42 protein-coding genes are annotated in these 44,775 nt (G+C 63.2%); 17 read left to right on the forward strand and 25 right to left on the reverse strand.

The features are described 5' to 3' along the window. Positions 1-387: 387 nt before the first annotated feature. The 5 genes from R3355_RS21815 to R3355_RS21835 all read right to left on the reverse strand — a co-directional run bounded on the left by R3355_RS21815 (position 388) and on the right by R3355_RS21835 (position 4,440). Positions 388-567, reverse strand: coding sequence for a hypothetical protein (locus R3355_RS21815; RefSeq protein ID WP_318949448.1), 180 nt, complete (start codon positions 565-567; stop codon positions 388-390). 105 nt (positions 568-672) lie between these two features. Next, on the reverse strand, positions 673-2,505 hold the full coding sequence (locus R3355_RS21820) for a bifunctional diguanylate cyclase/phosphodiesterase (RefSeq protein WP_318963166.1): 1,833 nt from the start codon (positions 2,503-2,505) through the stop codon (positions 673-675). A gap of 218 nt (positions 2,506-2,723) precedes the next feature. Further along, a complete protein-coding gene (locus tag R3355_RS21825; protein ID WP_318963168.1) occupies positions 2,724-2,993 on the reverse strand; it encodes a DUF2790 domain-containing protein in 270 nt (89 codons plus the stop codon). A 113-nt stretch (positions 2,994-3,106) separates the two neighbouring features. Next, positions 3,107-4,123 (reverse strand): zinc-binding alcohol dehydrogenase family protein, encoded by a 1,017-nt coding sequence (locus R3355_RS21830; RefSeq protein ID WP_318963170.1) that lies wholly within the window; start codon positions 4,121-4,123, stop codon positions 3,107-3,109. Positions 4,124-4,146: 23 nt separating this feature from the next. Next, positions 4,147-4,440, reverse strand: coding sequence for a putative quinol monooxygenase (locus tag R3355_RS21835; RefSeq protein WP_318963171.1), 294 nt, complete (start codon positions 4,438-4,440; stop codon positions 4,147-4,149). A 108-nt stretch (positions 4,441-4,548) separates the two neighbouring features. Here R3355_RS21835 and R3355_RS21840 point away from each other — a divergent pair, with 108 nt between their 5' ends. The 6 genes from R3355_RS21840 to R3355_RS21865 all read left to right on the forward strand — a co-directional run bounded on the left by R3355_RS21840 (position 4,549) and on the right by R3355_RS21865 (position 10,948). After that, the gene (locus tag R3355_RS21840) at positions 4,549-5,460 is read left to right on the forward strand and encodes a LysR family transcriptional regulator (RefSeq protein WP_318963172.1); all 912 of its coding nucleotides are present in this window, start codon (positions 4,549-4,551) and stop codon (positions 5,458-5,460) included. Positions 5,461-5,548: 88 nt separating this feature from the next. Continuing rightward, on the forward strand, positions 5,549-5,935 hold the full coding sequence (locus R3355_RS21845) for a DUF2946 domain-containing protein (RefSeq protein ID WP_318949454.1): 387 nt from the start codon (positions 5,549-5,551) through the stop codon (positions 5,933-5,935). Positions 5,936-6,196: 261 nt separating this feature from the next. Beyond that, positions 6,197-7,573, forward strand: coding sequence for a PepSY domain-containing protein (locus tag R3355_RS21850; RefSeq protein ID WP_318963173.1), 1,377 nt, complete (start codon positions 6,197-6,199; stop codon positions 7,571-7,573). 83 nt (positions 7,574-7,656) lie between these two features. After that, positions 7,657-8,148: a copper chaperone PCu(A)C gene (locus tag R3355_RS21855; RefSeq protein ID WP_318963175.1), complete on the forward strand. Its 492-nt coding sequence runs from the start codon at positions 7,657-7,659 to the stop codon at positions 8,146-8,148. Positions 8,149-8,306: 158 nt separating this feature from the next. Then, on the forward strand, positions 8,307-8,690 hold the full coding sequence (locus R3355_RS21860) for a DUF2946 domain-containing protein (protein WP_318963177.1): 384 nt from the start codon (positions 8,307-8,309) through the stop codon (positions 8,688-8,690). Positions 8,691-8,827: 137 nt separating this feature from the next. Continuing rightward, the gene (locus tag R3355_RS21865; protein WP_318963178.1) at positions 8,828-10,948 is read left to right on the forward strand and encodes a TonB-dependent copper receptor; all 2,121 of its coding nucleotides are present in this window, start codon (positions 8,828-8,830) and stop codon (positions 10,946-10,948) included. A 160-nt stretch (positions 10,949-11,108) separates the two neighbouring features. Here the strand turns inward: R3355_RS21865 and R3355_RS21870 are convergent, their stop codons facing one another. From R3355_RS21870 to R3355_RS21920, 11 genes are all read right to left on the reverse strand, one after another. Beyond that, the gene (locus R3355_RS21870; protein WP_318963179.1) at positions 11,109-11,849 is read right to left on the reverse strand and encodes an ABC transporter substrate-binding protein; all 741 of its coding nucleotides are present in this window, start codon (positions 11,847-11,849) and stop codon (positions 11,109-11,111) included. A 20-nt stretch (positions 11,850-11,869) separates the two neighbouring features. Then, on the reverse strand, positions 11,870-13,204 hold the full coding sequence (locus R3355_RS21875; RefSeq protein WP_318963180.1) for a diguanylate cyclase domain-containing protein: 1,335 nt from the start codon (positions 13,202-13,204) through the stop codon (positions 11,870-11,872). 1 nt (position 13,205) lies between these two features. After that, complete coding sequence (locus tag R3355_RS21880; protein ID WP_318963182.1) at positions 13,206-13,964, reverse strand: substrate-binding periplasmic protein; 759 nt, start codon at positions 13,962-13,964, stop codon at positions 13,206-13,208. Between the two features lie 381 nt (positions 13,965-14,345). Then, entirely contained in the window at positions 14,346-15,293 is a 948-nt protein-coding gene (locus R3355_RS21885; protein ID WP_318963184.1) for an adenosine deaminase, read from the reverse strand. A 160-nt stretch (positions 15,294-15,453) separates the two neighbouring features. Beyond that, positions 15,454-16,809, reverse strand: a complete 1,356-nt coding sequence (locus tag R3355_RS21890; protein WP_318963185.1) for an 8-oxoguanine deaminase — start codon at positions 16,807-16,809, stop codon at positions 15,454-15,456. Positions 16,810-16,940: 131 nt separating this feature from the next. Continuing rightward, positions 16,941-17,627: an SDR family oxidoreductase gene (locus R3355_RS21895; RefSeq protein ID WP_318963186.1), complete on the reverse strand. Its 687-nt coding sequence runs from the start codon at positions 17,625-17,627 to the stop codon at positions 16,941-16,943. 67 nt (positions 17,628-17,694) lie between these two features. After that, on the reverse strand, positions 17,695-18,279 hold the full coding sequence (locus R3355_RS21900; RefSeq protein ID WP_318963187.1) for a YigZ family protein: 585 nt from the start codon (positions 18,277-18,279) through the stop codon (positions 17,695-17,697). Further along, positions 18,279-18,947 (reverse strand): TetR/AcrR family transcriptional regulator, encoded by a 669-nt coding sequence (locus R3355_RS21905; RefSeq protein WP_318950772.1) that lies wholly within the window; start codon positions 18,945-18,947, stop codon positions 18,279-18,281. The genes R3355_RS21900 and R3355_RS21905 overlap by 1 nt, the downstream gene beginning before the upstream one ends. Before the next feature lie 261 nt (positions 18,948-19,208). After that, positions 19,209-20,510: an NTP/NDP exchange transporter gene (locus tag R3355_RS21910; protein ID WP_318963188.1), complete on the reverse strand. Its 1,302-nt coding sequence runs from the start codon at positions 20,508-20,510 to the stop codon at positions 19,209-19,211. 150 nt (positions 20,511-20,660) lie between these two features. Next, complete coding sequence (locus R3355_RS21915) at positions 20,661-21,584, reverse strand: aldo/keto reductase (protein ID WP_318963189.1); 924 nt, start codon at positions 21,582-21,584, stop codon at positions 20,661-20,663. Positions 21,585-21,924: 340 nt separating this feature from the next. Next, positions 21,925-22,845, reverse strand: a complete 921-nt coding sequence (locus tag R3355_RS21920) for a LysR family transcriptional regulator (RefSeq protein WP_318963190.1) — start codon at positions 22,843-22,845, stop codon at positions 21,925-21,927. 165 nt (positions 22,846-23,010) lie between these two features. Here R3355_RS21920 and R3355_RS21925 point away from each other — a divergent pair, with 165 nt between their 5' ends. After that, positions 23,011-24,357 (forward strand): aspartate aminotransferase family protein, encoded by a 1,347-nt coding sequence (locus R3355_RS21925; RefSeq protein ID WP_318963191.1) that lies wholly within the window; start codon positions 23,011-23,013, stop codon positions 24,355-24,357. A 65-nt stretch (positions 24,358-24,422) separates the two neighbouring features. Next, positions 24,423-25,919: a CoA-acylating methylmalonate-semialdehyde dehydrogenase gene (locus R3355_RS21930; protein ID WP_318963193.1), complete on the forward strand. Its 1,497-nt coding sequence runs from the start codon at positions 24,423-24,425 to the stop codon at positions 25,917-25,919. A gap of 276 nt (positions 25,920-26,195) precedes the next feature. On the opposite strand, the gene R3355_RS21935 is transcribed toward R3355_RS21930, so the two are convergent. The 3 genes from R3355_RS21935 to rsxC form a co-directional block, all read right to left on the reverse strand. Beyond that, positions 26,196-26,729, reverse strand: coding sequence for an REP-associated tyrosine transposase (locus R3355_RS21935; protein ID WP_318963194.1), 534 nt, complete (start codon positions 26,727-26,729; stop codon positions 26,196-26,198). 102 nt (positions 26,730-26,831) lie between these two features. Beyond that, entirely contained in the window at positions 26,832-27,806 is a 975-nt protein-coding gene (locus R3355_RS21940) for an RnfABCDGE type electron transport complex subunit D (protein WP_318963195.1), read from the reverse strand. Then, positions 27,803-29,203, reverse strand: a complete 1,401-nt coding sequence (gene rsxC, locus R3355_RS21945) for an electron transport complex subunit RsxC (RefSeq protein ID WP_318963196.1) — start codon at positions 29,201-29,203, stop codon at positions 27,803-27,805. Before rsxC ends, R3355_RS21940 begins: the two co-directional genes overlap by 4 nt. A gap of 520 nt (positions 29,204-29,723) precedes the next feature. Here rsxC and R3355_RS21950 point away from each other — a divergent pair. Further along, positions 29,724-30,551, forward strand: a complete 828-nt coding sequence (locus R3355_RS21950; protein WP_318963197.1) for an arylamine N-acetyltransferase — start codon at positions 29,724-29,726, stop codon at positions 30,549-30,551. A gap of 1,243 nt (positions 30,552-31,794) precedes the next feature. Here the strand turns inward: R3355_RS21950 and R3355_RS21955 are convergent. Continuing rightward, positions 31,795-32,880 carry a type I restriction endonuclease gene (locus tag R3355_RS21955; protein ID WP_318963199.1) on the reverse strand — a complete coding sequence of 362 codons (1,086 nt, stop codon included), beginning with the start codon at positions 32,878-32,880 and terminating at the stop codon, positions 31,795-31,797. A gap of 58 nt (positions 32,881-32,938) precedes the next feature. After that, positions 32,939-33,757 (reverse strand): NYN domain-containing protein, encoded by an 819-nt coding sequence (locus tag R3355_RS21960; RefSeq protein ID WP_318963200.1) that lies wholly within the window; start codon positions 33,755-33,757, stop codon positions 32,939-32,941. Between the two features lie 193 nt (positions 33,758-33,950). Here R3355_RS21960 and R3355_RS21965 point away from each other — a divergent pair, with 193 nt between their 5' ends. Next, positions 33,951-34,577 (forward strand): c-type cytochrome, encoded by a 627-nt coding sequence (locus tag R3355_RS21965; protein WP_318963201.1) that lies wholly within the window; start codon positions 33,951-33,953, stop codon positions 34,575-34,577. A 201-nt stretch (positions 34,578-34,778) separates the two neighbouring features. Here R3355_RS21965 and R3355_RS21970 read toward each other — a convergent pair whose 3' ends face one another. Continuing rightward, positions 34,779-35,903: a class I SAM-dependent methyltransferase gene (locus R3355_RS21970; protein WP_318963203.1), complete on the reverse strand. Its 1,125-nt coding sequence runs from the start codon at positions 35,901-35,903 to the stop codon at positions 34,779-34,781. Between the two features lie 274 nt (positions 35,904-36,177). On the opposite strand from R3355_RS21970, the gene R3355_RS21975 reads away from it, so the two are divergent. Continuing rightward, on the forward strand, positions 36,178-36,954 hold the full coding sequence (locus R3355_RS21975; protein WP_318963204.1) for a ferredoxin--NADP reductase: 777 nt from the start codon (positions 36,178-36,180) through the stop codon (positions 36,952-36,954). A gap of 52 nt (positions 36,955-37,006) precedes the next feature. Here the strand turns inward: R3355_RS21975 and mscL are convergent, their stop codons facing one another. Beyond that, complete coding sequence (mscL, locus tag R3355_RS21980) at positions 37,007-37,420, reverse strand: large-conductance mechanosensitive channel protein MscL (RefSeq protein ID WP_318963206.1); 414 nt, start codon at positions 37,418-37,420, stop codon at positions 37,007-37,009. Between the two features lie 84 nt (positions 37,421-37,504). Beyond that, positions 37,505-38,251, reverse strand: a complete 747-nt coding sequence (locus tag R3355_RS21985; RefSeq protein ID WP_318963207.1) for an EAL domain-containing protein — start codon at positions 38,249-38,251, stop codon at positions 37,505-37,507. A gap of 142 nt (positions 38,252-38,393) precedes the next feature. On the opposite strand from R3355_RS21985, the gene R3355_RS21990 reads away from it, so the two are divergent. The 3 genes from R3355_RS21990 (at position 38,394) to radA (ending at position 40,475) form a co-directional block, all read left to right on the forward strand. Then, positions 38,394-38,642, forward strand: a complete 249-nt coding sequence (locus R3355_RS21990) for a YdcH family protein (RefSeq protein ID WP_318963208.1) — start codon at positions 38,394-38,396, stop codon at positions 38,640-38,642. A 66-nt stretch (positions 38,643-38,708) separates the two neighbouring features. Continuing rightward, positions 38,709-38,978 carry a YdcH family protein gene (locus R3355_RS21995; protein ID WP_318963209.1) on the forward strand — a complete coding sequence of 90 codons (270 nt, stop codon included), beginning with the start codon at positions 38,709-38,711 and terminating at the stop codon, positions 38,976-38,978. A 132-nt stretch (positions 38,979-39,110) separates the two neighbouring features. After that, a complete protein-coding gene (gene radA, locus R3355_RS22000; RefSeq protein ID WP_318963210.1) occupies positions 39,111-40,475 on the forward strand; it encodes a DNA repair protein RadA in 1,365 nt (454 codons plus the stop codon). A gap of 37 nt (positions 40,476-40,512) precedes the next feature. Here the strand turns inward: radA and R3355_RS22005 are convergent, their stop codons facing one another. After that, the gene (locus R3355_RS22005; RefSeq protein ID WP_318950652.1) at positions 40,513-40,884 is read right to left on the reverse strand and encodes a PilZ domain-containing protein; all 372 of its coding nucleotides are present in this window, start codon (positions 40,882-40,884) and stop codon (positions 40,513-40,515) included. Between the two features lie 407 nt (positions 40,885-41,291). Here R3355_RS22005 and R3355_RS22010 point away from each other — a divergent pair, with 407 nt between their 5' ends. From R3355_RS22010 to R3355_RS22020, 3 genes are all read left to right on the forward strand, one after another. After that, on the forward strand, positions 41,292-41,510 hold the full coding sequence (locus tag R3355_RS22010; protein ID WP_318963212.1) for a hypothetical protein: 219 nt from the start codon (positions 41,292-41,294) through the stop codon (positions 41,508-41,510). Positions 41,511-42,438: 928 nt separating this feature from the next. Then, entirely contained in the window at positions 42,439-43,476 is a 1,038-nt protein-coding gene (locus R3355_RS22015) for a YadA-like family protein (protein WP_318963213.1), read from the forward strand. Between the two features lie 102 nt (positions 43,477-43,578). Next, positions 43,579-44,775, forward strand: a 1,197-nt coding sequence (locus tag R3355_RS22020) for a cadherin-like domain-containing protein (RefSeq protein WP_318963214.1), incomplete at its 3' end; no start/stop codon positions are given.

Genomic DNA, 44,775 nt, shown 5'->3' on the forward strand with positions numbered 1-44,775 from the left:
ATGCAGGTAAAGATGGGCTAAATCCGCTCGATCTCAGAAAATTCGGGCAAAAAACGCCCGAAAACGCCCGAGTAGTGAGCGAATCGCTTTACCTTCGCTACTGATGCTCCCTCGTGAATTCAAGTCCGACAGGCTGCTAGTCTTTATTCGCGAAGCTTTTGCTCATTCGAGAGTTTTCGCGGATAAAGCGGATCGCCGCCCGGGCCACCCTACGGACCAAGGGAATCGCCCGATCTGGGGCAGTCCGCGATCCGTAGGGTGTCACTCGCCGAAGGCAGTGCACCATTGGCCACTCGGCGCGGCACAAAGCTGGCGGGTTGTCGCTTCGCTCCGAGGCCGCCCTACCTCCGATCGGATCGCCGCCCGATCCGCCCGGCGTTCTGCGCCTCAGCTGGCGGCGCGCTGCAGCTGACTCGGCCATTGATGTGGGGCCTGCAGGCGTGTTTCAAGGGTGGCGACGAACTGACGGGCTTCGGCTTCGCTACGGAAGGTCACGCTATGGTTGGCGAAACGTACTTGCCAGCAGGTACCTTCGGCTTTGTGCAGTGGCTGAATGCTGATGTTCATGAACGACACCTCCGCTGGTTAGGCGGGTCAGTCTAGTCTTGGCATATGTACTTTTTCTGACATGGATCAAGTGGGCGGCTGCCGGTCGTCGGCGGCGCCTGCCGATCATCGTTGCAGTTGTTGCACGGCCAGGCTGGCCAGGTGGGTGAACTCGGCGACCAGGGCTATATCGGCCTGGCTCGGCCGCATGGGCTGCTCGTAGTAAATGCCGAAGGTGCCGAGCACCCGAGCGTTGTTGTCCTTGAACGGCAGCGACCAGCAGGCATGCAGGCCGGCGGTCAGCGCCTGGGTGCGAAACGCCTGCCAGTAGGGGTGAGTCTCGAGGTTCTCCGCGATCATCATCTCGCCACTGCACGCGGCGTGGGCACATGGACCGAGTTCGAGCTGCGCCGGCAGGCCGTCGATGGCCTGCCGATAAGACTCGGGCAGGCTGGGTGCCGCGGCCAGATGCAGGCACTGCTGCCCGTCCAGCAACATGATCGACACCTGCATGTGCGGGTTGAGATCCTCCAGGCGCCGGCTGATGCCGTCGAGGATATGCGCCAGGGGCCGGCGGGCGAGCAGTTCATCGAGCACCGCATTGCGCGCTTGCTGCAGTTGCTGGCCCTGATGGCGGTCATGGATGTCATGCAGGCTACCGTTGAGCATGCTGTTCGACGGGTTGCAGCTCAGCTGAATGTCGACCCAGCGCAGTTGGCCCTGGCGGGTGAGCAGGCGGAACTCGCCGCGCAGGCCGGCCTGCTGGCCGTTGCCGATGGCGCGGATCTGCTGGTTGAAGCGCGCCGCATCGGCGCTGTCGAGAAACTGCGTCAGCGGTCGACCCAGGCATTCATAGCAGGCATAGCCGCTGAGCTTTTCCCAGGCCTGGTTGAGAAAGTCCAGGTGGCCACTGGCGTCCGTCAGCACTAGCACGTCGCTCAGTTGTTCGATCAGTTCGCGGTAACGCGCCTCGCTGGCTTGCAGTTCGAGATTGATCTGTTGCTGTTTGCTGAGGTCGATGTCGATGCAGTACAGCTCCTGCTGGTCGCGGCTGTTGCGCAGCATCGAATGGGTGGAATAGACCCATACCGTGCTGCCGTCCTTGCGCTGCAATGGCAGCTCTGCGGCGGCAATCGGCGGGCCGCCGAGCAGCCAGTGGTTAATCGCACTGATGACCTGGTTGCGCGCAGCCGGCGGGATGATCAGCTCTTCCAGGCGCCGGCCCATGGCCTCCTGCAGGCTATAGCCATAGAGCTGGGTGCTGGCCTGGTTCCAGTAGATCACCCGGCGTTCACGGTCGTAACCCTGCACGGCAATCCGCGGGGTTTGCTCGAACAGTTGGCGGAAGCGCTGCTCGCTTTCGCGCAGGGCGTTTTCGTCGCGTTTCTGGCTGCTGATGTCCTGCACGGTGCCGAGGATCTGGCCATTGGTATGCGCCTCGCCGCGCAGCATCAACCAGGTAGCCTGATGCTGCTGCGGTTGATGCAGGCGTGCACTGATCGCCATCGGCTTGTGTTGTTCGAGCAGGGCCTGCCAGGCGCGCTGCAAGGCCGGCCGTTCAGCCGGGTAGAGCCAGCTGAGCAATTGCTCGACGCCACTGCATTCACTGCCTGGGTCGCGGCCGAGCAACTGCAGGGCCTCTGCGCTCCAGTGGAAGAGCCCATCGTATTCCCAGCTGCCGAGGGCGGCATTGCGCTGGGTTTGTTGCAGCAGGCGGCTGTTGCGCGTCAGGGCGTTGAGCAACTCGCGCTGGGCGCGGCGGTCACGGTGGTTGAGGTAGAAGATCAGCAGGCTGCTGAGCAGTACGAAGAGCATGCCCTTGAAGGTTTGCAGCTGGAGGCTCAATTCACTGTCGCTGACCACGGCCAGCAGCAGGTAATCGCTGGCGAAAATCCAGACGCTGCTGAACAGGATATAAGCGCCAGTCAGGCGCAGCGAGGCTGTTAGATCGGAGCGCATCCTTACCACCGATAAGTCGCAGGGTCGTGAGACGTCACGGGGCATACAGCAACCTGCGAGGCATGCCTTGAGCGTAATTGCAGTCTAGTCGGCTGCCGACCGGTTGTTGGAGAAAAAGGCTACCAGCAGCGCTGGTAGCCTATATGCACGCCGGCGAATAACCCGGTTACAGGCGCTTGCACTGTTCTGTCAGGCGCTGGCGTGGGGGAAGGGCTGTTTCAGTCGCTGCTGTCGAAGCTGCCCAGTTCCAGGTAGTTGACCTTGTGCAGCTTGCCGTTGCTATCGAGGAAGATGATGGTCGTAGGCACCACGCCGACCTTGTCCGAGTTGTCGCTGATATGGATGACTTTCTGCACATCCAGGGACATGCCGTAGTGGTAGTCCACCGCTTGCACTTTTTCAGCTTCCTGGCTGGGTGACGATTGTGCCCAAGCTGTGCCCGCGATGCCAAGGGTCGCGGCGAGAGTGAAGGAAATGAGACGTTTCATGATGCTGACCTCGTAAGGATGCTTCACATCTCAATTGATCCATAAATTGGCATGAGGTTACACGCCCGGCTTGCCGTTGGTCGGCATCGCCAGGGGTTGGCGATGCCACGGATTCAGAACCCCTCGAGCACCACTTTGCCGCGGGCTTGGCCGCTTTCCAGCAGGGCATGGGCGCGGCGCAGGTTGGTCGCATTGATGGTGCCGAAGTGTTCGCCGAGGGTGGTTTTCAGTATGCCGGCATCAACCAGTTCGGCGACCCGCTCGAGGAGGCGGTGCTGCTCGATCATATCCGCAGTCTCGAACAGCGACCGGGTAAACATCAGCTCCCAGTGTAGCGACAGGCTCTTGCGCTTGAGCTTCATGATGTCCAGCGCCTGCTCTGGATCGTCGATCAGTGCCAGGCGGCCCTGCGGCGCCAGGGCTTCGATCAACTGGTCGAAGTGCCGGTCGGTCTGGGTCAGGCTGGCGACGTGGGTCACCTGGTCGATGCCGATACGCTTGAGCTCCTCGCTCAACGGCTTGCTGTGGTCGATCACATGGTGGGCGCCGAGTTCGCGCACCCAGGCCTGGGTCTCGGGACGTGAAGCGGTGCCGATCACGGTCAGGCCGGTGAGCTGGCGAGCCAGTTGGATGAGGATCGAGCCAACCCCACCAGCGGCGCCAACGATTAGCAGGCTCTGGCTTTCATCGCTGCTGCCTTCGCTGATCTGCAAGCGCTCGAACAGCAGTTCCCAGGCGGTGATCGCGGTCAGCGGCAGGGCCGCGGCTTCGGCGAATGGCAGGCTGCCCGGCATGTGGCCGACGATACGCTCATCGACCACATGCAGTTCACTGTTGGCCCCGGCACGGTTAATCGCCCCGGCGTAGTAAACCCGGTCGCCCGGCTGGAACAAGGTCACCGCGCTGCCCACGGCCTTGACGATGCCGCTGGCGTCCCAGCCGAGCACTTTGGTTTCGCCGTTTTGCGGGGCGACATTGCGGCGGATCTTGGTGTCTACCGGGTTGACCGAGATGGCTTTGACTTCCACGAGCAGGTCACGCGGACCGGGTGTGGGTGCCGCTAACTGGATGTCCTGCAGCGCCTCGGGGTGGTCGGCGGGCAGGGACTGGTAGTAGGCGATGGCTTTCACGGGCGCTCCTCGAAATAGGGGAATCAGGCGATACGGTTCATGAGTTGCAGGTCGACGTCCTCCAGCAGCTCGCGGCAGGTGCTGCCGAAGTGCTGGTAATGCGTGCTGTTCCGGTGCTCGTTCAAGGTGGCGCTGTCCCGCCATTGTTCGATCATGATGAAGCGTTGCGGGTAGTCCTGGTGGCGGTGCAGGTCGTATTGCAGGCAACCGGCCTCTTGGCGGCTGGCGTCGACCAGCAGGCGCAAACCGGCTTCGACGGCATCGGCCTGGCCGTCGAGCGCGGAGAGGGTGGCGATCAGGGTGAGCGGCGTGGACATGACGTGGCTCCAGACAAGAAGGTGGCCATGCTCGTTTATTTGTCTGGCGAGAAAAACAGCAGCGAACTAGAGTCTCTTTCAATATTTTTTTGATAATGATGGTGTGTGATGCTGCGGTTCGATGATTTGCAGCTGTTCGTGCGTACTGCAGAAATCGGTAGCCTGTCTGCCGCCGCGCGCTTGCTGGACATTTCGCCAGCCGTGGCCAGCGCCGGGTTGAAGCGACTGGAGCGGCAGCTGGACGTACGTCTGTTCGCCCGTTCCACCCGCAGTCTGCGCCTGACTCCAGAGGGCGAGCTGTTCCTCACCCATGCGCATCAGGCCTTGCAAAGCCTGGAGGCGGGGCGTCAGCAGCTGGCCGGCAGCAAGGTCGGTATCAGCGGGCTGCTGCAGCTCTCGGCGCCTTCGGATTTTGGCCGCAACACCTTGCTACCCTGGCTCGATGAATTCCAACGGTCTCACCCGCAACTGCACGTGCGCCTGTTGCTCGGTGACCGGGTTACCGATCTGTTTCGCGAGCCGGTCGATATCGCTCTGCGCTATGGCGCGCCGGAGGACTCCAGCCTGGTCGCCTTGCCAGTGGCGGCGAGCAACCGCCGGGTGTTGTGCGCCGCGCCGGATTACCTGACCCGTCACGGCGAACCGCAAACCGTCGAGGCACTGGCCGAGCACAACTGCCTGCTCTATATGCTTGGCGGGCGGGTGCATGACCGCTGGCGCTTTCAGGCCGGCAAGCGCGAGCAGAGCCTGACGGTCAGCGGCGACCGGGTCAGCGACGATGCCGATGTAGTGCGCCGCTGGGCAGTGGCGGGTGCCGGGCTGGTGTACAAGTCCTGGCTGGACGTGGCCGGCGATGTACGCAGCGGGCGACTCAAGGTGTTGCTGCCGCAGTGGCTGGGCGAGGTGACGCCGCTCAACCTGATTTGCGCCCACCGTGCACAACTGAGCAAACCGGTGCACCTGCTGCGCGAATTCGTCCAGCTGCGCTGCGCCGAACTGCTGGCGCATGCGCCGTGGTAGAACTAAGCTCGCGGTTGGCTGGGCTGCGGCAATCTACCGCAGTGCGCCATACTTGTTACACCGACACCAACTGCTAGAGTCGCGCCCCATGAAACTGGCCCGCACCGACCGCTCGCTGATTGCCTGGATGCTGTATTTCAGCGTCCTGTTCAGTGCGCTCGCCTGCAGCATCGGCCACGGCCAGATGGCCGGTTTGCAGCTCAGCGGCCTGGATGGCCAGTACTGCTCCTTCGAGGGCAATTTCGGTGCCGGTGCGGATCTGACCGGTTCCGGCATCTTGCCGCTGAACCCTGTCACGGGTACCGGTTGTTCGCTCAGCTCGACCTTCAGCGCCATCATCCTCGCCGCCTTTTTCGGCCTGCTCGGCCTGCTAACCGCCAGTCGTCAGTCGCCGGCTGCGCCATCCTTCGTCCCGCGTCCCGCCCGCTATCTCTGGCCCTCGGCCAATCCTCGCGCCTCCCCGCTGTTCGCCTGACTCCGCTCCGAGTCGCCGCGCCTGTCCGGTGCTGCGGCTATGCCATCACAACAGTTAGAGCGAATAACCGCCGGCTTGATCGTCATCGCTTGTCACCCGGCGACTTCCTGGCGGCACTTGAGTTTCAGGGGAGACACCCATGTATCACCAATGCGTATCCGGTCTGCCAGCGCCGAGTGGCGGCCCGTCCGATGTCGCCCACGATTGCCGTCTGTGCGGGGTACTTCGCCGCCAGTGGATCGGCCTTCGTGGAGCCGAACAATGAAACAGCCAGCCCCTTCGTTCTACAACCTGGCCTGGCGCTGGCATTTCTATGCCGGGTTGTTCGTCATCCCGTTCCTGATCCTGCTGTCGCTGACCGGGATCATCTACCTGTTCAAGCCGCAGCTGGATCAGTTGATGTATGCCGACCTGCTGCAGGTGCCGGCGGCCGAGCAGCGCCTCTCGGCAGATGAGCAACTGGCGCTGGTGCGCCAAGCCTATCCCGAGGCCAGCATCACGCAGTACCTGCCACCGGTGAACGCCGAGCGCAGTGCGCAGTTCGTGATCGAGGTCGGCGGCCAAGGTCTCAATGTGTTTGTCGACCCCTACCGCGGCCAGGTGCTCGGCAGTCAGGACGCGCAGAGCAACCTGCAGGCCATCGCCCGCCAGCTGCACGGCGAGCTGATGATCGGCACCCTCGGCGACCGCCTGATCGAACTGGCCGCCGGCTGGGGCATCGTCCTGGTGGTGTCCGGGCTTTATCTCTGGTGGCCGCGCGGCAGTGCTGGCGCCGGGGTACTGTGGCCACGCCTGGCCAGTCGTGGTCGGTTGTTCTGGCGTGACCTGCACGCGGTGACCGGGTTCTGGGGCTCGTTGCTGCTGCTGTTCATGCTGCTCACCGGGATGACCTGGACCGGCTTCTGGGGCGCGCAGTTCGCCGGCGCCTGGAACCACTTCCCGGCAGCGATGTGGGATGACGTGCCGCAGTCCGGCAAACTCACCGGCAGCCTCAACGACAGCAGTCGGCAGACCGTGGCCTGGGCGGTGGAAACCACGCTGCTGCCAGCCTCCGATCCGCATGCCGCGCATAACGGCCATGCTGCAGCCGCTGCAGACGGCCCGTTGGCGCAGCAGGTAGGGCTGCAGCATGTGCTCGACACTGCAGCCGTGCGTGGCGTGCTGCCGGGTTACAGCATCACCCTGCCCAAGGGCGGGGAGGGCGTGTACAGCATCGCCCTGTTCGCCGATGATCCGCGCAACGACGCCACCCTGCATATCGACCAGTACAGCGGTGCGGTGCTGGCCGATGTGCGCTGGAAGGATTACGGCCCGCTGGCGAAAACCGTGGAAACCGGGGTAATGCTGCATGAGGGCAAACTGTTTGGCCTGGCCAATCAGTTGCTGATGCTGCTGGTGTGTCTGCTGGTGCTGCTCAGCGCGGTCAGCGGTTTGATCATGTGGTGGACGCGCCGCCCACAAGGCAGCTTTGGCGTGCCGCCGCTGCGCCATGACCTGCCGCGCTGGAAAACCGCGATCGTCATCATGCTGCTGCTCGGCGCGGCATTTCCCCTGGTCGGTGCGTCGCTGTTGTTGATCTGGGCGCTGGACTTGCTGCTCGCGCGCGTCGGTGCGATGCGGCGCCTGGCCCGCGAGTGAACACTATTCACTGGAGGTACGACACGCTCAGCGTGTGTCGTCTGACTGAAAGCGGACATTGAGTCCGTCACTGGAGATTGACCATGTTGCTGAAGAAAACCCTGCTCCTGGCTGCACTGCTGACCCCGAGCCTGTTTGCCTCGGCCCACGATTACCAGATCGGCGAGCTGCAGATCGAGCACCCCTGGTCGCGCGCGATGCCACCGGTGGCACCGACCGCCGCGGCCTACTTCGTGGTGCACAACAGGGGCAGTGAGGCCGACCGCCTGCTCGGCGTGCAGACCCCGGTGGCCGGCAAGGCCGAGCTGCATGAGCATGTGCACGCCGATGGGGTGATGAAGATGCAGCAGGTGCAGGACGTTGTCGTGCCTGCAGGTGGCGAAGCCAGGTTCGAGCCCATGGGCTACCACGTCATGTTGTTCAACCTGCAGCAGCAAGCCAAGGACGGCGAGCGCTTTCCGCTGACCCTGACCTTCGAGAAGGCCGGTGCCATCGAGGTGGAGGTCACGGTGCAAACCGAGGCGCCCGTAGCCACCGCTGTGCCCGCTACCCAGGACGCCGTTCATCAGCACTGATGAGGGCTGTCTTGACCGGGGACAAGGAGCGTCCCGCCGCGTTTGGCAATAATCGCGGCAGGACTCAGAGGCAGTGAAAATATCGAGCGCCGCAGCGCGCGTTTGTAGACGGCCGCGGTAGGCGAGAGTTTTTCACAACCGTTCATGGACACCGATCGATGCAGGCAGCAGCACATCCAGTTAACCGTCGCAGAGGGCTGAAGCCGGCATTGCTGGCCATGCTGTTGCTCTGTGTCGGGCCGCTGCTGTCGCAGTGGCTGGTGCCTGCGCAACCGGCCTGGCTCGCCGAGCTGAGTTGCAGCGAGCACCCGGCCAGCCACTCGCCGGGTGCCGGCGACAGCCATGGACATGATCCGCTGTGGGCCAAATGCGGCTACTGCACCTTGTTGTTCAGCAGCCCGGCGCTGGCCAGCCCGGCGCCGCTGCTGCTCGGGCCGGCGCCATTCGCTACGGCCCTTATTCCTGCCGGCGGTTCGCAGCATGCGCCCGCTTCGCCGATATTCCCCGGTTCGCGCAGTCGCGCACCGCCGCTGCTTTCCTGATCGTTATTGCTGCTCTCACGCGCCAGCACCGTCCCTAGGAGCCTGTCGGACTTTCCCTCGTTACGAGCGGTCAAGTCCGACAGGCTCCTCGGACGGCTGTTGCCGGCGCGCCGGATTGTCTCGATCTTGGAAACGTCATGTCTGCCCTTACCTGTGCCCGTATTCCAGGCGCCTCGCGTCTGCCCGTCCCGTTTCGCCTGGCGCCGCTGTGCGCTGCACTGGCCGCCGCCATGTTCTGCAGTTCTCCGGCGCTGGCCGATGACGCGGCCATCGAACTGGCCCCGCTGGTCATTACCGGGGCCCGTCACCATTCGCCGCTGACCGTGGTCACCGACCCCAAGCAACCACGCCAGCCGATGCCGGCCGCCGATGGTGCGGATTACCTGAAGACCATTCCCGGCTTCAATGCGATTCGCAATGGTGGCGCCAATGGCGATCCGCTGTTTCGCGGCATGTTCGGCTCGCGCCTGAACATCCTCATGGACGGCGGCCAGCTGCTCGGCGCCTGCCCCAATCGCATGGACGCGCCGACCTCCTACCTGTCGCCGGAAAACTTCGACCAGCTGACCGTGATCAAAGGGCCGCAAAGCGTGCTCTGGGGGCCGGGCGGTTCGGCAGCGACGATTCTTTTCGAGCGCGATACCCAGCCCTTCAATGCGCTCGGCGGGCGCGTCGATGGCAGCATCCTGGCCGGCTCCAACGGCCGTTTCGACCGACGCATCGACGCCACTGCCGGTGGCAGTCAGGGTTATCTGCGCGTGCTGGCGAACAAGGCCCAGGCCGATGACTACCAGGATGGCAACGGCGATACGGTGCCGTCGCGCTGGGACAAATGGAACAGCGATGTGCTGCTCGGCTGGACCCCGGACGACGATACCCTGATCGAGCTGAGTGGCGGCCGCGGCGATGGCCAGGCGCGCTACGCCGGGCGCGGCATGGACGGCAGCCAGTTCCTCCGCGAGAGCCTGGGGCTGCGTTTCAAGAAGGACAATATCGGCGAACTGTTCCGCGCGCTGGAAGGGCAGGTCTACTACAACTACGCCGATCACGTGATGGACAACTTCAGCCTGCGCACCCCCTCGGGCACCGGCATGATGGCCAATCCGCTGGCCAGCAATGTCGATCGGCGCACCCTGGGTGGCCGTCTGGTCGGCACCTGGAACTGGCAGAAGGTCGAACTCAAGGCGGGTGTGGACGGGCAACGCAACGAGCACCGCAAGCGCGCGTCCAGCTTCAACGTGATGAGCAGCAGCTATACCGACTATGACCAGTTCGCCTGGGACAAGGACGCGGTGTTCCACAACTATGGCCTGTTCGGCGAGCTGACCTGGAAGGTTGCCAGTCGCCAGCGCTGGATTGCCGGTGCGCGACTGGATCGCGCCTCGGTCAAGGATTATCGCCAGACCCTGGGCAGCGGCATGACCCTGCGCGCCAACCCGACGGCCGACGAAACCCGCAGCGATACCCTGCCCAGCGGCTTCCTGCGCTATGAGCGGGATCTCGCCGGCATGCCCGCGATTGTCTATGCCGGCCTCGGGCATACCCAGCGCTTCCCGGATTACTGGGAGTTGTTCTCCGCCAGTCCCGGCCCGGTCGGGTTTGTCCAGCCGATGGAAAGCCTCGAGCCGGAAAAAACCACCCAGCTGGATTTCGGCGCGCACTACCGTGGCCGCCAGTTCGAGGCCTGGGCGTCGGCCTACGTCGGCCAGGTGCGTGACTACATCCTGTTCAGCTACGGGCCCGGGCTGATGCCGGGGCATACCCGCTCGCAAGCGAGCAACATCGATGCACGGATCATGGGCGGCGAGTTGGGCGTCGGTTATCGCCTGGACAGCAACTGGAAAACCGATGCCAGCCTGGCCTATGCCTGGGGCAAGAACAGCTCGGACGACCGCCCGCTGGCGCAGACGCCGCCGCTGGAGGCCCGCTTCGGCCTGGCCTACGAGCAGAGCGACTGGAGTGCCGGGGCGTTGTGGCGGGTGGTCGCCGCGCAGAACCGGGTGGATGAGGGCAAGGGCAATGTGGTCGGCAAGGACTTCGGCAACAGCAGCGGTTTTGCCGTGTTCTCGCTCAACGCGGCCTACCGGGTGACGCCTGAGGTCAAACTCAGCGCCGGCGTGGACAACCTGTTCGACCGCCACTACAGCGAGCACCTGAACCTGGCCGGCAACGCCGGTTTCGGCTTCTCCATGGATGATCCGCAAGCGGTCAACGAGCCGGGCCGTATCCTCTGGAGCAAGCTCGACTTCAGCTTCTGAGTGCGCCTACCTGCCGCGATGCTTGCCGCCCTGGGCGACGATCATCGCGGCTGGGCCGGCGTTGCAGGCGTTGCAGGCGTTACAGGCTTTGTCGGATGTGGCGGGCCGCGTAGGCTTGAGCGCAGCGATACCCATCGATGATCAAGCAATCATGCGCCTGCTAGGGCTCCTCTTTGCCGTTCATCAGCTGGGTCAGCAGCCCCTCGCTCTTGAGGCTGTCGAACGCGGCGCGGCTGCGCGCGACTATCGCGTCGGCCGTCGCGTGGCTGTAGGCCATATACAGGCCGGAGGTGAGCGCGTCCAGGGTGTAGACCCGCTCCAGGCTGGCGTAGTCGACCCCGGCTTCTGCGCTCAACAGCATGGCGTCGCGCTCCGGCATGGGTACCAGCTGGACCTGTCGATTGAGCAGCCGCCTGAAGTTGTCGCGGTTGTGTGCCGCGATTACCAGCTTGGTGAACCCCTCGGCCTGCAGGTACTGATGGCGTACGTCGTCGCGCAGCACACCGATGCTGTAGTGCTTCGCGTCCGCCAGTGTGCGGACCTGAATATCCGGCTGCCCGCGCAGCTTGTAGACGTGGTATTCGATGCGCGTGACCTCGCCCAGCCACTTGAACAGCGGCTCGCGTTCCGGGGTGCGGGCGATCAGGTAGATCAGCACGTTGGGTTGTTGCAGCGCCATGTCGTAGGCGCGGGCCCAGGGGTACAGGGCCAGGCTGTAGTCGTCGAGTCCGGCGCGCTGCAGCATGGCTTCGACCACCCGGCTCGCCGGCCCGCCGACTCGGCCGTCTTGCAGATAACTGTAGGAGGTGTCTTCGGTGACGGCCTTGATGCTCTCGGCGTGGCCGTTGCCGCAGAGCAGTGCCAGCAGCAGGACGAAGCAGGTGGTTGGGCGCAGTCTCATGAGGATCCTCGGTACTGACATCAAACGGCGATTCGGTCGCGGCCCTGACGCTTGGCCCGATAGAGGGCCTGGTCGGCGCGCAGCATAAGCACATCGAAATGATCCATCGTCTCCGGCTCGAACTGGGCGACGCCGATGCTCAGCGTTACATGGGCGGCCACCGGCGAACTGCTGTGCTCGATCGCCAGCTCCGCCAGCTCCTGACGCAGGCGTTCTGCGGCCGTGCATGCCTGGGCGCTGTTGGCGCCCGGCAGCAGCACGGCAAACTCTTCGCCGCCGATCCGCGCCACCAGCTCGCCGGCGCGGGCGAAGACTCTGCTCAGGGTCTTCGCCACCGCTTGCAGGCATTGATCGCCGAGGGCGTGGCCGTAGGTGTCGTTGTACGGTTTGAAGCAATCCAGGTCGCACATCAGCACCGACAGCGGCTGGCCCTGGCGCAAGGCACGGCGGAACTCGATGTCCTTGAGTTCGTCGAAATGCCGGCGGTTGGCCAGTCCGGTCAGCGGGTCGCTGCGCGACAGTTCTTCCAGGCGGCTATTGGCCGCGCGCAGTTCGGCTGTACGCGCTTCGACCAGTTCGGCCAGGTGGTCGCGGTGCGCGGCCAGGTCCTGCTCGTCTTGGCGTTGCCGCTCGAGGAAGGTCGACAGCTTGTCTTGCAGGTCGTTGACGCCCGCTTCCAGCAGGCTCAGTTCATCCTGGCGCGCCGCTGAGCGCCCGAGGTGCAAGGTCTGCTTGAGGTTGGCGGGGGATAACTGGCCGAGGTGACGGGCGATGTGCTGCACATGCACGGTGACCGAGCGGTTGAACATCCACATGATCAGCCCCGCCAACAGCAGCGACTGGATAACCTGGGTGACGACGATGCTGGCCACTTCCCTTTGCAGGCGCTGCCAGAGCAGTTGTTCATCGCCTTCCAGGGTCAGTTCGCCGACCGTCTCGCTGGCGCCGGGGTAGGGTTCGTAGATCAGCAAGTGCTGTAGCGTGGGTGCCAGTGCCGAGTCCGAGCGCGCTCTATGCTGCTTCTCGAGTATTTCCGGTGGGCGCCCGGCGCGGCGAATGCGCAACTCCACCCGGCCCACCGGGGCGGCTTGGGCGACACTGTCGAGCTGGGTCTGCAGGGATTCACGATCCACTTCCCAGAGCGCCTTGGCCAGTGTGCGCTGGAACACCTGGTCGATCAGGGTCAGCTCGCTGGTCATCGCTGCCAGGTTGGCATGCCAGGCCGACCAGGTGCGCACGGCGACCGTGATCAGGGTGAACACCAGGCAAAATGCCAGGGTCGCCAGTACCAGCCGGCGGCCGAGCGAGCCTGCGGGCCGGGGGCGCGTCACCTCGCCGTGAGGCAGGCCAAACACGTTACAACCACTTCCTGGCGATCGCGTCGTAGGTGCCGTTGCGGCGGATGGCTTGCAGGCCCAGGCGGAAACGCTCGACCACGGCGTCCGCGGTCTGCAGGCTGAAGGCCATGTGCAGCCCGTCATCACTGCCGAGGTCGGGCAGGCTCAGCACGGGCACCACCATTGTGGCCGGGTCATCGCCTGCCTGGCGGATCAGGTAGCGGGCGTTCAGTTCATTGGCCACCCACAGGTCGACCCGGCCCGCTTTGAGCTTTGCGTAGTTATGCTCGTATTTGTTGCTCGATTGCAGGTTCTTGCCGACCGTGAAGCCCTTGGTCTCCAGATACTGCTCGCCCGCGTCTTTCTGGACGGTGGCCGTCTGGTACTGGCGAGCATCGTCGAGGTGATCGAGCTGGATATGCTTGCCGGGTAGGGAAAACAGGAACCAGTGCGTTGGTGCGATGACGCCGACCCACTTGAACAGCTTCTCGCGCTGGGCGGTGCGGGTGATCGAGTAGATCAGCACATTTTCCGCGTTCTGCGCGATGTCGTAGGCGCGGGCCCAGGGCATCGACTGGATGCTCGCCTGCTGGCCGATTTCCTCGAGCACGGCCTGCACCACCTCGGTACTCATGCCGGTGACTCGCCCGTCCTCGGTCATGTTGTAGGGAGGCAGCTCCTCGGTGACGATGCGGATCTCGTCGTCCGCCACGGCCAGCTGCACAAAGCCGGCCAGCACAACGAAGAGCAGGGCGCGAGCGCTTGGGCAGATGGGCATGGGCTGTTTCCTCGGGGCGGCAATCTCGGCGACGGCAATAGGCCAGGTGCAATGGATAGCGGAGATGGCCATTAAATGGCCATCATTTGCCCGCCGTCTGGTCAAGGTACACCTTCTGTGTCGGCGCTGGGCAAGCAAACTTCAGAATGTTCTGCCGGCCGCCGGGCGCTTGCGCCGTTTCATCGGACGACGTGATCGTCGCGGGTCAGCTTAACCGCGCCTCCAGACTGTTCTGCGCCAGGCGCCGGGCCTGTTCCCGGGTCATGCCCAGGCTGTGGTGCAGCTCTTAGCTGGGATGCATCCGGCCTACGCGGTGGTGCAGGTCGGCAGGATTTATGTAGGAGCGGGGCGTCCCCCCGCTCCTACGGTGTGTCGTCCGCCTCAGGCCAGTCGCGCGTCCAGGCTGTTCTGCGCCAGGCGTTTGGCCTGTTCCTCGGTCATGCCCAGGCTGTCGTGCAGGGCGGCGAAATTTTCGCTGACGTAGCCGCCGAAGTAGGCCGGATCGTCCGAGTTGACCGTGACCTTCACGCCGCGCTCGAGCATCTGCAGGATGTTGTGCTGGCGCATGTCGTCGAACACCCGCAGCTTGATATTCGACAGCGGGCAGACGGTCAGCGGGATCTGCTCGTCGATGATCCGCTGCATCAGCCGCTCGTCCTCGCTGGCGCGCACGCCGTGGTCGATACGCTGCACCTTGAGCAAATCCAGGGCCTGCCAGATGTACTCGGGCGGGCCTTCCTCGCCGGCGTGGGCGACGGTCAACAGGCCCTCGCTGCGCGCCTTGGCGAACACCCGCTGGAACTTGCTCGGCGGGTGGCCCTGCTCCGAGCTGTCCAGGCCGACGGCGATGAAGGCATCGCGAAACGGCATGGCCTGCTGCAGGGTCTTGAACGCTTCTTCCTCGGACAGGTGACGCAGAAAGCTGAGGATCAGACCGTGGCTGATGCCCAGCTGTTTCTCGCCATCGACCAGCGCCTGCTTGATCCCGCGCAGCACCACCTCGAAGGGGATGCCGCGGTCGGTGTGGGTCTGCGGGTCGAAGAAGGGTTCGGTATGGACGACGTTCTGCGCCTGGCACTTGAGCAGGTAGGCCCAGGTCAGGTCGTAGAAATCCTGCTCGGTGCGCAGCACGTCGGCGCCCTGGTAATACAGGTCGAGAAATTCCTGCAGGTTGTTGAAGGCATAGGCGCCGCGTAGCGCCTCGACATCGTTCCAGGGCAGCTTGATCCTGTTGCGCGCGGCCAGGGCGAACAGCAGTTCGGGTTCCAGCGAACCTTCCAGGTGCAGGTGCAGTTCGGCCTTGGGCAGGGCGGTGATCCAGTCGTACATGATGAGGTCTCGCTATCGGACGTGGTTGCTGATGAGTTTAACCGCGTAGGGCGGGTGCAACCCGCCGGCATGACAAGTTGTAGGGTGGATGACGCTTCACCCATCCACCGGTGGTAGGCACAGTGGTGGACGAAAAAAGCGTCGTCCACCCTACGGCTACTCAGCCGCCGATCAGTTCTCGTGCCGCCTGACGGTGGTCGGCGATCAGCTGCGCCACATCCAGCCCCTCGATCTGGCCGTCGATCACTCGCCAGGTGCCGCCGATCATCATCCGGTCGGCGCGGTCGGCGCCGCACAGCAGCAGGGCCGAGAGCGGGTCGTGGCTACCGGAGAAGCGCAGCTCGTCGAGCTTGAACAGCGCCAGATCGGCCTGTTTGCCCACCGCCAGCTCGCCGATGTCCGTGCGCCCGAGCAGGCGCGCCGAGCCCTGGGTGGCCCAGCCCAGTACCAGCTGCGGGGTGATTTTTTCGGCGCCGTAGCGCAGGCGTTGCAGGTACAGGGCCTGGCGCGCCTCGAGGATCAGGTTAGAGGCGTCGTTGGAGGCCGAACCGTCCACGCCCAGGCCGATCGGCGCGCCGGCCGCTTCTAAGTCCAGGGTCGGGCAGATGCCCGAGGCCAGGCGCATGTTCGAGCTGGGGCAGTGGCAGATGCCGGTACCGGCGGCGCCGAGGCGGGCGATTTCATCGGGATTGAAGTGGATGCCGTGGGCCAGCCAGGTGCGCGGGCCGAGCCAGCCGACGCTGTCCAGGTAATCCACGGTGCGCAGGCCGAAGCGCTGCAGGCAGAAGTCTTCCTCGTCGAGGGTCTCGGCCAGGTGGGTGTGCAGGCGCACGTCCAGTTCCTCGGCCAGCTCGGCGCTCTGGCGCATGATCTGCGGCGTCACCGAGAACGGCGAGCAGGGCGCCAGAGCGATCTGGATCCGCGCACCGGCGCCGCGCTCATGGTACTGGCGAATCAGGCGCTGGCTGTCGGCCAGGATCACCTCGCCCTGTTGCACCGTCTGCTGCGGCGGCAGGCCGCCATCGGCCTGGCCCAGGCTCATCGAGCCGCGGGTGAGCATGGCGCGCATGCCCAGCTCGCGCACCGCCTCGACCTGCACGTCGATGGCCTGCTCCAGGCCGTCGGGGAACAGGTAGTGATGATCCGCCGCGGTGCTGCAGCCCGACAGCAGCAGTTCGGCCAGGGCCACCTTGCTGGCCAGCGCCAGCTTGTCCGGGGTCAGCCGCGCCCACACCGGATAGAGGGTCGCCAGCCAGGGAAACAGCGGCTGGTTGACCACCGGCGCCCAGGCGCGGGTCAGGGTCTGATAGAAGTGGTGGTGGGTGTTGATCAGCCCCGGCAGCACGACGTGCTCGCGGGCGTCGAAGACCTGATCGCAGGGCCGTGAGGGTTGCTGGCCGGCACCGAGCAGTTCGCTGATCAGGCCATCCTCGATCACCAGACCGCCGGCGGCGTCGAGCTGGTTGGCGGTGAAAATGGCCAGGGGGTTGTTGATCCAGATACGGGTAGCTGCCATGGGCAGGCTCCTCTGAGGGTGAGTTCAGGTTCGCCAGCTCAGTGTTGACCCTGTCTGCTGATCCAGGTGCGCCGAATGGCGTGCCGCTGAAGATACCTGTCCTGCCGGTCAGGATCAACCGGTGGTGCGTTTCACCAGGGGATGGCCTGTCCCAGGTAGTCGACGAAATGATGGCCGCCGCGCCCGGCATGCCGCTCGATCTGCGTCACCAGGCCGCGGCAGCTGGTGGCTATCTCCAGGCTGGCGCCGGCACCACCCATCTCGGTCTTGACCCAGCCCGGGTGCAGCGACAACACCGTCGGGCGCGGTTCGGCCAGGCTGCAGACCAGGCTGTTGGTCAGCGAATTGAGGGCGGCCTTGCTCGCCTTGTACAGCGCCAACTCGGCGCCCTCTGGGTTGGCCACGCTGCCGAGCACCGAACTCATGAATGCCAGCACACCGCTAGCCGGGCGGATCTGCTCGATCAGGCGTTCGGCCAGGCGAATCGGCGCGACCGCGTTGGTCATGAACAGCTGGCCCAGTTCGGCGGCCGTGGCGGCGCTGGTCGACTGGTGCGCGGGGCCAAGGATGCCGGCATTGATCAGCAGCAGGTCGAACACCTCGCCCTGCAGGCGTTCGGCCAATGCCTCCAGCGCGGCGCCGTCGTCGATATCCAGGGCCTCGATGCGCACGCCCGGCAGGGCCTGCAGCGCCTCGGCGGCTTGTGGGTCGCGCACGGTGGCGATGACCTGCCAGCCATCGGCGTGCAGCTGCTTGACCAGGCCGAGGCCGAGGCCACGGGAGGCACCGATGATCAGGGCGGTTCGAGTCGAGGTCATGGGCTTTGCTCCAGGGGGTTATGGGTCGGGCTGCTTGATGCCAGTCGATAAGTCTTGGCGCATTCACCTACAGCCGGCGTAGCGTGCTGCGTCCGCGGCTGATATCGGCCAGCAGCCGCTGCAGCTCGGCGAAACGCGCTTCGGGCACCGCCAGCTGCAGTTCGGCGCCGCTGGCATCGAAGGTTTCGCTGTCCAGCACGGCGTCCAGTTCGCCCAGGCGCGCCTTGAGCAGCGCCAGCTCGGCGAAGCCGCAGTGGCAGGCGCAACGGCTGCGCGTCCGCAGTTCGATGCCTTGGCCGCCCTGCAGGCACTTGTTGGCGCTGCCGCCATAGGCGCGGGCCAGGCCGCCGGTGCCGAGCTGGATGCCGCCGTACCAGCGGATCACCAGCACCGCCACCTGGTCGAAGGCCTGGCCTTCGATGGCGGCGAGGATCGGCCGGCCGGCGGTGCCGCCCGGTTCGCCGTCGTCGCTGAAGCGGTACTGCTGGCCTACCTTCCAGGCCCAGCAGTTGTGCGAGGCGCCGGGGTCGCTGGCGGCGGCGATAAACGCCTGCGCCTCGGCGACGCTGGCCACCGGCGCGGCCAGGGCGAGAAAGCGGCTCTTGCGGATCTCCTCGCGGTACTCGCAAGGGCCGAGCAGGGTGAAGGGCATCAGCTTTTTGCGGGTGGAGTCAGGCCGCAGCCCTTGAGGATGATGCGTACCAGGTTGTCGCCGGCCTCCTCGAAATCCGCCTTGGTCAGGCGTGTGCGGCCAGTGACCCGGCAGATCTGCGAGGCGAAGTCGGCGTAATGCTGGGTGCTGCCCCAGAGCAGGAAGATCAGGTGCACCGGGTCGACCGGGTCCATCTTGCCGGCGGCGATCCAGGCCTCGAACACCGTGGCGCGACCGCGGAACCAGCTCTGGTAGTCCTGGTTGAAGAACTCCGACAGGCACTCGCCGCCGCTGATCACCTCCATGGCGAAGATCCGCGAGGCCTTGGGGTAGCGCCGCGAGAACTCCAGCTTGGCGCGGATGTAGCGGGCCAGGGCCTCGGCCGGGTCGTCGTCGACGCTCAGGGTATTGAAGGTGCTGTCCCAGAGGTCGAGGATGTCGCTCAGCACCGCCAGGTACAGGCCCAGCTTGTTGTTGAAGTAGTAGTGCAGGTTGGCCTTGGGCAGGCCGACGGTCTGCGCGATGGTGTTCATGCTGGTGCCCTTGAAGCCGTGGCGGGCGAATTCTTCCTCGGCGGCGGCGAGGATCGCTTCTTCGTTTTTCTGGCGAATGCGCCCGGCCGGTTTGCCGGTGGCATGGGCGCTGTGTGCGGGGACTTCGACGGTCATGGGGCGGTTCCGCAGTGGTCAGGTTTTCAGACGACTGCACTGATAACCCACTGTCGCCGAGGTGACAAGCGCAAGGCGCAGAAAAACCGCCGCGGATGCTCTCCGGTCCAGCTGATGCACCAGGGTTGTGCGTTGACGCGGTGCTGGCCTGTAGCCGAACGTAGGAGCGGGCCATGCCCGCGATGGCTTTTGCGGGCATGAGCTATCGCGGCCATGGAACTGGGCGTCCCCACCGCTCCTGCGCAATTCTTGAACCCGGTCTCAGCCACGCGGTTCGCGGGCCGCCTGCGTCTTGGCCTGTGCCTGGCGCCCGCCCAGGTACCAGCCCAGCGCGGCCCACACGGCGGCCAAGGCGGCGCCGACCAGGGCGGCCAGCAACACGCCCTGGCTGAGCATATCGAGCAGTGCCTTGGTCCAGGCGCTGATGGCGTCGCCGCCGCGGTAAACCACGGTGTCGATGAAGTTCTTGGCCTTGTACTTGGTCAGCGCGTCGAGCGGGGCGAAGAGCATTTCCCGGCCGGGGCGGACGAAGGCGTACTCGCCGACCCGGCGCACGATCATCAGCGCCGCGAGCATGGCGAAGGTCGGTGCCAGGGCCAGGCCGAGAAAGCCCAGGCAGACCAGCAGCGGCACCCCGGCCAGCAGCGCGCGCAGGCCGAGTTTCTCCGCCACCCGCCCGGTGATAAACAGTTGGGCCAGCAGCGACAGCGCCTGCACGCTGAAGTCGATCAGGCCAAACACGCGGATCTGCTGGTTGCGTTCCGGGAAGGTCAGCGCCACCAGGCGTGCCTGTTCGAAGTAAAGGAAGGTGCTGGCGGTGGCCAGGAGGATGACGAAGGCGCTGATTCCCAGCAGGTAGGGCGAGGCCAGCACCCGGGTGACGCCGCTGAACGGATTGCCCGTCACCGGCTCGCGCGGGTTTTCGCTGGGCGGTGCGCCGGGGCGGCCGGCGCCACCGCGGGCGCGCCAGGCCATCAGGTGGTGCTTGGCCAGCACGGCGACGCCGAGCAGCAGGGCGGCGCAGAGGATCAGGCCGCTCTGGCCGATGGCACCGACCAGCAGGGCGCCCAGCGCCGGCCCGGCCAGGCCGCCGCAACTGGCGCCGGCGGCGATAAAGGCGAACAAGCGCTTGGCCTGGGTCGAATCGAACACATCGGCCATCAGGCTCCAGGCCACCGAGACCACGAACAGGTTGTAGACCGAGATCCACACGTAGAACACCCGCGCCGCCCAGATATCGTCGCCGGCCTGCTGGAACAGCGCGGCGAAGGCCAGCAGGTTGAGGATGAAGAAACCGTACACCCAGTCGATATAGCGCGCCCGCGGCACCCGCGAATTGAGCCAGGCAAACAGCGGCACGGCGGCCAGCATAACGACGAAGGTCGCGCTGAACAGCCATTGCAGGTTCTCCACGCCGCCGCGGATACCCATCGCCTCGCGGATCGGCCGCAGCATGAAATAGCCGCTGAACAGGCAGAGGAACAGGCCGAAGCCGCACAGCGCGGCGAACAGCTCGGCCGGTTTGGCGTTGATCGCCTTGGCCAGGCGTTGGCTTGGAGGCATGGCTGTTCCCTTCAAAGGTGGGACCGCGTACGTGGGGCAGAGCGCTTCTTCCGTAGGAGCGGGCCATGCCCGCGAAGCGCTTCGAGCAGAAGTATCGCGGGCATGGAACTAGGCGTCCCCCCCGCTCCTACGAAAAGCACCGGCCGCGATTCAGCTGAACGCCCGCACGATCCGCTCGCGTAGCGCCGCATCCGGCAGGCGGCCATGCCCGGCCATGAGATTGTCGGCCATGTAGCGCGCCTTGGAGGTGGCCGGGATCACCACGGTCGCCGCCGGGTGGGCGAGGATGAACTTGAGCAGCAACTGCGCCCAGGAGGTGGCGTCGACCTCGATCGCCCACTCCGGCAGCGGCTTGTCCCTGACCCGGTCGAACAACTGGCCGCGCTGGAACGGCCGGTTGATCAGGGTGGCGATACCCCGTTCGGCGCAGTAGGGCAACAGGCGCTGCTCGGCGTTGCGCTCGGCCACCGAATAGTTGAACTGGACGAAATCCACCGGCTCCTTCGCCAGCACCGCGAGCAGGTCGTCGTGGGCCGACTCGAGGTAATGGGTGATGCCTATGTAGCGCACCTTGCCCTGCTCCTTGAGTTCGCGCAGCAGGCCGAGCTGGGTGCGGGTGTCCTGCAGGTTGTGCACCTGCACCAGATCGAGCCGGTCGGTTTGCAGGGCGCGCAGGCTGGCTTCGACCTGGGCCATGCCGCGCTCGCGGCCGCTGGCGGAGATCTTGGTGGCGAGAAACGCCTTGTCCCGGGTGCTGGTGCGCCTGAGCAACTCGCCGCTGACCGCCTCGGCATTGCCATAGCTGGGCGCGGTGTCGATCAGGGTGCCGCCGCCGTTGATAAAGGTGCGCATCACCTCGTCCAGCGGGCTGAGGTTGGCGTCGTCGAGGCTGACATTGAAGGTGCGTGAGGTGCCCAGGCCGATCACCGGCAGGAGTTCGTCGCTGCCGGGAATGCGCCGCTGCAGCAACTCCCCGGGAGTCAGGGCGAAGGCGCTGCGCGCCAGCCAGGGCGCGGCGGCAATAAGACTGAGTAGGGCGGCGCTGCGCTGAATGAAGTGGCGACGGCTAGGCATGGCATCCTCCGTGGTGGCGCTGCATGGGTATCGAGCATAGTTATGTGACCGTCCCGCGCGCCACCTGCGCCCGGGCAGTTGTTACCTGCTGTGTCGCGTCCCGAGGCGCCGCGGGTGGTCGCCCGGGTGCCCTGCCTCACGGGTCACCGCCGGGCGAGCGGCCCTCCGTAGGGTGTATATGTGCTCCGCCACAGCCGCAAGCAGTGCACCATTGGTTAATCGGCGTGGCCTAAAAGCTGGCGGGCTGTCGCTTCGCTCCGAGCGTCCGGCGTCCCGGGCCGCCCTGCGGAACGTTGCCCGGGTCGCCCTTCGGCGTCGTTTCGTGGCGCGCGAACGCCGCTCAGCCGCTCGCCGCCAGGCCCTCGAGAAAGCTCTCCAGCACCAGGTGCGGACGGCGGCCCTTGCGGGTGACGGCGGCCAGGCTGAGGTCGTAGAAGCGCGAGTCCGCCTTGAGCGCGCGCAGGCGGCCCTGCTGCACCCAGGCCGCGGCGTAGTGGTCGGGCAGGTAGCCGATGTAACGGCCAGTGAGGATCAGGAAGGCCATGCCCTCGCGGTCCGAGGCGCTGGCGGTGCAGTTGAGGGCCTGGTAGTGGCTCTGCACCTCGGGCGGCAGGCGGAAGGTCGGCGCGATGGCGTCCTGGGCATTCAGGCGCTGATCTTCCAGCTGCTGGTCGTCGACATAGAACAGCGGATGGCCAACCGCGCAGTAGAGCAGCGAGCGCTCGTCGTACAGCGCCTGGTAGTCCAGCCCGGACAATGCGCCGGCCTGGGGCACCACGCCGATATGCAGGCGGCCGTCGAGCACGCCTTGCTCGACCTCGCTCGGCGGGGTCATGCGGATATGGATGCGCACCTCCGGGCCGCGCTCCTTGAGCCGCGCCAGGGCGTTGGTGATGCGCATGTGCGGCACCGTCACCAGGTTGTCGGTGAGGCCGATGTTCAGCTCGCCGCGCAGGTGCTGATGGAGGCCGTTGACCTCGGTGCGAAAGCTCTCCAGCGCCGCCAGCAGTTGCTGGGTCGACTGGTACACCTCGCGGCCTTCCTCGGTCAGGGCGAAGCCGGCGCGACCGCGCTGGCACAGGCGCAATCCGAGGCGCTGTTCGAGGTCGCTCATCTGCTGGCTGATCGCCGAACGGCCGATCCCCAGCACGCTCTCGGCGGCGGAAAAGCCGCCGCATTCCGCCACGCTGCGAAACAGCTTGAGCAGGCGGATATCAAAGTCGCTGACCTGGGCCAGGGGTTCCGGGCGGCGTGTACTCATTGTTTAGCCATCACTTAACTAAAGATAAGAATAGTGTGCTTTTACTGACTGTATGCCCGTGGCACCTTGTCTGGCAACAGATTCGCTTTTGTTTCTGTGGGGGTGCCGTCCGGCCCCTCACACGGTGCCTACACTGATCAAGTTGCCCACACACGAGGCCGCCCCATGAACATGCCGCAGACCGCCACCCCGTCACTGGCCAGCCAGCTCAAGCTGGATGCCCACTGGATGCCGTTTTCCGCCAACCGCAACTTCAAGCGCGACCCGCGCCTGATCGTGGCTGCCGATGGCAACTACTTTATCGACGACCAGGGCCGGCGCATCTTCGACAGCCTGTCCGGGCTGTGGACCTGCGGTGCGGGGCATAACCGCAAGGAAATCCAGGAAGCGGTGGCCAAACAGCTCGGCACCCTCGATTACGCCCCAGGCTTCCAGTACGGCCACCCGCTGTCCTTCCAGCTGGCCGAGAAGATCGCCGAGCTGGCCCCCGCCGGCCTCGATCACGTGTTCTACACCGACTCCGGCTCCGAGTGCGCCGACACCTCGGTGAAGATGGCCAAGGCTTACTGGCGCCTGAAAGGCCAGCCGAGCAAGACCAAGTTCATCGGCCGCGCCCGTGGCTACCACGGTGTGAACATTGCCGGCACCTCGCTGGGTGGCATCGGCGGTAACCGCAAGATGTTTGGCCAGATGATGGACGCCGACCACCTGCCGCACACCCTGCAGGCGCACCTGGCGTACACCAAGGGCATGGCCGAAACCGGCGGCGTGGAGCTGGCCAACGAGCTACTGAAACTGATCGAGCTGCACGACGCCTCGAACATCGCCGCGGTGATCGTCGAGCCGATGTCCGGTTCCGCCGGCGTCATCGTGCCGCCAGTCGGCTACCTGCAACGGCTGCGCGAGATCTGCACCCAGCACAATATCCTGCTGATCTTCGACGAAGTGATCACCGCCTACGGCCGCATGGGCAAGTGGACCGGTGCCGAATACTTTGGCGTCACCCCGGACATCATCAACACCGCCAAGCAGATCACCAACGGCGCGATTCCGCTGGGCGCGGTGATCGCCTCCAGCGAGATCTACAACACCTTTATGAACCAGGCGATTCCCGAGCACATGGTCGAGTTCGGCCACGGCTACACCTACTCGGGCCACCCGGTGGCCTGCGCCGCGGGCCTGGCGACCCTGGAGTTGCTCAAACGCGACCACCTGATCGAACAGTCGGCTGCGCTGGCGCCGATCTTCGAAGACAAGCTGCACGGCCTCAAGGGCAGCAAGCACGTCCTCGACATCCGCAACTGCGGCCTGGCCGGCGCGATCCAGATCGCCCCGCGCGATGGCGACCCGGTGATCCGTCCGTTCGAGGCCGGCATGGCCCTGTGGAAGGCGGGTTTCTATGTGCGCTTCGGTGGCGATACCCTGCAGTTCGGGCCAACCTTCAACACCACGCCCGAGCAGCTGGACTCCGTGTTCAATGCCGTCGGCGATGTGCTGAACAGCCTGGATTAATTCCTGCCACGACAGATCACCCCGGCGGCCAAGCCCGCCTAGCAAAATTTGCCAACGGAGATTTCATGAGCCATATCCCACACCTGATCAACGGCGAACGCATCGAAGGCCAAGGCCGCACCGCCGACGTGTTCAACCCCGCCACCGGCGAGGTGATCCACCAGGTCGCCCTGGCCGACCGCGCCACCATCCAGCAGGCAATCGACGCCGCCAAGGCCGCCTTCCCGGCCTGGCGCAACACGCCGCCGGCCAAGCGCGCCCAGGTGATGTTCCGCTTCAAGCAACTGCTCGAGCAGCACGAAGGCGCCATCGCCAAACTGATCAGCGAAGAGCACGGCAAGACCCTCGAGGACGCCACCGGCGAACTCAAGCGCGGCATCGAAAACGTCGAGTTCGCCTGCGCCGCCCCACAAGTTCTCAAGGGCGAATACAGCCGCAACGTCGGCCCCAATATCGACGCCTGGAGCGACCTGCAGCCGATCGGTGTGGTGGCGGGGATTACCCCGTTCAACTTCCCGGCCATGGTGCCGCTGTGGATGTACCCGCTGGCCATCGTCTGCGGCAACTGCTTCATCCTCAAGCCGTCCGAGCGTGACCCCAGCTCGACCCTGTACATCGCCGCCCTGCTGATCGAAGCCGGCCTGCCGAACGGCGTGATGAACGTGGTGCACGGCGACAAGGTCGCGGTCGATGCGCTGATCGAGGCTCCGGAAGTCAAGGCCCTGAGCTTCGTCGGCTCGACCCCGATCGCCGAATACATCTACAGCGAAGGCACCAAGCGCGGCAAGCGCGTGCAGGCCCTGGGCGGGGCGAAGAACCACGCGGTGCTGATGCCCGATGCGGATCTGGACAACGCCGTCAGCGCCCTGATGGGCGCGGCCTACGGTTCCTGCGGCGAGCGCTGCATGGCCATCTCGGTTGCCGTGTGCGTCGGCGACCAGATCGCCGATGCCCTGGTACAGAAGATCGCCCCGCAGATTCACGAACTGAAGATCGGCGCCGGCACTTCCTGCGGCCTCGACATGGGCCCGCTGGTCACCAGCGCCGCCCGCGACAAGGTCAAGGGCTACATCGACGCCGGCGTCGCCGCCGGTGCCGAGCTGGTGGTCGACGGCCGCGGCCTGAGTGTCAGCGGCAACGAGAACGGCTTCTTCCTCGGTGGCACCCTGTTCGACAAGGTCACCCCGGAAATGACCATCTACACCGACGAGATCTTCGGTCCGGTGCTGTGCATCGTTCGGGTCAACAGCCTGGAAGACGCCATGCAGTTGATCAACGACCACGAATACGGCAACGGCACCTGCATCTTCACCCGCGACGGCGAGTCGGCGCGGCTGTTCTGCGACGAGATCGAAGTCGGCATGGTCGGCGTCAACGTGCCCCTGCCGGTGCCGGTGGCCTACCACAGCTTCGGCGGCTGGAAGCGTTCGCTGTTCGGCGACCTGCATGCCTACGGCCCGGACGGCGTGCGCTTCTACACCCGCAAGAAGGCCATCACCCAGCGTTGGCCGCAGCGCGCCTCGCATGAGGCGGCGCAGTTCGCGTTCCCCAGCAATGGTTAAGCGGGTAGGGCGGTAAAGCGAAAGGCCAGTCGAGAGACTGGCCTTTTTGTTTGATATGGCTCGTAGCCTGGGTTGAGTTTGGTGAAACCCATCAGGCATTTCCCGGGAGCGGCCATGGAGCGTCCACGCTACGGCCTCTCTCCGGCTGCTGGCTCATCGTCCCTGGCGCCCGCCCAATCTGCCGCAACAGCCCCGACGCGACGTACCGATGCAATCACCCAATGGTAGCCCGGGTTGAGCGCAGCGATACCCGGGAGCGGCCATGAAACGTCCACGCTACGGCCTCTCCCCGGCGGCAGGCTCATCGTCCCTGGCGCCCGCCCACTCTGCCGGCAATACCCCCGACGCGACGTAACGATGAAACGACGACCACGGCCACTCGATCACGTGTTCCACATGGCCGTGTTTGCGCGGGTTGTGATGGATGTAATCGACATGGCGGGCAAAGTCTTCATCGTCACGAATACGATGCTCCCAATAACGCTGCTGCCAGATGCCGCGTTCTCCCTTGCGTTCGCGGCTAGGCGATACGTGCTCGCCCGATGGCAGGGCTCGGGAAAAGCCGCTCTTGATCAGGCGCCAGCGTAGCGCAAAATCTGCATCCCCAGGTGGCAGCGTGCAGAGTGCATGCAAGTGATCGGGGAGGATAACGATAGCCTTGATGTGCCACGGGTGAAGACGCATCACATGCCTAAAGCTGGCACGCAGCAGGTCGACGTGCTCGGTCAGCAAATCGCTATGGCGGTTTGCCAGGTTGAGCGTAAAAAACCAGGTCGCACCCGGCGTTGTGTCACGGCGGTAGAGCACCATTGCCTGCAGTCCCTTGCAGATGAGAGTCACCCCAATGGTAGCCCGGGTCGAGCGCAGCGATACCCGGGCTACGTGCTGGCGCGGATTGCGCTGTATGCCCGCTTAGGTCGCTGGGTGCTGTCTCAGTGCAGGGTGTTCGCTGTACCAGGGGCGTTGCTGCATGAATAGCACCAACCGGTCGATCTGCGGCACCAGCAGGTTGGCGGCAAGCACAGCGAAGCAGAGACCATCGACATACAGCCCGAATTCGCGAATCAATTCGGTCAACGCGCCAATGATCGCGCCGAACAGGACGCGGCCGGCAGGTGTATCGGGACTGGTGACCGGATCGGTGGCGATGAAGAAGGCGGTGAACAGATAGCCGCCGAGGCTGAGGCTGTACAGGCTTTCCTGTGGGCTATGGCCGGCCGCCAGGCACAGCGCAATGGTGCTGGCGAGCATCGCCAGTGGAATCTCGATGCGGATCACCTTCAAGATGCCCAGCAGCAAACCGCCGGCTATGTAACCGATCCCCGACAGATTGGGGGTGATCGGGGTGAACTCCCCCAGGGCCAGCTGGGTGGCGCCGGCGAATGCGTCGAATGCGAGGCGCGGCGCCAGTTGCAACTGCTGCACAAGCACCTGTTCTGCGCTCAGGGCGAGCGTCCAGGGGGCATGGTTCGATGGCGCGGGATACAGCAGTTGGTAGAAGCAGATGGCGATGATGCCCAGGCCAACCATGGCGGGGTTGAGACGGTTGCGGCCGAGGCCGCCACTGCCGTATTTACACAGGACGACGGCGGCAAGGCTGGACAACGCGATCATCCACAGCGGCACCAGCAGCGGCAGTGCCCGGGCGAGAATCAGGCCTAATACCAGCCAGCTCAGGTCGCCCAGCCCCGCACGCACATCAGATCCGCGCAGGCGCAGCACCGCGGCTTCGAAGCCCAGGGCCAGCAGCACGCACCAGAAGGCCTGTAGCCAGACCACGACGCCGAATTGCCAGGCATACAGGGCGGTGCCCGGCAGCAGGCACAGGCTGACCAGCAGCATCAGCGTTCTAAGCCGGTGCGGGGTAGGGCTGTGGATCAGGCTCATGGGCGCAGCTCCGTCTTGCTCTGGCGAAAGCGCTCGCGCAGCGGCAGATTGCTGGGGCAGACGCTGCTGCAGCTGCCGCACTCGATGCAGGCATCCAGCCGCAGGGTCTGCAAGGTCACGTGGTCCGTGCGCTCAGCCGCGGAGTAGAGGTCCAGCGGCCTCAACGACATCGGGCAGACATCTACGCAGCGTGTACAGCGGATGCAACTGCCCGCGGGTTCGGCTGCCGGCAGGTAGCGCTCGGCGCCGAAAATCAGGCAACTGCTGGTCTTGCTGATGACCGCGGCGGGGTCAGGTAGTGGCAGTCCCATCATCGGGCCGCCGACCTGGGTCAGACGGCCCGCAGGATCGGCACCGGCAAGCTTGCGCAGTTCACCGACTGGATAGCCAAGCGGCACCTCGACATTCCCGGGGCGCTCACAGACCCCGGTCAGCGTCAGCACGCGTGATATCAGCGGTTCGCCGTGGAAGATGGCGCGGCCCAGTGCGTAGAGGGTCGCGACATTCAGCGCCAGCACGCCGATCTCGGCGGGCCGGCTCCCCGGTGCCAGGTTGCGGCCGCTGAGGCTCTTGATCATCAGCGGCTGGCCGCCTGCCGGGTAACGTTCCGGTAGCGGACAGATCTCGACCGGGGTGCGCGCCTGGCCAGAGGCGGCACGCAACGAGGCCATCGCCTCGGGTTTGTTGGTTTCGATACCGAAGCGGGTCTGGGTTATTCCCAGCAGGCTGGCGAGGTAGTCGGCGGTCTCGATCAGCGCCCCGGCACGTTCGCGCATGAGCCGGTCATCGCAGGTCAGGAAGGGTTCGCATTCGGCACCGTTGATCAGCAGCAGGTCGGGCTGCTGGGCGCCGGCCAGCTTGAGGGCCGTCGGGAAACCCGCCCCACCCAGGCCAACGATACCCATCTGCAATGCCCGTTCGACCAGCGCCTCGGGCGTTTGCGGTGGCCCCGGTAGCGGGCGTTCGATCCACTCATCCAGGCCATCTGCGTTCAGCATGACGGCCATGACCGGCTCGGCCGAGTCGGCCGCGAAGGCGAGGCCGACCTGTTCGACGATGCCGGAGGTGCTGGCATGCACCCAGGGGGTGTTGTCATCGCCGATACCGATCACCTCGCCCTTGCGCACATGCTGCCCCGGCTGCACGCAGGGCTGGGCGCATCGGCGACCGCGCTCGAGCGGGATCGCCAGCTGTATGTGGCCGACTGCGACCGGGGCAATCGGCGTGGCATTGGATAACTGTTTGTAGCCCCTGAGCTTGAGTCCCCCGTGCCAGCTGCGCGGTGAGGGTGCGGCGATGGCAAGCAGGCGGCGCCAGAAGGGTTTCTGTTGCGGCTGGCGTTGGGCGCGAACGGGGAGCTGGATGCGCTCGACGCTCTGTAACGAATGGCTAGACATTATCTGTCCTCCAATTTTTGGACATAAAAAACCCCTGTGCGCTAAAGCGCATAAGAGGATTTTGCTCCGGGTATTTGAGGGGAAAGCGAGGTGGGGGACTCGATCACTCAGGAGGTTCAGAGCGCCAAACGGATAAATTGTTCGTTTTTTGATCAGGGTTGCTGATAAACGGTAGGTCAAATGTTGACCTGTGCGGCATCGGCAAAAGCACTGCAAAGTGTCGCCGGCAATGGCTGCGCTGAGCTCCCAGGCTCTGGCCCGGGCAAATGCTCGTGGTGTTTGGCAAGTCGTGCTCGATCGCCATACGCCACTTGAATGACCGCGTTCTGCGCGGCGTTACAACCGTAGGATGGTTGAACGCCGCGATACCCATCGGCTGTCCATCGACGACTTGGAATCATCGCCTGGCTACCAAGGGCCAGATCTTTTTTGCGGTGCTCATTCGTCTATCCGTGACGGTGTTCTGGTAAGTGACGGTGTTCTGGTAAAAAGTCTGGTCGGTAGAAAAGGAGCCCCCTCGATGAGCGAGCCATTCAAGCTGGATCTGGATACGTACCTCAAGCGCCTGGGCTACTCGTCGGCACCGCCGCCGACCCTGGAAACCCTGCGCGAACTGCAGTTGCGGCATACCGCCGAGTTTCCCTTTGAAACCCTGTCAACGATGCTCCACGCCCCGGTGCACGTTGACCCGCCTGCGCTGCAGGACAAGTTGCTGCGCCAGGGCCGCGGCGGTTATTGCTTTGAGCTCAACCGGCTGTTTCTGCTGCTGTTGCAGGCGCTGGGCTTCGAGGCGCGCGGGCTGACCGGGCGAGTGGTGCTGGGCGGGCCGGAGGATGCCCAGACTGCCCGCACGCATATGCTGGTGCTGGTGACCCTCGAGGGTGTGCGCTACATCGCCGATGTGGGCTTCGGCGGCATGGTGCCGACCGGCCCGCTGCTGCTGGACAGCGAAGCGGAACAAGCCACCCCGTATGAGCCTTACCGGCTCACCCAGGTCGACGGCACCTACACCTTGCGCGCGCTGGCGAGCGGGAGCTGGCAGGCGTTGTACCTGTTCGATCTGCAGGTGGCGGCGGACATCGATTACGTGGTCGGCAGCTGGTACGTGTCCACCCATCCGGACTCGCCATTCCTCGGCCAACTGATGGTGGCCCGGACCGGGCATCGTCTGCGCAAGAGCCTGAACAACGGCAGCTTCGCCATCCATCGTCTGGGCGAAGTCAGCGAGCGCGTGCAGCTGCGAGACGTCGATGCGGTGCTTGAGGTGCTGCGGGATGAGTTCGCCATTCGGGTGCCGGAGCACCCCGGGTTGCGTGCGGTCATCGAACGGCTGATTGCTGGGGAGTGAGGCTTGGGTCGCGAAGCGCGTAGGGAGGGGGCAACCCGCAGTGCCTTTGACTTGTGGCGGGTTGCGCCAGCCCTACAACTGCAGTCCCTTGCAGATGAGAGTCACCCCAATGGTAGCCCGGGTTGAGCGCAGCGATACCCGGGAATCGGTGCCCTGGGTATCGCTGCGCTCAACCCAGGCTACGTGCTGATTGCTGGCGAGTGAGGGGGAATCGCGGGGCCCAAGCCGCTCGATGCCGCATGATCCGACCTACAAGGCCGGCGGATAAGCCCAACATCCCTTGTAGGAGCGGTTTTAGCCGCGAAGCAATAGCTGGCGCACCGTTAATTTCGCACTCCGGCTCAGCATTCTTATTGTCTGCACTTAAGGTTTCGCCCTTACGGCGAGTCACTTTTTGCAGTCGCCAAAAAAGTAACCAAAAAGGCTTGCCCCTGCATCCGGGTCTCGCTGCGCTCGACTTCCCTCACTCCATCATTGCTCCGTGGGCACGCTGTGACGGGCCATCCATGGCCCAACACAGCTCTCGGCTTTGGCATCCTGCGTCGCCCTACCTCCTGCATCCATGCAGTCGTCGCGGCATCCATGCCGCTCAACCCACTACGCAACGATTCCGTTCGGCCTTCTGAAGGGGCGTTTGGCGTCGCCTGATAGACTCACCCAGTTACTGAACAAATCAAAAGCACCGCCCACGCGAAGCGTGGGCGGTGCTGGCTTGTGATTTGCCTTTCGCCGTGCAAGGACGCGGAGCGTCCGGTGCTGCGTGCCCACGCGGAGCGTGGGTACTATCGATGTCCTTCGCTGTTGATTCCACAAATCGTCCAGGCGCCGCCGATCCCTGATCCCGTCAGGAGGCCGAGTGGAGGTGCTGTGGAGAGGGGCGTTTGGCATGGATGCCAAACGAGGAACGATGGGCCAGGGATGGCCCTTCGTGACGACCCTCGGAACAGCGCCGGAGCGAGGGGCGTTGAGCGCAGCGAAACCCGTATGCCGGGCGCGCTTTCTCTTTGGTTACTTTCTCTTTCGCGCGAGCAAAGAGAAACGGAGCGAAGCGAAGTAACAGCCGCAGGCTGACCCGAAGGGTGAGCGAAGCGAATCAAGTGACTCGCCGTAAGGGCGAAACACGTAATCAAAGCCAGTGGAGTTACGGCGGATTAACACAGGGTGCTTGTTTGCTTGCCGAGAAACTGATGGGTATCGCTGCGCTCAACCCATCCTACAAAGTCGTGCTGCGCTACGTTAAAGGCTACGAATAAAAACCAGTGGTCATTTTCAACTGGTCGGCAAAATCGTAGATTTCATCCAGTGAACTAATCGGGTGACGTGTCTCGGTTTTCTCTTGGTCAAAGATGCCGATGTATTTTTGCATGCGATTGAAGTGCAGGCGACAAATCGGTTTACGGTTGTTGTCGTCCAGCAAAATACCGAAGTAGCTCTGAGTATCACGCTGAATAATTCGCTTAGCGTCAACAACCGAGCGCACAATCGCTTTTACAATATGGTAGCCCTCAAGTTCTTCAAGCGTGGTTATCACTTTGTCGTCTGCGGGCTCGTTGAGTTGTTCTGCCGGGGCCTCGCTTGGTGCCGGTGCGGCAGCGGGGTAGCTAGGCTGTAGCGCACCGCTCATTGCAGACTTCAAGCGATCATTAACTTGGTCGCTCAAAAATTGAGCAACAGCTTTTCGGGTCAATTCGGCGAATTGCTCACGCACTTTTTGCGTGATCATTCCTTCATAAACGCGCGATGCGAAGAGCTTTACAAAATCATCATCAGGTTTGCTGAACTGGGACGCGATTTCTTTTTTTATTTGGCTGACATACTTGAGTTCGCCTGCGGAGTTGACAATGGATTCAACATCGAAGGCCGATTTTGTGAGTTTTATTAGTTCAGGTACTGCATGTTCATCAATATCAAGTAAATCCAGTTCAAGGAAGGGCTTCTCATCCATCTTGTTTGGCGCGTCAAGGTCAGTAAAGAATTTGTAGACTTGACCGTTGGTGAGGATGGAGATACGTGCATTGGTTACATGGAAGTAGCGAAATAGTTGGGAGGCGTGATTGACGTTCAGTGGTTCGCCAATTTTTTTGCATTCGATCAATATTTGAACTTCGCCGTCTTTCAGGATCGCGTAGTCAATCTTTTCACCTTTTTTCGTCCCTACGTCACAGACAAATTCCGGGGTTACTTCCCGTGGATCAAATACGTCGTAGCCGAGCACGCTGTTGATGAATGGCATGACAAAGGCATTTTTTGTAGCTTCTTCCGTTTTTATCGCTGCAGCCTGTTGGCGAATCTTGGCTGAGAGGCTGTTAAGTTTTTCGAAGAATTCCATGTCTAGCTCCTTGCTGTATTAATGCCCGTGGTTTGTGTTGGCTATGCGATCCGTTGTGTCACTTCCCCACCTTCCTATTCCTCACATACAACGCCTCGCCCCCCGTCGCACTGCTCCCGCGCACCTGCAACTCGAAGCGCTTGGGATGTCCCTTGATCAAGTCGCTGAGCTTCTTGAATCCATACAACCGCGCATCGAACGCCGGGCGTAGCTTGCTGATGTTCGAGCCAAGCAGGCCGAGCTGGACCCAGCCGTCTTCGTCGTTGATGTCTTCGATGACCTTGGCGATAAAGTCCGTCGGCACTTTCTGCGCTTTCGGTTTGGCGACTGGCTTGGCCGGTTCGTCGGGTTGTTCGCTGGGTGCGCTCGGTTGTGGTTTGTCGTCGCTGCTGGCCGGCTCGGGTTGGGCTTGCGCTGCATCGGCGCGCAGCAGTTCGGTGTAGATGAACTTGTCGCAGGCGGAGACGAACGGCGAGGGGGTCTTCTCTTCGCCGAAGCCGTAGACGGTCAGGCCTTCCTCGCGCAGGCGGGCGGCCAGGCGGGTGAAGTCGCTGTCGCTGGAGACCAGGCAGAAACCATCGAAACGCCGGGTGTAGAGCAGGTCCATGGCGTCGATGATCAGCGAGCTGTCGGTGGCGTTCTTGCCGCGGGTGTAGGCAAATTGCTGGATCGGCTGGATCGAGTAGTCCAGCAGCACCTTCTTCCAGCTGCCGAGGTTGGGCTGGGTCCAGTCGCCGTAGATGCGCTTGACGCTGGCGACACCGAACTTGGCGATTTCCTCGAACAGGCCTTCGACGATGGCGGCGGAGGCGTTGTCGGCATCGATCAGCACCGCCAGTAGCTGTTGCTGGCGCGCAGGGTGGGCTTTGCTGGCCATGGGTCATCCTTGCAGAGGCATGCCCCGAACATACTGCGGATGCTGGCAGGGCGCCATAGGCAGGCATATTCACGTTGGTCGCCACCATCTGCCATTTGCTTGACCTGTGCCGGGGTAGGGCCGAGTGGTTGCGCCTATAGTCGCCCCCTCGAACGCCCGTCCTATCGAGCAAACCAGGCAAAGGTCTCCCGCCATGCGCGCACTCGCCCTTGTGTTCTTCTGTTGCATCGCCAGTCTGGCCCAGGCCAGCGACGAGGCCATGCAGCGCTTTACCCAGCTCAACGCCGACCCGGTACTGCGCGAGCAGGCCTATGCCGCCGGTCAGGAGCGCATTCGCTTCTGCGGCAATTGCCACGGCGAGAACGGCAACAGCAAGCGGCCGTACATTCCCAATCTGGCCGAGCAGAACCCGGTGTATCTGTTCAACGCCTTCGAGAAGTTCGCCAGCGGCGAGCGCAAGGATTACGTGATGTCCCAGCTGGCGCCGAACCTGACCCTGGAAGATCGGGTCAACGTCGCCATCTACTTCGGGCAGCAAAAGCTGCTGGCGCATAGCGAGCCGGTCGATGCGGCGTTGCAGCAGCAGGGCGAGGTGATGTTCAAGACCATCTGCACCGGCTGCCACGGCGTGAATGCCGAGGGCCGCGACAACACCCCGCGCCTGGCCGGCCAGCCGGCCGAGTACCTGCGCAAGGCGCTGACGCGTTTTCGCGACAAGGATCCGAGTCGCGCCGGTTCGGTGATGATGTCGATCGCCGCCGACTTCAGTGATGCACAGATCGGCGCCCTGGCCGTTTATCTGCAGCAGCTGCAACCCTGAGGGGTTGTGAAAAACTCCTGCCTGCGGCGGCAACGCTGTTCGCTCAAACCAAGTGAGCAGCACTCTTCTGTAGCCCGGATTGCATCCGGGCTGCGGGACGGCAAAAAGCATCGCGGGCCTGGGCTAGGCGCCCCCGCCGCGCCTAGGATTTCTATGTCCTGCGAGGCTTGTGCATAAACATGGGATCTACCCGTTGGGCGCTTATTTGATCGCCTTCAGCACCACGAACTTGGGCGTGGCCGCGACCTGCTCGACGCCGCGGAACAGGCGTTTGAGTTTGGCGTGGTAGCCCAGGTGACGGTTGCCGACAATCCATAGCTCGCCGCCGGTGACCAGCGCGGCGCGGGCCTGCTGGAACATGCGCCAGGCGAGGAAGTCGCCGACCACCTGCTGCTGGTGGAAGGGCGGATTGCACAGCACCAGGTCCAGCGAGTCGGCTGGTTGCTCGGCCAGACCGTCGCCGGCGCGGATCTCCACCGGGCGCTCGCCGAGGGCCGCGCGCCAGTTGTCTTGGGCCGATTGCACCGCCATATAGGATTCGTCGACCAGGCACAGTTCGGCTTGCGGGCTGCCCAGCGCATAGGCGATCCCCAGCACACCATTGCCGCAGCCGAGATCCGCCACGCGCATGCGGCTGAGGTGTTTGGGCAGGTGGGGCAGGAAGGCGCGGGTGCCGATGTCGAGGTCTTCGCGGCAAAATACGTTGGCGTGGTTGAGCAGCTCGATGGCCGGTTTGTCCAGGCGATAGCGGGTCGGATAGGGCGAGACGGGGGTGGGTTTGGTGCTAGGTGTGGCCAACAGCAGGCGCGCCTTCTTCACCGCCAGCGAGGCCTGCACCGGGCCGATGTATTTTTCCAGCAGGTCGCCGGCGGCGCGGGGCAGGTGCTTGACCATGCCGGCGGCGATGACCCGGGCGTCGGGCGCCAGTTGGCCATGCAGGCGGATCAGTTGTTCTTCCAGCAAGGCCAGGGTCTTGGGTACGCGGATCAGCACCCGGTCGAAGGGGCCCTGGGCGGTTGCGCTGGCCGGCACGAAACTGACCGCATCTGTGGGCATGTGATTGCGCGCCAGGTTGGCCTGCAGGCCCAGGTAGCCCAGGTGCGAGTCGCTACTGCTGGTGACCCGGGCATGGCCGGCCAGATTGGCCGCCAGGGCGCCGAAGTTGTCGTTGAGCACCAGCACGCGCGCGTCGCTAGGCAAGCCCTGCTCATGCAGATGATTGAGCAGGTACTCGTCGGCAGCATCGAAGGCCTGCAGGGGTTCGGCCTGCTGTTCGGGCTGGCGGATCAGGTCTAGTTGGGCAAAGGGCGTAACGAATATAGGCATATAGACTGCTGGTGTTTGTTAAGGGCGCTTTGCGCGACACTGTGACAGGCCGTTGAAAAACTACTGCGCTCGGCTATGCCGCTAGAAGTTAGCCGCGGCAAGCGGCTTGCTGCTAACGCACTTCAGTGCGGCCCCGAAGGGGCGGGCGAAGCGAGTACTGCTCATGTACCACTCGTACACTCCACGTCCTCGACTAACTTCGCCTTGCCTAGCCTTCGCTCGCTACGTTTTTTAACGGCCTGCCAGATCTTCGGCACAGCAGAGGGAGTGAAGTATGACCGCCAGCGAAGACAAGTTCACCCGGCAGATCTTGAGTGACGTGCATGTGTGGTCGCCAAGCCTGTTCAGCCTGCGTTGTTCGCGGGACTCCGGGTTTCGCTTTCGCGCCGGGCAGTTCGCCCGCCTTGGCGTGCAGAAGGCCGACGGCACTGTGGTCTGGCGTGCCTATTCGATGGTGTCGGCGCCCCATGACGAGTTTCTCGAATTCTTCTCCATCGTCGTACCCGGCGGCGAGTTCACCTCCGAACTGAGCCGACTCAAGGCCGGCGACAGCGTGCTGGTGGACAAGCAGGCCTTCGGTTTTCTGACCCTGGACCGTTTCGTCGATGGTCGCGATCTCTGGCTGCTGGCCAGCGGCACCGGTCTGGCGCCCTTTCTGTCGATCCTCCAGGACTTCGAGGTCTGGCAGCGCTTCGAGCGCATCGTCCTGGTCTACAGTGCGCGCACCGTCGGCGAGCTGGCCTATCAGCCGCTGATTCACGGCCTCAAAGACCTGGAGCACCTGGCCGAGTATGCCGACAAGCTGACCTATCTGCCGCTGGTGACTCGCGAACAGGCGCCGGGCTGTCTGCACGGGCGCATCACCACACTGCTGACCAGCGGCGAGCTGGAGCGCGCCGCCGGCCTGAGCCTGAGCCCCGAGCACTCGCGGCTGATGCTCTGCGGCAATCCGCAGATGATCGATGACACGCGGAAATTGCTGAAGCAGCGCGACCTGCAACTGAGCCTGACCCGCCGGCCGGGCCAGGTGGCGGTGGAGAATTACTGGTAGCGGCGAGTGACACCAGGATCGCGGATGACACCCGCCTGGGCGCTGTTGCGCTCTATTCCTTGCTTTGCTGGGCCTTGAGCAGGTCGCGAATCTCCGTCAGCAGGGTTTCTTCCGGGCTCGGCGCCGGCGGCAGGGTAGGGGCTACGGCTTCCTCGCGCTTGAGCCGGTTGATCACCTTGACGGCCATGAAGATGGCGAAGGCAACGATCAGGAAGTCCAGCAGGGTCTGAATAAACTTGCCGTAGCTGAGGATCACCGCCGGCAGGTCGCCTTCGGCGGCCTTGAGGATGATCGCCAGGTCGGTGAAATCGACGCCGCCGATCAGCAGGCCGATGGGCGGCATGACTACATCGCCGACGAAGGACGAGACAATCTTGCCAAAGGCCGCCCCGATGATGATGCCCACGGCCATGTCGACCACGTTGCCTTTGACGGCGAAGGCCTTGAATTCGCTGACGATGCTCATGTGCTGCTCCCTGATTGAGATGATGAGCAGAGTGTAATGCAGCGCACGGCACTTGCCAGGCGCGCGCTCGGAAGTTGTGTCGACTCAGTAGGGAAAGCGAATCTCGGGCAGCGTCTCGAAGCCTGGTTTGGCGAACAGATAACCCTGAAACATCTCCACGCCCATGTCGCGTAGCGCATCGAGTTCGTCTGTGGTTTCAATGCCCTCGGCGATCACGCGGATATTCAGCTTGCGGCACATCTGCAGGGTGGCCTCGACCAGGATCTGCCGCACGCTGTCCTGGTCGATGCCACGGATCAGTGCCATGTCCAGTTTGATCAGGTCGGGTTGGAAGTCGGCCAGCAGATTGAGGCCGGCATAGCCCGCGCCGAAGTCGTCGATGGCGGTCATGAAACCCTGCTCGCGGTAGGCCCTGAGGATGCCGGTGAGGTGGTCGATATCCAGCACCTGTTCCTGCTCGGTGACCTCGAAGATGATCCGCTCGAGCGGAAAGTTGCAGCGCCGAGCCGCCTCCAGGGTGGCGCGGATGCAGGTCTCCGCGCGGTACACGGCGTTCGGCATGAAGTTGATCGAGACCATGGCCGGCACCCTCAACTTTGCCGCCCATTCCACCGCCTTGATCCGGCAGCTCTGGTCGAACGCATAGCGGTTGTCGGCATTGACCCGGGCCAGCAGGGTGCCGGCCGACTCCCCCGTCGCGCCGCGGACCAGGGCCTCGTGGGCAAATATCTCTTGTCTGGCCAGGTCGAGGATCGGCTGGAAGGCCATGGTAATGGGGAATTCCAGTTTTTCCCCGTCTCGGCAGGCGGAACAGCCTGAAGACGTATTCATGCGCATCCTCTCGTGTGGGTCATGGCAACCAAGTTAAGCAATAAAATGCGGCGCGTATCCTGCTTTCTTGCCAGTAGTCTAGGATTTCGGTGCGAAGCAGCGAGCTGAACTAGTCTGATTAATACATTTGGAGGGCGTCGCCATGCCATTGCAATATCATCCACTCAGCCGCGAGTTTCCACAGTTTGAAACACAAATGCGCGCCTTGCTGAAGGCCGACGGCCATTTCGCCCGCTTGGCCGAGGAATACGAACAGTTGGATAAACGCATCTATGAAGTGACGGATGGCCGGGAGGCGATGGACGAGTTGCAGTTGCAGGGTCTGAAGATGCAGCGGGTTACCCTCAAGGACGAAATCGAGACCCTGCTGCGCAACGGTGCGGCGGGTTGATCCGGGTCAAGGGGTGAGCCGGACCAGGAGAATATGCTGGGTACAGTCATTCCCTGGAGTATCCGCATGCATATCGAACATCACCCCCTGGTTCATGATTTCCCCGAGCAGCGTGCCGAGTTGCACGATTTGCGTCAGACCGACCCGGACTTCGCCCGTCTGGCCGAAGGCTACGAGGCGCTGGACAAGCGTATTTGCCGCATCGAAGATGGCGTCGAGCTATTGGCCGACGACGCCCTGGCCGTGTTGAAGCGCGAGCGCGTTGAGCTCAAGGACCAGGTGGCCAAGCGCCTCGCACCGCCTGCCGCGCAGTGCTGCGGTTGCTGCAAGGGTTGAGAGCGCGCCTTGTTTCGCTCGCCCGACGGAGCTCTTGCGACGGCGCTCGATATTTTCCCAACCTCTGATCCGGCTCCAGACAGGCGGCCGGGAAAGGCTATGATGCGGGCTTTCGTTTAGGGAGTCCGCCCCATGGCCAAGGCCAAGCGCATGTATGGCTGCACCGAGTGTGGCGCTACCTTTCCCAAGTGGGCCGGGCAATGCGGCGAATGCGGCACCTGGAACACCCTGACCGAAACCATGATCGAAGCCCATGCGGTTGCCCCCAGCGGCCGCAGCGGCTGGACGGGTCAGCAGACGCAGCTGAAAACCCTGGCAGAAGTCAGTGTCGAGGAAATGCCGCGCTTTTCCACCGCCTCCGGTGAACTGGATCGGGTCCTCGGCGGCGGTCTGGTAGACGGTTCGGTGGTGCTGATCGGCGGCGATCCGGGGATCGGCAAATCGACCATCCTGCTGCAGACCCTGTGCAATATTGCCCAGCGCTTTCCCGCGCTCTATGTCACCGGTGAGGAATCCCAGCAGCAGGTGGCCATGCGCGCCCGCCGCCTGGGCCTGCCGGAAGACAAACTCAAGGTCATGACCGAGACCTGCATCGAAAGCATTATCGCCACCGCGCGCCTGGAAAAGCCCAAGGTCATGGTGATCGACTCGATCCAGACCATCTTCACCGAGCAATTGCAGTCGGCTCCCGGCGGCGTGTCCCAGGTGCGCGAGAGTGCGGCCCTGTTGGTGCGTTACGCCAAGCAGAGCGGCACAGCGATCTTCCTGGTCGGCCATGTCACCAAGGACGGCTCGTTGGCCGGCCCGCGGGTGCTCGAACACATGGTAGATACCGTGCTGTATTTCGAGGGCGAGTCCGATGGCCGCCTGCGCCTGCTGCGCGCGGTGAAGAACCGCTTCGGCGCAATCAACGAGCTGGGCGTGTTCGGCATGACCGACAAGGGCCTCAAGGAAGTCACCAACCCGTCGGCGATCTTCCTCACCCGCGCCCAGGAAGAAGTGCCGGGCAGCGTGGTGATGGCCACCTGGGAAGGCACCCGGCCGATGCTGGTGGAGGTGCAGGCACTGGTCGACACCAGCCATATGGCCAACCCGCGCCGCGTCACCCTGGGCCTGGATCAGAACCGCCTGGCCATGCTGCTGGCCGTGCTGCACCGCCATGGCGGCATCCCCACCCATGACCAGGACGTGTTTCTCAACGTGGTCGGCGGGGTCAAGGTATTGGAAACCGCGTCCGATCTGGCGCTGATGGCGGCGGTGATCTCCAGCCTGCGCAACAGGCCGCTGGCCCATGACTTGCTGGTGTTCGGCGAGGTTGGCCTGTCTGGCGAGGTGCGTCCGGTGCCGAGCGGTCAGGAGCGCCTGAAGGAAGCCGCCAAGCACGGCTTCAAGCGCGCCATAGTGCCCAAGGGCAACGCCCCCAAGGAAGCGCCTCCAGGCTTGCAGGTAATCGCGGTAACCCGCCTGGAACAGGCGCTGGATGCGTTGTTCGACTGAAACCGTGCGTCCCCCCAGGCTCCTGCAGGAAGGGCGGTCAGTCCCCTTCGCCGAGCGCGACCAGTTCGCGCTCCAGCAGGGTTTCATCGCCGAGGTTGAGTTCCACCAGGCGCCGCAGGTGGCTGATCGAGTCGAGGTCGATATGCCGGCAGACGAAGCCGAGCAATTCGTCATGGGCGTGGGTCAGGACCACTTCCATCTGCACGCGGGCGTCATCGGAAAGTTGGATATTGGCGTTGAAGGGCTGATCGGGATCGCCATTCCACTGTTGCGGACGTTTGATCAGCAGACCTTTGAGCGATACGTCATGCAGTTCGACAGCCCAATGCTGCTCACCCTGAATGATCTCGGTGGGGGCGTCGAAGGCGATACGCTGAAAGCGTCTACGCTCGTTGCTCGTGTCGCTCATGCAAAAAACTCCTGCGCGGTTTTGTCCACTATAGACAAGGCGCATTGCGCTGGCTTGCTTTTACTCGGCCTTGATAGCCTTTGGCAGTAAAACTACAGGCGTATCTCCGGGCACCCAAAGGCGCGATTCTATCCGCGAAGCGTTGTGTGCCGAGCGATTCGCAGCTAAAGCGCATGCAATAGGTATTGGGTGCTCTAAAGCTGCATAGCATCCTGTGATTGTGCGGTATCGTGGCCGCGCTCAATGCGAATGTGTTGTATGCGTCGGCTCATCAATGATAGGCGCGGCCAACATCGGGTGGGCTTTCTGATCATTTTTGCTAAAGAGGGCGGCCGAAATTCAATTCGGCCTGCTGCAACCCGGCGTTAGTAGTCACGAATTTCGAGTAAATCTGCTTTGGGGGCAAGATGTCATCAGGAAGAGAGACAAAAGAGCTGGATGCTTACCTTGCACAAATGATGGAGGTCGAAATAGTCGATTGCCAGCGCAAATACCATGCATTGCGTGCCCGTATCGATGAGCTCATAGAAAAGGACGGCTGGTCCATCACCGGGCGCGAACCCGTTCGACTGGAGCGTGGTTCTCGCGTGCTTGTCGTGAATATGGGACGCCTTGTTGGCGGTTGATTATCGTTGGTGCCCGCGGCATGTGTGTGACACCAATTCTGGCTGGCTGTCATTGCACTGCTGAGCAACACGCCGCCCGAGCCGCCCTTTGGGCCCCCGAAAATACTGCTGTATTTTGAGCATCCCGTCATCCGGGTGTCACTCGCCGAAGGCAGTGCGGCATATGCTCTCCTGCGCGGGAACAAAAGCTGGCTTGGCTGACGCTGCGCTCCGCGCGGGTCACCATTCAGAACCCTATATCGGCTGAGAGGTTGTGAAAAAAACCCACCTACTGCGACCGCATCCAGACGCCCGCTGCTGACGTTGCGCTGCGAACGCCTGGAGACAGCCTTGCTACGGCGCTCGATATTTTCACAGCCTCTGAGCAAGCCTCGGCGCCTGGGGCAAGACACGCCCGATGTCCTTTTCGCGTTCCGGTCGGCATACCTGGGCCCGAGATGTCAGGAGCTGCTGCCATTGCCCCCCCCTCCATAGCCCGTAGCGGACTGCCCATCAGGTGTGTCCGTAATCATGCGGCACTGCACTGCGCCGAATACCGCACGCATCGTCTGGATGTCGCCGTGAAAAAGCGTTGTCTTCGTTATGTGTTGACGGCCAAACGCAGGGTGAGCTTTAGCCCACCAAGACCTCAATTTAGCCGCAGCAGGCGGAAGCGGATCGCCGTCCGGCCCACCCTCCAAGATAGAGGCTCAACAGCCAATCGGTACATGGCCAACACAGCCGGAGTCAAGCGCTGTGATGTCGCTAAGTCGTTGATATGTCATCAAATTGATATTTAAATGCCATCATCATGATGCCTTGATAGTGGCTTAACGATACTTTTTGGATGTCATGATGATGCCTTAAAGCCATTGCTTTAATGGCGCGGAGCTGGAATATTACCGGCCACTGAAAGCACTAACCCATCACAAGGCAAAGGAACAAAACCATGCAGATGTCCGCTGGTACAAGCAAACTGGAATGCACCCAACACGCGGTACCTGGCCGCAAATCGCTGCTGGCCTGCGCGCTGCTGGCGATACTGGCGGGTAATCAGGCTATGGCTCAGACGCTTACTGATATCGGTGGCACACCGATAGACCAGCTTGACGTTACTGGTATTTTTATTGATGACAGCGTCGGCGGCGTCCCTGGTAATGGGAATGAAATTAGCCTCGATGCTGCACAAGGAACTATTGATATTGTCGATGGTAGTGGTAGTACCACCTCCCTTGGCGGCGTCCAAAGCAGTTTCGGCGGTAACGTAGAAGTACTCAACGGAGGCTCACTCTCTGTCGAGGGGAATACCTCGGTCACCACGTTAAGCGCCACCGATGTCACGGCTGACAGTGTTACTGCCGCTACCGTAAATGGTGCCACTGTTAACAGTGCAACCATCGTAAATACTGGCTCTATTACTTCGGACACTATAAGCGCCACCGACGTCACGGCTAATACTGTTACTGCCGCTACCGTAAATGGTGCCACTGTTAACAGCACAACCATCGCCAATACTGGCTCTATTACTTCAGGCACTATCAACGCAACCGCCATCACTGGCGGAACTATTACCGGCTCACTGGATGCTGCCGGCAATAAAATTACCAATGTTGCTGCGGGTACTGTCGGTACAGATGCAGTTAATTACGATCAGCTAAGCGCTGTGCAGAGCGGCTACAACAGCCGGTATGACGAGTTGTCTAGCCAAACCAATGCTCGCTTCAACTATATGGACGGACGAATCGACAAGGTCGAAGAAGTTGCCAACGCCGGTATCGCATCCGTAGCCGCACTGGCGGCCATCCCTTCGCCGGCTCATGGCAAGCGCTTCAGCGTAGGTGCCGGTCTGGGTAACTACAGCAGCGAAAGTGCTGTCGCCGTTGGCTTCCGTGCAGCCATCACCGAGTCCACCTCTGTGACTGCGGGTGTTAGCCGCAATACTGCTTCCAAAACCGCAGCGAACCTTGGCGTTGGTTATAGCTGGTAAGGCGCGTTTCAGTTAGGCGGTCAGGCGCTGCCTGACTGCCATCAAACTCATAACTTTTGAATCTTGTTGCCCTTTCCAGTGACGGAGAGGGTGGAGAATGACATGACTGTGACTCTAAGCAATATCAATGCTTTTACCGGTGCCACTGAAGACCAGCATTACGCTATCAGTTACTCTTTACTTAAAATCCGTGCAAATGAGTCGTCCAATACAGACGGTTTCCTGCTCTCCGACGGCGCAGATGGCTCTCTATGGTACAAAAATGCGACTGGTGTATTTACTGAAGTGAGCTTCACCGCTGGTGACGTAGTGCTTCGTAGTGGCGGCTTGTACATTAATAACGTGCTGGTAACTGGCTCTGATGCCCGGCTTTACTGGCTCACCGATGAGTCTGTACAGGGTGGCAACGTCGCTGATGCGTTCCGCGTCGAGGCGGTTGCTACTGTCAGCGGTACTTGGGGGGGCAGCACTGCGCCTCTCTATGAGAGCAGCGGCGACCCCGTGTCCGTAAAGTTTAACAACATTACGCCCACTAATGACGCTCCTGTAACTGCTCCAGTTACCTTGGTCGCCATCGCCGAAGACAGCGGTGCGCGGTTGATCACCCAGGCCGAACTCCTTGGTCAGGCGGGTGACCCTGAAGACGATTCGCTCATTGCGACTGGCCTGGCTATTACTGCCGGCAATGGCAATCTGGTCGATAACGGCAACGGCACCTGGACTTACACCCCGGCTCAGGATGACGATACCCAAGTGAGCTTCGGTTATGTCATCTCCGACGGTGTGCTGACCACTGCTGGTATTGCCACGCTTGACATCACCCCCGTCGATGAGACTGTTACTAATCAGTCCCCAGTAGTTGCTACCCCGCTGGTTGTCGGCGCAAACGAAGGCAATGCCTCTTTCGTTATTAACCTGCTCGACGGCGCAAGCGACGCGGATGATGACTTTTTGTTTGTCACCAATCTCAGCTTTACTATCAACGGCCAGCCAAGTATCGCCTTGCCGCCGGGCTTCAGCCTGGAAGGCGACACGCTCAGTGCAGACCCTGCAAGCGAAGCTTTTGACTATCTGGCCGCAGATGAAAGCCTCACCTTCGTGGTGAGCTACACCATTGACGACGCCAACGGCGGCACTGTTGACCAGACCGCGACTATTACCATCACGGGCACCAACGATCTGCCGACCATCACGGGCGACGCCGTTGGCGCGGTGACTGAAGATGCAGCCACTCCGACCCTCACCGACACCGGCACGCTGCTCATCAGCGATGACGACACAGGTGAAGCCAGCTTCCAG

The organism is Pseudomonas sp. (assembly GCF_033723075.1).
In the GTDB taxonomy this organism is placed as follows: domain Bacteria; phylum Pseudomonadota; class Gammaproteobacteria; order Pseudomonadales; family Pseudomonadaceae; genus Aquipseudomonas.

Excerpts from the sequence above, each read along its gene's own strand:
- R3355_RS21990 (WP_318963208.1), top strand. The coding sequence starts at position 38,394 with ATGCCATTGCAATATCATCCACTCAGCCGCGAGTTTCCACAGTTTGAA.
- R3355_RS21860 (WP_318963177.1), top strand. The coding sequence starts at position 8,307 with ATGCAGGCAGCAGCACATCCAGTTAACCGTCGCAGAGGGCTGAAGCCG.
- R3355_RS21870 (WP_318963179.1), bottom strand. The coding sequence starts at position 11,849 with ATGAGACTGCGCCCAACCACCTGCTTCGTCCTGCTGCTGGCACTGCTC.
- R3355_RS21955 (WP_318963199.1), bottom strand. The coding sequence starts at position 32,880 with ATGGAATTCTTCGAAAAACTTAACAGCCTCTCAGCCAAGATTCGCCAA.
- R3355_RS21930 (WP_318963193.1), top strand. The coding sequence starts at position 24,423 with ATGAGCCATATCCCACACCTGATCAACGGCGAACGCATCGAAGGCCAA.
- R3355_RS21970 (WP_318963203.1), bottom strand. The coding sequence starts at position 35,903 with ATGCCTATATTCGTTACGCCCTTTGCCCAACTAGACCTGATCCGCCAG.
- R3355_RS21920 (WP_318963190.1), bottom strand. The coding sequence starts at position 22,845 with ATGAGTACACGCCGCCCGGAACCCCTGGCCCAGGTCAGCGACTTTGAT.
- R3355_RS21935 (WP_318963194.1), bottom strand. The coding sequence starts at position 26,729 with ATGGTGCTCTACCGCCGTGACACAACGCCGGGTGCGACCTGGTTTTTT.
- R3355_RS22005 (WP_318950652.1), bottom strand. The coding sequence starts at position 40,884 with ATGAGCGACACGAGCAACGAGCGTAGACGCTTTCAGCGTATCGCCTTC.
- R3355_RS21825 (WP_318963168.1), bottom strand. The coding sequence starts at position 2,993 with ATGAAACGTCTCATTTCCTTCACTCTCGCCGCGACCCTTGGCATCGCG.
- R3355_RS21855 (WP_318963175.1), top strand. The coding sequence starts at position 7,657 with ATGTTGCTGAAGAAAACCCTGCTCCTGGCTGCACTGCTGACCCCGAGC.
- R3355_RS21985 (WP_318963207.1), bottom strand. The coding sequence starts at position 38,251 with ATGAATACGTCTTCAGGCTGTTCCGCCTGCCGAGACGGGGAAAAACTG.
- radA (WP_318963210.1), top strand. The coding sequence starts at position 39,111 with ATGGCCAAGGCCAAGCGCATGTATGGCTGCACCGAGTGTGGCGCTACC.
- R3355_RS21975 (WP_318963204.1), top strand. The coding sequence starts at position 36,178 with ATGACCGCCAGCGAAGACAAGTTCACCCGGCAGATCTTGAGTGACGTG.
- R3355_RS21950 (WP_318963197.1), top strand. The coding sequence starts at position 29,724 with ATGAGCGAGCCATTCAAGCTGGATCTGGATACGTACCTCAAGCGCCTG.
- R3355_RS21910 (WP_318963188.1), bottom strand. The coding sequence starts at position 20,510 with ATGCCTCCAAGCCAACGCCTGGCCAAGGCGATCAACGCCAAACCGGCC.
- mscL (WP_318963206.1), bottom strand. The coding sequence starts at position 37,420 with ATGAGCATCGTCAGCGAATTCAAGGCCTTCGCCGTCAAAGGCAACGTG.
- R3355_RS21965 (WP_318963201.1), top strand. The coding sequence starts at position 33,951 with ATGCGCGCACTCGCCCTTGTGTTCTTCTGTTGCATCGCCAGTCTGGCC.
- R3355_RS21820 (WP_318963166.1), bottom strand. The coding sequence starts at position 2,505 with ATGCGCTCCGATCTAACAGCCTCGCTGCGCCTGACTGGCGCTTATATC.
- R3355_RS21925 (WP_318963191.1), top strand. The coding sequence starts at position 23,011 with ATGAACATGCCGCAGACCGCCACCCCGTCACTGGCCAGCCAGCTCAAG.
- R3355_RS21845 (WP_318949454.1), top strand. The coding sequence starts at position 5,549 with ATGAAACTGGCCCGCACCGACCGCTCGCTGATTGCCTGGATGCTGTAT.
- R3355_RS21960 (WP_318963200.1), bottom strand. The coding sequence starts at position 33,757 with ATGGCCAGCAAAGCCCACCCTGCGCGCCAGCAACAGCTACTGGCGGTG.
- R3355_RS22015 (WP_318963213.1), top strand. The coding sequence starts at position 42,439 with ATGCAGATGTCCGCTGGTACAAGCAAACTGGAATGCACCCAACACGCG.
- R3355_RS21850 (WP_318963173.1), top strand. The coding sequence starts at position 6,197 with ATGAAACAGCCAGCCCCTTCGTTCTACAACCTGGCCTGGCGCTGGCAT.
- R3355_RS21895 (WP_318963186.1), bottom strand. The coding sequence starts at position 17,627 with ATGACCTCGACTCGAACCGCCCTGATCATCGGTGCCTCCCGTGGCCTC.
- R3355_RS21835 (WP_318963171.1), bottom strand. The coding sequence starts at position 4,440 with ATGTCCACGCCGCTCACCCTGATCGCCACCCTCTCCGCGCTCGACGGC.
- R3355_RS21905 (WP_318950772.1), bottom strand. The coding sequence starts at position 18,947 with ATGACCGTCGAAGTCCCCGCACACAGCGCCCATGCCACCGGCAAACCG.
- R3355_RS21915 (WP_318963189.1), bottom strand. The coding sequence starts at position 21,584 with ATGCCTAGCCGTCGCCACTTCATTCAGCGCAGCGCCGCCCTACTCAGT.
- R3355_RS21865 (WP_318963178.1), top strand. The coding sequence starts at position 8,828 with ATGTCTGCCCTTACCTGTGCCCGTATTCCAGGCGCCTCGCGTCTGCCC.
- R3355_RS21940 (WP_318963195.1), bottom strand. The coding sequence starts at position 27,806 with ATGAGCCTGATCCACAGCCCTACCCCGCACCGGCTTAGAACGCTGATG.
- R3355_RS21815 (WP_318949448.1), bottom strand. The coding sequence starts at position 567 with ATGAACATCAGCATTCAGCCACTGCACAAAGCCGAAGGTACCTGCTGG.
- rsxC (WP_318963196.1), bottom strand. The coding sequence starts at position 29,203 with ATGTCTAGCCATTCGTTACAGAGCGTCGAGCGCATCCAGCTCCCCGTT.
- R3355_RS21880 (WP_318963182.1), bottom strand. The coding sequence starts at position 13,964 with ATGCCCATCTGCCCAAGCGCTCGCGCCCTGCTCTTCGTTGTGCTGGCC.
- R3355_RS21885 (WP_318963184.1), bottom strand. The coding sequence starts at position 15,293 with ATGTACGACTGGATCACCGCCCTGCCCAAGGCCGAACTGCACCTGCAC.
- R3355_RS21890 (WP_318963185.1), bottom strand. The coding sequence starts at position 16,809 with ATGGCAGCTACCCGTATCTGGATCAACAACCCCCTGGCCATTTTCACC.
- R3355_RS21840 (WP_318963172.1), top strand. The coding sequence starts at position 4,549 with ATGCTGCGGTTCGATGATTTGCAGCTGTTCGTGCGTACTGCAGAAATC.
- R3355_RS21995 (WP_318963209.1), top strand. The coding sequence starts at position 38,709 with ATGCATATCGAACATCACCCCCTGGTTCATGATTTCCCCGAGCAGCGT.
- R3355_RS21900 (WP_318963187.1), bottom strand. The coding sequence starts at position 18,279 with ATGCCCTTCACCCTGCTCGGCCCTTGCGAGTACCGCGAGGAGATCCGC.
- R3355_RS22010 (WP_318963212.1), top strand. The coding sequence starts at position 41,292 with ATGTCATCAGGAAGAGAGACAAAAGAGCTGGATGCTTACCTTGCACAA.